We start from the raw sequence: 55,669 nt of genomic DNA, 5'->3' as shown, positions 1-55,669 counted from the left end.
TGGTGACGGGCACCTCCGTTGAGCCGTATACCCGGGTCACGACGGCACGCTCGAAATACGCTGCCGCCCGGCGAATCAGCGACGGAGGCACCGAGGCGCCACCGCAGATGAACACCTTGAGGTCGGGCAACCGGGTGTCGGCGCGTTCTGCCGCCGCGAGCAGCCCTTCGAGGAACGGCGTCGCACCCGCCATGTGCGTGCAGCGCTGCGAAGCCATGATCGCCACCGCTTCGTCTGGGTCCCAACGGTCCATCAGCACGGCGGTGGTGCCGAGGAGAAGCGGGCATTCGAACGCATAGATGGATCCGCCGATGTGCGCGATCGGCGACGGCACCAGGAACTTGTCGCCGGGATCGATGAGCCAGTGGTCGCGGAGCTGACAGATCAAAGCGTGGATCGAGTCATGGCTGTGCAGAACACCTTTCGGCCGGCCGGTAGTGCCCGAGGTATACAGGATCATCCGCACCGCAGCGGAGTCCAGCGACGGCATCTCCGTCGCGTCCCGCGTGTGCTCGAGCAGCGCGTCGTAGGCGGTGTGCGCACCGGGGTGCCCGCGCAGCACGACCACTTCCGGAGCTGAATCCATCTCGGCCGTCACCCGGTCCACCATCGCGAGGTAGTCGTACCGCCGGAACTCGCTCGGCACGAATATCATTGCGCTGTCGACGTCGTCGAGGATGAATGACAGTTCGCGGTCCCGGAGTGAGGGCAGGATGGGATTGACCGCGATTCCCGCCATCGTCGCCGCCAGGTAGATGACTGCGGCTTCGTGCCAGTTCGGCAACATGAACGACACCACGCTGCCCGTCGGCATTCGTGATAGCAGTGCTCGGGCCAGCACACGGGCCTGCGAATGCAGCGCTTCACAGGTGAGGTCGACATCGCTGTCGACCAGCACCACACGGTGCGGCGTGAGCCGTGCGGCTTCGGCTAGCGAATCGGCCAGGGTGGGCATGCCATCAGCCTCTGACCCGCCGCATGGTCATCGAGTGGCGGAACCGCGACGCGGGGTGGGTGTTGACCGTGACCTGCGCGACCTCGCCGTCGGACGTCTTGTAGGTTCGCTGCACCTCCAACGCGGGTGAGCCCGCTTCCGTCTTGAGACCATCGGCCCGAGCCGGCGAGATCAACACGGCGGCGATCTCCTGCTCCACCTCGACGATGCTCACCCCGAACAGATCCTCGATCAGCGGGAAGATGGGGCCGGTGTGGCGCTGCAGGAGCCTGCCCACTGCGGCGAACGCGCGGTTGATGTAGTACTCGGTGAGACAGAGCGGGAAGTCGGCGCCCTCGGACTGCCTGAATCCGCGGACGGCCAACCACTCTTCGCCGCTGTTGATTCCGGTACGGGCCGCCACGTCGTCGTCGAGCCGGACCATGTTCATGGATTCGATCGCGAATCGCGCCTCGGTGGCGAAGGCCACCAGATCGTTGATCGACATGACGTCGTGGGCATCCGACGTCGACCGGGGCACGACGAGGGTCCCCGTTCGTGGACGTGACGACACCAGGTTGTCCTCGCGGAGCCTGCGCAGCGCCTCCCGCACGGTATAGCGGCTGACCGAAAATCGTTCGCACAGTTCGTGTTCGGTCGGTAGCTGTGACCCGACCGGGTACACGCCGTCGACGATGTCCTTTCGCAAAGCGCGTGCCACCTGGATGTATCGGTGGTCGGCGGGAGATGTCTGGGTCATCGTCTCCCCCCGTCAGGCACTGCGTCGCAGCGCCACGACACTGCCGTCGGCGTCGGCGGAAACATACAGTGAGCCGTCGGGTCCCATCGTGATGCCGGCGAACGGGCCCTGCGGCCCGGAGAACGGCGGCATGCCCTTGAGCGGCTTGGGCTCGACGCCGGGCGGGGGACCGACCGGCAGGCCGGAGGCGATCGTGCTGCGCGCCTTGGTGTTCAGGTCGAACGAGACGACCTCCTTGGCGCCCGCGTCGACGATATAGAGCCGACCGTCCCGCACCAGGATGCCCTGCGGCTGCGCGAAGCCGTCCACTACGACCTCGGAGCCGGTGCCGGTCAGCCTCACGATGCGCCCGGCGCCGGACTCGGCGACCAACGCGCTGCCGTCCTGATCGAACGCGACGCCGACGGGGTCCTGCAGGCCCGACGCGAGCGTCTCGACATTGCCGGACTTCAATGCATGAACCCGGCCGGTGCCCAGTTCGGCGAACACGATCACCTCGTCGGGCCCGATGGCGACACCGTAGAGCTGATCGAAATCGGTTGCCAGGTAGTCAGTTTGGTTCGCAGCGGGTCGATACCGAGCGACCTGGCCGCCGGAGGTGGTGACGACGAACTCGCCGTCACCGGCTGGCGCGAGGCCACGCAGGAAGCCCGGATAGCCCGGCGAGAACAACATCCCCACCGTCTGCAGTGCGCCGTCGGGCGCAACCGCATAGAAGTAGGTGCCGTCGGCGACGTACACCCGGCCGTCGGTGCCGACGGCGATGTCCATCGGCCAGTTCAGCCCGCCCGAGAGCACGGTCCTGGTTTCCCCGCCGCCGAGTATCTCGGTGATCTCGCCGGTGAAGTTCGAGACAAACAACCGGCCGTCGGCGATCGCCAGGTTGTCCAGACCCGGGTTCAGCTGAGCCAGCAGGGTCTGCTCGCCGCTGCGAGGATCGATGCGAAGCACCTGGCCGCTGGCGACCTGCGTGGACACGATGTAGCCGTCCGAATCGAACTTCACTGCGTCGGGCACACCGAGGTCACCGGCAACGCGCTGTGGCTCACCACCTTCAGGGTCGATGCGCCAAATCTCGTTGGCGGTCATCAACGGGTAGTACAGCAGCCCGTCGGGACCGACCTCCATGGCGTTGGGGGACGGCAGGTTGTCCAGAAGGATCCGCTGCGAGCCGCTGGCTTTGTCGAGTTCCATCAGCCGACCACCATCGCGGCATTCGTTGATGAACAGCCGCCCGTGATGCACGGTGATGCCGTTGGCGCAGGGAAGATCGTCGCGGAGCACACGCGTGCGGCCGTCAATGCCGAGTGCGCTCACCCTGCCGTCCATCACCTCGGTGGCGTAGAGGGTGCCATCCGGATCGAAGGCCACGTCGTCGGGCGCGATGATGTCGCCGCCTTTGGCGCTGATCGTCTCGAGCCGGCCGCTGCCCACATCCAACGCACTGATCTGGCTTCCGGTCACCTGCGCGATGTAGACGCGGCCGTCGGGTCCGGTGCGCAGGCCGTTCGCCCCGAACAGCCGGCTGGGTGGTGTCAGCCGTTCGAACCACCAGCCTTCGGCAACCTTCGGAGTGGGCGCGGAGTAGCGGGCGTCGATGTGCGACGTGGTCATGGCCTCGGACGTTATCAAGCTCAAATAGTCCAGACAATAGGCTGGAGAAGACCCGCCTCGGCCTTGACGACCCGATAACTGCTGCGGAATAGTGTTCTTCAATATGCAGAGCACCGTATATTGTCCGGACAAATAGTCTCGTGACCGATCTCCTCAGGCTCGACGGCCGCATCGTGGTGGTGTCTGGTGCCGGCGGTGGCGGCATCGGCACGACAGTGGCGCGGATGGCCGCCGAAGCAGGAGCGATCGTCGTGGCGGTCAGCCGGTCGACGGAGAACCTCGACGAGCACATCGCGCCCCTCTGCGCGCGCGGCCTTGACGTGCGTCCGGTGGCCGCCGACGCGGCGACCGACGATGGCATCGGCACCGTTCTCGACGCGGTTCGCGGCATCGAAGGCGATCTCTACGGTCTGGTGAACGTCGCTGGCGGAGCTGAGCCCGCAACCTGGATGCCGTCAACCCGGGTGAGCAGGAAGGACTGGCGTGCCCTTTTCGCCGCGAACCTCGAAACGGCGTTCTTCATGAGTCAGGCGGTGGCTGCAGAGATCAGGCGCAACCGGAGTACCGGTTCGATCGTCTCGATCTCGTCGATCAGCGGGCTGAACACCGCGCCGTTTCACATCGCCTACGGCACCGCCAAGGCCGCGATCGTCGCGATGACCAGAACTATGGCTGTCGAACTTGCAGCGGACAATATCCGCGTCAACGCGGTCGCGCCGGGCGTGACGGCGACGGCGGCATCACTCACCTATACCGGCGAAGACCCCGATCGAGATCGCCAGGCGATTGCAATGGGACGACGCGGTACACCGGAAGAACAGGCCGGCGCCATCCTGTTTCTGCTGTCGGACCTGTCGAGCTACATCACCGGCCAGACGCTGCTGGTCGACGGCGGGTTGAACCTGAAATGGACTCACCTCGGTGCGGACAACACCTCGCTGTTCCTCAAGGACGAAACGTTCCGCGAGGAGATAAGTCGGCCATGAAGGAGGAAGTATGACCGACACCGAAAAGGCGCTCGACACGGCTGCGGCCGAAGAACTTTCCGAGCCGATGACGATCGGCGTGGAAGCCTACGTCTCGGAGGGCTATGCACGCGCCGAGCGGGACAAGCTGTGGCGCAAAGTGTGGCAGCAGATCGGCAGGGTCGAAGAGATACCGGAGATCGGCAGCTACCTCACCTACGACATCCTCGACGACTCCATCATCGTCGTCCGCACCGGACCAGACGAGTTCAAGGCCCACCACAACGTCTGCATGCACCGTGGGCGTCGGCTGGTCGACACCCCCGACGGCGCGAAGAACGCCCGGGGTCGCGCCAGGAAGTCGTTCGTGTGCGGATTCCACGGCTGGACATACGGTCTCGATGGCACCTGTACGCATATCCGTGAGCAGGACGATTGGGCGGGCAAACTCACGGCGCGCAACACCCACCTTGCGCCCGTTGCGGTCGACACCTGGGGCGGGTGGCTGTTCGTCAACATGGACCCCGACTGCGAGCCGCTCGCGGACTACCTTTTCCCGGCCGCGAAGATCCTCGACCCCTTCGGCTTGGAGAACATGCGCTACAAGTGGCGCAAGTGGCTGTCTTTCGACTGCAACTGGAAGGTCGCGATGGAGGCCTTCAACGAGACATACCACGTGTTCACCACCCATCCCGAGTTCAACAAGTTCGGTGAGTTCAAGGGCTGGGCCAAGGCTCAGGGCAGGCACAGCAACATCGGGTATGACGCGCCCAAAGGCATGGATGAGACCAAGTCCAAGATTCGGCTCGGCACCGGTGATCCGCGCATCTCGACCGCCGAGATGCAGGTCTACACAATGGAAGAGACCAACGCGACCACCACCCAGACGCTGGTGAACGCCGCCAAGCGCCTCGTCGACGAACTGCCGGAGGACACTCCGGCCGACGAGGTACTGCAGCACTGGCTGGCCTCGGCGCGCCGCGACGACGAAGCTCGCGGCGTGGTCTGGCCGACGATCCCGCCCGACATCCTCGGGCAAAGCGGGACCGCGTGGCAGATCTTTCCGAACTTCCAGGTCGGGCAGGGTCTGACCAGTGCGCTGTGCTATTCGGCGCGGCCCGATCCGAGCTACCACCCGGACAAGTGCATCTTCGAGGTCGCGGTGTTGGAGCTCTACCCCAAAGGTGAAGAGCCCGAGACGGAATGGGTCTACACCCCGAAGGACTCGCCGAACTGGCTGTCGGTGCTGCCGCAGGACTTCTCCAACATGGCTGCGGTGCAGCAGGGTATGAAATCGGCAGGCTTTGCAGGCACCCTGCCCAACCCGTACCGCGAACGCAGCACCGTCAACCTGCACACGCAGCTGGCGAAGTACATGGGTACCGGCGAACCACAGGAGCTTTGAGAACCAATGACGTTGTTTGACACCTGCGGGCCGACCCAGACGCCCGACGACATCGACATCGACGCGCTGCGCGAAAAGTACTCGCAGGAGCGGGAGAAGCGGATCCGGCCGGAAGGGGCCGGACAGTACCTGGAACTCAAGGACGACTTCGCGGAGTTCGCCGAGATCGATCCGTATACGCCGGTGACTCCCCGCACGCCGATCGACTCCGACGTCGAGGTAGCGGTTCTCGGCGGTGGCATCGCGGGCCTGTTGGCGGGTGCATACCTCAAGAAGGCCGGCGTCGAGGACGTGCACGTCATCGAGATGGGTGGCGACTTCGGCGGCGTTTGGTACTGGAACCGCTTTCCGGGAATTCAATGCGACAACGACGCCTACTGCTACATACCGATGCTGGAGGAGCTCGACGTCCTACCGTCGAAGAAGTTCGCCGACGGTGCCGAGATCTTCGAACACTGCCGACGGATCGGAAAGCATTTCGGACTGTACGACGGTGCGATCTTCTCGACCCAGGTGCAGACGGCGCGGTGGGACGAGGGCATCAAGCGGTGGCGGTTGACCACCAACCGCGGCGACGACATCAGGGCTCGCTTCGTGGTCATGACGCAGGGGTCCTACAACCGGCCGAAATTGCCCGGCGTCCCTGGCATCAAGGATTTCACCGGGCACGTCTTCCACTCGGCGCGGTGGGACTACGAGTACACCGGCGGCGACGCCAGCGGCGGGCTGCACAAGTTGGCCGACAAGCGCGTTGCGCTCGTCGGGACGGGCGCAACGGGTGTTCAGCTGGTTCCTCATCTCGGCCGAGATGCCGCGCACCTGTACGTGTTTCAGAGAACCCCGTCGTCGGTGGACGTGCGCCACAACGAGCCGACGGATCCGCAGTGGGCGGCATCATTGCAGCCGGGCTGGCAGGAGGAGCGCAAGCTCAACTTCCATCGTTGGTCCCCGTTCGGCGACGGAGTGATCTTCGACGCTGTCGACCAGGTCTGCGACTTCTGGACCGAGCTCGGCCGCAACCTGACCGCGCGGGTCGCCGCGTCCGAGGATCCCGCGTCGCTGGGTGTCGAGCAGATCATGGCGATGCGCGAAGAAGAACAGTTCAAGGTCATGGAGCGGCTGCGGCGACGCGTCCAAGCGATCGTCGACGACCCGCAGACCGCGGAGGCGCTCAAGCCTTATTACCACTTCTTGTGCAAGCGACCGTGCAGCAGTGACGAATACCTGCCGACGTTCAATCGCCCGAACGTCACGCTGGTCGACGTGGCGGAGTGCAAAGGAGTGGAGCGTCTCACCGAGACGGGCATCGTCGCCAACGGCATTGAGTACGAAGTCGATTGCGTGATCTTCGCCAGCGGCTTCGAGATCTCGACCGAGATCAGCCGCCGGTACGCGATCGACGCCATCGAAGGCCGCGACGGACTGTCGCTGTTCGACCACTGGCGGGACGGCTACAAGACACTGCACGGGATGACCAGCCGCGGATTCCCGAACCAGTTCCACACGGGGTTCATTCAGGGCGGTGTCTCGGCCAACACCACGGCGATGTTCGAGCAGCAGGCCGAGCACATCGCCTACATCATCGGCGAGGCGGTGAAGCGAAAGGCGACGACCGTCGAGCCCAGCAAGGAGGCGCAGGAAGGCTGGGTCAGCACGATCAAGGATCTCGCCATCGACACGTCGGCCTTCGATCTGTCCTGTACGCCAGGGTATTACAACAACGAGGGCAACGGATTCGGCGAAGGTGTGCGGTCCTTTCTCGGCGACTACTTCATGACCGGCTTCTACGTGTTCGACGACCTGCTCAAGGGGTGGCGCGCCAAGGGCGACCTCGACGGACTCGAGCTCGGATCGTGAATGCCTGACTTGAGATTCGACGACCGGGTCGCCGTCGTCACGGGCGGCGGCAGGGGACTGGGCCGCTCGTACGCCATGCTGCTCGCATCGCAGGGCGCGAAGGTCGTCGTCAACGACCCCGGCGGCAGCCTCACCGGCGACGGCACCGACGTCGGCCCTGCCGAAGAGGTGGTGCGCGAAATCGTCGCCGCGGGTGGTGACGCCGTCGCCAACACCGACTCGGTGGCGACGCCGAGCGGGGGCGAGACCATCGTCGACGCGGCGCTTGACCGCTACGGCCGTATCGACATCCTGGTCCACAATGCAGGCAACGTTCGCCGCGCGTCGCTGAAGGCGATGTCCTACGACGACTTCGAGGCCGTGCTGGACGTCCACCTGCGTGGTGCCTTCCACGTTGTGCGGCAGGCATTTCCGCTGATGTGCGATGCGGGCTACGGGCGCATCGTGCTGACCTCGTCGATCGGCGGTCTGTACGGGAACCACGACGTCGCGAACTACGCGGCGGCCAAGGCGGGTGTGATCGGCCTGTCCAATGTCGCCGCGATGGAAGGTGCCGCCGAGGGCGTCAAGAGCAATGTCATCGTGCCCGCTGCAGTCACCAGAATGGCCGAGGGCATCGACACTTCGGCGTATCCACCGATGGGCCCAGAGCTTGTGGCGCCCGTTGTGGGCTGGCTCGCGCACGAAACCTGTTCCATCACAGGCGAGATCCTTCTGGCTCTGGCAGGTCGAGTTGCACGGGCAGTCGTCGCGGAGACGCCTGGGGTGTACCGCCGGTCGTGGTCGCTGGCCGACGTCGGCGAACATATGGCCGCGATCCGCGACGCATCGGATCCCGTCGTCTTTCCTGTTGTACCCGACGGCCACGGTGACCACATCCGGTACAGCTTCGGCATGGCGACGCAGGGAGCCGTCCGTGGGTAGCCAAGGACCGTTGGCCGGCGTGCGGGTCATCGACCTCACCGCAATGGTGATGGGACCATACTGCACTCAGATCATGGCCGACATGGGCGCCGACGTCATCAAGGTCGAGCCGCCCGAGGGAGACAACACCCGCTACATCTCGGTCGGCCCCGCGCCCGGGATGAGCGGGGTCTACGTTAACGTGAATCGGGGCAAGCGGGCCATCGTTTTGGATCTGCGCACCGACGACGGCAAGATCGCGCTGGGGGCGCTGATCGGGACGGCCGACGTCTTCATCCACTCGATGCGATCGAAGGCGGTCGCCAAACTCGGCTTCGGCTACGACGAGGTCGCGGCGATGAACCCCTCGATCGTCTATACGAACTGCTACGGATACGGCAGGCGCGGCCCGAACCGCGACCTGCCCGCCTACGACGACACCATCCAGGCCGAATGTGGATTGCCCGCGGTACAGGAGCAGCTCACCGGCGAGGCCAACTACGTCGGCACGATCATGGCTGACAAGGTGGCGGGCCTGACCGCCCTCTACGCCACCATGATGGCGTTGTTCCACCGCGAGCGGACCGGCGAAGGCCAGGAGGTCGAGGTCGCCATGTTCGAGACGATGGCATCGTTCATGCTCGTCGAACACGCCAACGGCGCGATGTTCGACCCTCCGCTCGGTCCTGCGGTGTATCCGCGCACTGTGGCGCCGAACCGGCGGCCATATCGCACCAAGGACGGCCGTATCGCCGCACTGATCTACAACGACAAGCACTGGAATGCCTTCATAGGTGCCGTGCGGCCGGCATGGGCGACGGAGTTGTACGCGACGCTCGAACTGCGTGCCAACGACATCGACACGGTCTACGGTCTTGTGGCCCAGACGATGCTGGAGCGGACGACCGACGAGTGGATGGCACTGTTCCGCGAGCTGGAGATTCCCGCGGCGCCGCTGAACACCCCCGATGCGCTGTTCGACCATCCGCACCTGAACGCTGTTGGACTGTTCGAAACGGTGGACACGCAGTACGGTCCGGTGCGGATGCCCGGTGTGCCGACCTGGTTCTCGCGGACGCCGGGCCGGATCGCAGGCCCGACTCGCGAACTCGGCGCAGACACCGCAGCGGTGCTCGAAGAGCTCGGACTGGATAGGGACGCCTGTGGACTTTGACATGGGGCCCGAGGCCGCAGAGCTCCGACGGGAGCTTCGCGATCTGGTGAAATCCGAGGTGCCCGAGGGCTTTCTGGGCGCATTCACCGACGACCCGGCCGACCTCGAGACGGCACAACGGTTTTGCCGGACGCTGGCCGAACGCAACATGCTGTGCTTGTCGTGGCCCGAGGAGTTCGGCGGAGGCGGTGCCTCCGTGTGGGAACAGACCGTCGTGCGCGAGGAGATGTGGGCTCATCACGAGCCACGCGGTGCCCAGTACATGGGGGTCAACTGGGTGGGGCCGATCATCATGCGACACGGCACAGAAGAGCAGCAGAACAAGCACCTGCCGCCGATCGCGCGCGGTGAAGTCATCTGGTGTCAAGGGTTTTCGGAGCCGGAGTCAGGCTCGGACCTCGCATCGCTTCGCACGACTGCGCGACCCGACGGAGATGGCTGGCTGATCAGCGGTCAGAAGATCTGGACGTCCTACGCCACGATGGCGCAGTGGTGTTTTCTGCTCGCACGAACCCACAAGGGGGAGAAGAAGCAACAGGGGCTGACGATCTTCCTTGTCCCGATGGATGATCCGGCGATCCAGGTGAGACCGATCCGCGCCATGTTGGGCCCGCACCATCTCAACGAGGTGTTTTTCGACGACCTCCGGGTCAGCCGGGGCGACGTGCTCGGCGAGGTCGACAACGGCTGGTCGATCGTCGGTGAAGTGACGTCCTTCGAACGCGTCGGCATCGCCCGTTATGCGCGGTGCGAGCGGCTGTTGGGCGCCGCACCGTCGGTTGTCGGCGATCGCTGGGAAGACCTGCCAGCGGAGTTGCGCGGTCGCTGGGTGCGCATGCTGACGCACTGCCGCAGAGCCCGTCTACTCGCGTATCGCGTTGTGTCGCTGCAGAGTAGTGGTCGGATCCAGCCCGGCGACGCCGCGGGATACCGCATCGCCGTGACCAAACTGGACCAGGACAGCGCCGAGGTGCTGATGGAGATCGCGGCCGAGGTCACGCCGGATGATCCCGGCGGCGAGTGGTTCCTCGGCGAGGTCGAGGACCACTGGAGATACTCGCAGGCGTCCACCGTCTCGTCGGGCAGCATCGAGATGCAGCGCATCCTGTTGTCCCGCGCTCTTCTGGCGGCATCGAAATGAGCGAGATGGTCCTCGATCTCAGCGAGGACGCCCAGGAGTACGGACGGCAGGCGCTGCGCGCGTTCGAGGCCGCAGGCGGCGATCAACTCGTCCAGGAGGCGGAAGCAAAGCCCGCTATCCGCGACTCACTCGTGGGTCCCGTGCTGAACGAACTCGGCGCATGGGAGCTCGATGCCCGCACCGACGCCGACGGCCTGGAAGCAGCCGCGGCGCTGTGCCGCAGCGCCGGGTACTGGGCAGTGCCGTATCCGGTCGCCGAACGCCTGGCGAGGCCGCTGGATCTCGACGCCGACGGCTTGATCGTGGTGGCGTCGAACCAACCCCGCGGTGCCGTCGCCGGGGTCGAGGCACGTTGGGCAGCAGTGACATTGGACGGTGTGCGGAGCGCGGTCGTCGGCCAGGGCGCCACCGGGGCCGCGTTTGTCACGCCGCTCGAACTATCGCAGACGGACCTGGACGGGGCGGGTGACGTGGCACTCGGACTCGTGCTTCCGTGCTGGACGTTGCTCGGCATGCTTGACCGCGCACTCGAGCTGACCATCGCTCATGTGCGGCTGCGTAAGCAGTTCGGTCAGCCGCTTTCCACATTCCAGGGGGTGCAGTTTCAGCTCACCGACGCCGAAGTGGAACGCAGCGGGCTGGAGATTCTGGCCAAGTACGCCTTGTGGAGCGCCGGTACGGGGACGGCGGAAGCACTTGTCGACGCGCTTGCGCTGCGCATGTCGGCCATCGAAGCGGCAGAGGTGGTCTTCCGTGTGTGCCATCAGCTGCACGGTGCGGTCGGATTTTGCGACGAGACCACGCTGTCCTGGCTCTCCCGCTACAGCCAGCCGCTGCGGCGACTACCGCTCGGACTGTCCGCCACCCGCGACGAGCTGACCCGCCGAGCGGGCACAGGCGGTCTGACGGGGCTGTACGCGTGACGGCCCATCTCGACCGGTTCCGCGCCGACGTTCGCTCCTGGTGTCAGGAACACATCCCGCCGGACTGGCGTAGCACCCAAACCGGGGTGAGCGACGACGAGTTCGTGCGGTTTCAGAAGGCGTGGTTCACCGAGCTGCACGCCGCAGGCTTCGCCGTACCGCACTGGCCCCGCGAGTGGGGCGGTGGCATGCCGGTCGCCGAACAGATCGTGCTGTATTCCGAGCTCGCCGCCCACGATGCGCCGCGGCTGGTGCTCGCCTTCGTCGGCATCCATCACGCCGCGTCGACCCTGCTGGTTGCGGGCACCAACGAGCAGCGTGCCAGGCACCTGCCCGCGATCCTCGATGGCGAGATCTGGGTTCAGGGCTTCTCCGAACCGGAGGCGGGATCCGACCTTGCGAGTCTGCGGACCTCGGCCCGCAAGGACGGCGACGGTTACGTCGTCAACGGCCAGAAACTGTGGGCAAGCGGCGGCAAGCACGCGGACTGGTGCCTGCTGTTGGCCCGCACCGACGTCGAAGCTCCGAAGCGCAAAGGCATTTCGTACTTCCTGCTCGATATGGCAACGCCGGGCGTCGAGGTGCGGCCGATCCGCAACGCGATCGGTGATTCGCACTTCTGCGAGATCTTCCTGAACGACGTTCGCATTCCCGCCGTCAACCTGGTGGGTGCGGAGAACGAAGGATGGCAGGTGGCCCAGGCGACTCTGGGCGCCGAGCGCGGCATGACGATGCTGGAACTCGCCGAGCGGCTCGGCAACGCGGGCTTCCGCCGGCTGGTGCAGATGAGCCCCACCGACGATCCCGTTGTGGCCGAACGGCTCACGCAATTCGAAATCGAGATCACCGGCCTGCGCGGGCTGTGCCGCAAGCTCGTGGAAGATGCCGAGGACGGCACCGCGGGTACCGCCGACGCCTCCATCGTCAAGCTGTACTACAGCGAGGTCCTGCAGCGGATGACCGACTTCGGTGCCGAGATCGGCGGCCTGCCGGTGCACACCGAACTCGTCAAGTCGGCATCCAGCGGTTGGGAATCGGGTTCGTGGATGCTGGACTTCATCGGCTCATGGGAGTGGACGATTCCGGGTGGATCGAGCGAGATTCAAAGGACGATCATCGCCGAGCGCGGCCTCGGGTTGCCGCGAGAGCCGAGCGCGGTCTGATGGCGCGCGAATTCGAGGAGTTCCACGCGGAGCTGCGGTCCGTCGCCGGTGGCCTGCTCGGCAAGGACCGCGCGGTCGAATGGCAGGCACTCGTCGATACAGGCTGGGTCGGCCTCGAGGTGCCTGACGAGTTCGGCGGGTCGGGTGCGACGTTCGCCGAGGTCGCTGTGATCTGCGAGGAGATGGGCCGCGCTGCCAGCATGAACAGCTACCTCGGCAGCGCAGTGCTTGCCGTGAGCACCCTGAATGCGTTGGCGCCCTGCGCTACCCGCGACCGACTTCTCACCGATGTGGCGTCAGGCGCCATCCGGTTGGCCGTCGTCCTCGACTCACCCGAGTTCGTGCTCGACGCCGAAGGTGCGGACCGGGTTCTGCAGATCACCGACGAGGGTGTCGTCTGCTCAGCCATGACCGCGACCCCCCGGCCGGTCCTCGACGAGACCCGCCGACTGGCGACGATGTCGGCGACGGGAGACGCCGGCGACATCATGCGGTTCGACGGGAACCCGACCGACGCGCGTGCGCGCCTGCTTGCGCGGGCGGCGGTCGCGATCGCGTGCGACAGCCTCGGCCTGTGCGAGGCGATGCTGTCGGCAACCGTGGCGTACGCGAAGGTCCGCTACCAGTTCGGTCGCCCGATCGGGTCGTTCCAGGCTGTCAAGCACGCGTGTGCCGACATGGCCGTTACCACCGCGGTGGCCCGCCAGCTCGTCGGCGCGGCTGTCGACGCCGTCGCGGAAGGCCGGCCGGACGCCGATGTCGCCGCCGCGATGGCCAAGTCCTACGCCTGCGGTGCGGCCGTCGACATCGTCGGCAAGGCCATGCAACTGCACGGCGGCATCGGCTACACGTGGGAGAGCGGCATTCACGTGTATCTGAAGCGCGCTGCCCTCAACCGTTCGCTGTTCGGGTCACCGACGGCCCATCGCCACGAGCTAGCCAAACGCTATCGATAACAAGGAGTTTCGTCATGGGCGTGCCCGTATACAAACGCATTCTCGACCTCTTCGAGGCCGAGGGTGTCAACACCCTGTTCGGGATTCCGGACCCGAACTTCGTGCACATGTTCGCCGAAGCCGATGCGCGGGGCTGGTCGGTCGTCGCGCCGCACCACGAACTGAGCGCCGGGTTCATGGCGGAGGCGGCGTCGCGTATGACGGGCAAGCCGGGTCTGTGCATCGGCACCTTGGGCCCCGGCGTGGCCAACATCGCCGGCGCGATGATGTGCGCCCTGGTGGAGAACTCACCGGTGATCTTCCTCGGCGGTCAGCGGGCCCGCATCACCGAGCGCCGGGTGCGCCGCGGCCGCATCCAGTTCGTGCAGCAGGAAGGCCTTTTCACGCCATCCGTGAAATACAGCAGCTCCATCGAGTACGCCGACCAGACCGATGAGATCGTGCACGAGGCCATTCGCCGGTCGATGTCCGGCACACCCGGTCCGTCCTACATCGAGTTTCCGTCCCACGTGATCACCGAAGAACTCGACGTGTCCGAGGCGCCGGAGCCCGCCGCCTATCGGTTGGTCAACCAGGGTGCGGGCGCACGAGAGGTCGCCGAGGCCGCGAAGCTGATCCGGGAAGCCAAGAGCCCGATCCTGTTGGTGGGCCACGGCGTTCACACGTCACGCACTCAAGCCGAGGTCAGGGAGCTCGCCGAGCTGATGGCCTGCCCGGTGATCCAGACATCCGGTGGCACGTCGTACATCCCGGGGCTGCAGGACCGGACGTTCCCCTACCTGTTCTCCCCGGCCGCAAATCAGGCAGTCGAGGAATCCGACCTGTGCGTCGCGTTGGGAACCGAACTCGGTGAGCCGATGCACTACGGCCGGACTCAGCACTGGGCAGGCAACGATGCGAACCGCAAATGGGTGTACGTCGAGCAGGACCCGACCGCCATCGGCGTCAACCGTCGGTTCGACGTGCCGCTGGTCGGCGATCTGCGGGGCGTCGTGCCGCAACTCGTCGAGGCTCTGCGGGAGACCCCGCGCTCGCCGTCGAACAACCTCGAGACCCTGGTCAAGGCCGACGCCGCGGAGCTGACTCGGGTGGCCGACGAGGCGCCGAGTGGACGCACCCCTGTGCACCCGGCGCGCTACGTGGTCGAGGCGACCAAGGCGTTCGACGAGTTCGCCAAGGACGGCATCATGGTGCGCGACGGTGGCGCGACCGTCATCTTCCAGTGGACCTACTCACAGACCAAGCCACGAGACGTGATCTGGAACCAGAATTTCGGTCATCTGGGCACGGGTCTGCCGTACGCGGTGGGCGCCTCGGTCGCCGAGGGGCGCAAGCGGCCGGTGATGCTGCTGACGAGCGACTCGGCGTTCCTGTTCCACATCGCCGAGCTCGAGACCGCCGCGCGGGAGGGCTTGCCACTGGTATGTGTCGTCGGCGTCGACCACCAGTGGGGCCTCGAGGTCGGCGTCTACAAGCGCACCTTCCCCCAGCCGTCACCGCAGCCGGGGGTGCACTGGAGCAAGGACGTCCGCTTCGACAAGATCGCCGAGGGCTTCGGCTGCCACGGGGAATACGTCGAGAAGGAGGACGAGATCAGCCCGGCGATCGAGCGGGCATACGCCAGCGGCAAAACCGCCGTCGTGCACGTCTGCATCGACCCGACGGCGAACTCGGAGGAGATGCCCAAGTACGACAGATTCCGAACCTGGTATGCAGAAGGTACACAGTAGGGAAGGGTGAGAGACATGCGTGAATATCTGAAGTTCTTCATCGACGGCCAGTGGGTCGACCCCACCGAATCAAAGACGCTCGACGTCGACAACCCGACCACCGAGCAGGTGTCGGGGAAGATCGCGATCGGCTCCGCGGCCGACGTCGACAAGGCGGTCAAGGCGGCGCGCAAGGCGTTCGCGACGTGGGCTGTCAGCACCCGCGAAGAGCGGCTGGACCTGCTGGGAGCCATCGCCGCGGAGTATCAGAGGCGTTCCGGCGATCTCGCGGACGCGGTGCACGAAGAGATGGGCGCACCGCCCTCGCTGGCGGCCGGCCCCCAGGTGATGATGGGGTTGGGCCACCTGATGGGCGCCATCGACGCGCTGAAGAACTTCTCGTTCGAGGAAGAACGTGGGTCGACGCTGATCCTCAAGGAGCCGATCGGTGTCTGCGGCCTGATCACGCCGTGGAACTGGCCGATCAACCAGATCGCCTGCAAGGTGTTCCCGGCCCTGGCCACCGGCTGCACGATGGTGCTGAAGCCGTCGGAGGTGGCGCCGTATTCGGGCCAGATCTTCACCGAGGTGTTGGAGGCGGCGGGAGTACCCGCAGGCGTCTACAACATGGTTTTCGGCGACGGCCCGGGAGTCGGCGCGGCGATTTCCAGCCATCCCGATATCGACCTGGTGTCGTTCACCGGTTCGACGCGCGCCGGCGTCGACGTCGCGAAGAACGCCGCCGACACCGTCAAACGGGTGACCCAAGAACTCGGTGGCAAGAGCCCGAACATCGTGCTCGATGACGATAAGTTCGCCGAGAGCGTCACGGCCGGCGTCTCCACCATGATGGTCAACACCGGACAGAGCTGTAATGCCCCGTCGCGCATGCTCGTTCCGCGGGACCGCATCGCGGAAGCGGCCGAGATCGCGCGGGGAGTCGCCGAAGCGGTTGCGGTCGGCGACCCCGACAACAAGCGAGCGATCGGCCCAGTCGCCTCCAAGGCCCAGTTCGACAAGGTTCAGGGCCTGATCCAGAAGGGCATCGACGAGGGCGCCACAGTGGCGGCCGGCGGCCCTGGACGACCGGACGGAATCGACACCGGTTACTACGTCAAGCCGACCATCTTCTCCGACGTCAACAACGATATGACGATCGCGCGCGAAGAGATCTTCGGTCCGGTGCTGTGCATCCTGCCCTACGACGATCTCGATCAGGCTGTCGATATCGCCAACGACACGGAATACGGCCTGGCAGGCTATGTTTCGGCCGCCGACATCGACGCCGCCCGCACCTTGGCGCGACGGATCCGGGCCGGCCAGGTGGCCATCAATCACGCGTTCGACCTGAACACTCCGTTCGGCGGCTACAAGCGCAGCGGAAACGGCCGCGAGTGGAGTGAGTTCGGGTTCGACGAGTATCTGGAGATCAAAGGCACGCTGGGGTACGCGCCGCAGACTGCCTAGCCGGCACCCGCGACCGCGCCGCTACATCGTCTGTGCGGCGCGGTGCACGGCGTTGATGATGCCCTGGTAGCCAGTGCACCGACAGAAGTTGCCGGACAAGCCTTCTCGGATCTCCTCGTCGGAGGGCTGCGGATTGTCGCGCAGCAGGGCGGTGATCGAGGTGACGAAACCCGGTGTGCAGAAGCCGCATTGCAGGCCGTGGCACTCGCGAAGCGCGGACTGCACCGGTGACAGCTCGCCGTCCGGTCCTGCGATGCCTTCCACCGTGGTGACCTCCTGGCCGTCCACCTGGACGGCGAAGATCAGGCACGCCCGCACCGCCTGATTGTCGAGAAGCACCGTGCATGCGCCGCAGGCGCCGTGCTCGCAGCCAAGGTGAGTTCCGGTGAGGCCGCACTTCTCGCGGAGGAAGTCTGCGAGCGTCAGACGGGGCTCCACGACGTGCCGATGCGCCCGGCCGTTGACGGTCAATTCGACCGTTACCTCATGCATTAACTGCCTCCGCTCCGGACGTCGCTGCCTCTCGGATCGCCGCTGCCCATGCGCGGGCCACCATCGTGGCCCCGACGCGCGATCGATAGTCGGCGGAACCCTGAAGGTCGGAGGGGATCTCAGACAGCCCGCCCATCGCGAGCCTGCCCACCTCCTCTGCGGTGACGGCATCGGCGGGCTGTCCGGTGACGGCGACCTCGGCTGCGGTGCCGCGCAACGGCGTCGAGCCGAGACCGAGCAGTCCGACGCCGCATCGCGCCACCCTGTCATCGTCGTCGAGCTGCACCGCGACCATCGCGCCCGCGATCGCGAAATCGCCGTGCCGCCTCGCGAATTCCTCGACCGCAAACCCGCAACGCCCGCCCCACACCGGGAACCGCACGGCGGTGAGGATCTCGTCGGCGGCCAACGACGTCTCCCACAGGCCGGTGAAGAATTCGGCCGCCGGAATCTCGCGTCCGCCTCGCGATGACGTCGCCTCTATCGTCGCGTCGAGCGCGAGTGCGACCGCGGCGTACTCCGCGGCGGGGTCGGCGTGCGCGATCGCACCGCCCAATGTGCCCCTTGTCCGGATCTGGAAATGGCCGATGTGGGGCGTCGACAACGTCAGCAGCGGAACCGATTCGGCTACCTCGTCGTCCATCCCGACCAGCGCGTGCGGGGTGCCTGCCGCGACCACGAGTTCGTCGTCGCGGCGTTCGATGTTCTTCAGTTCGTCAACGCGGGAGATGTCGATCAGGTTCTCGAAGTACGTCAGCCGCATGGCGAGCATCGGTACCAGGCTCTGGCCGCCTGCGAGGATCTTGGCGTCGTCGCCGAACTCGCCGAGCATCTGCGCCGCCTCGGAGACAGTGTCGGGGCGGTGGTAGGCGAAGGCAGCCGGCTTCATGAGCTCAACAGCCGGGCCAGGGCGGCCTGCAACTCATCGGCGAGGTCTGCGGCTGGGTGCGCCCGCTTGCGCCTGCCGAGCAGGAACCCGACCGCGACACCGGCGGCAACGGCTGCGATCGCGGGCGAGTAGCGCTTGGCCATCGGCACGGCAACGACTTTCAGCAGATCGACCGAGTCGCCCGCATCTGACGCCGCCGCGTGCGTTGAGGTGCCGGCCGACGACGATGCCGTGTCCGAGGGCGCAGCGCCGCCCAGCAGGTCGGCCTCGAGGTTCTTGGCGAACTGGCCGATCAGGTTCGTCGACACATCGGCGAGCACGCCGCGCCCGAACTGCGCGGCCTTGCCCGAGATCGTCAGGTCGGTGGTGATGACCACGTGGGTGGCATCGCCTTCGTCCTCGAGTTGGGCGGTGACGAGCGCGGCGGCGTTGCCGCTGCCCCTTGTCTCTTTGCCGCTCGCCTTTATCACCACTCGCCGGGCGGCCTCGTCCTTCTCCTGGAAGGAGGCATTTCCGGAGTAGGACACCGTGATCGGGCCCACCTTCACCTTCACGGCGCCGGTGAAGTCGTCACCGTCGACCGAAAGAAGCTGCGCGCCGGGAATGCAGGGCGCGACCCGATTGACGTCGGTGATCACCTGCCATGTCGTGGCGGCGGGAACCGCGACTCGGAATTCGTTGTTCAGCTCCACCTTCAGTGGTCCTTTCCGGATGCGCCCGCAGTGGCTTTGTGGCCGGCTTTGACTTCTTCGATCAGGCCCACGATGGTGGCGGGGCTCGCAGGCAGTCGGGTCAGCGTCACGCCGAGCGGGGCGAGTGCGTCGTTGACGGCGTTGATGACAGCGGGTGTCGAGCCGATGGCGCCGCCTTCCCCGCACCCCTTGTATCCGCCGACACCTGGCCCGGGGATCTCGATGTGGCCGTATTCGATCGCAGGCACCTCGGTGGCGGTCGGCAGCAGATAGTCGACGAAGGTGGACGACAGCGGATTGCCGTCGTCGTCGTAGACCATGTTCTCCAGTAAGGCACCGCCGATTCCCTGCACCGTGCCGCCGGCGATCTGCCCCTCCACCACGTTGGGGTTGATCATCGGGCCGACGTCCTCGCTGACGATGTACCGGGTCAGCGTGACGTGCCCGGTCTCGACATCCACTTCGCAGGTGCACGCGTGGGTTGCGTTGGCCCAGTGGATCATTGTCTGCGAGGTGAAGCGGGCGGTCGCCTCCAGCGTCGCCGCCATGCCCGGCGGGAGCTTCGACGGTTCGTAGTACGAGCGATATGCCAGATCGGCGAAGCTGACGCTGTTGTCCTGGTCGTCTCTGACGCGGGCGTGTGAGCCCGCCAACTCGATGGCGGACTCGTCAACCTCCAACCAATGGGCGGCCATCGCGATGATCTGCTTGCGCAGGATCGTGCCCGCCTCGTCGACGGCGCCTGCAGTCATCGGTCCGCTGCGGCTGCCCTGTGTGCCTGCGCCGTACGGTGTCACGGCGGTGTCACCCTGGATCGTCGACACGTCGGAGATGTCGGCGCCGAGCGCGTCGGCAGTCAGCTGGACCACGGTCGTCTCGATGCTGTTCCCGGTCGATCCGCCGTTGACGTACACATTGATCTTGCCGGTCGGCTCCATCCGGATCGTCGCGCCCTCGGTAGCGAGGTGCCCTGTGGCGGCGCCGGTCGGTTCGACGTAGGCCGAGAACCCCAACCCGATGTAGCGGCCCTCGTCGAGCGCGTCGCGCTGCTCCTCGCGGAAACCTTCGTGATCGAGGATCTTCACGGCCTGTTCGAACGTGTCAGCGGGTGCGACGTGGTCATAGGGCATGCCATTGGCGTTGAAGTAGGGCATTTCGTCGCCGCGCAGGATGTTTCGGCGGCGCAACTCGACGGGGTCCATGTCCATTTTCCGCGCCGCGATGTCGAGAAGTATTTCGCGGGTGAGGGTTTCGTACTGCCAGGGGCCGCGGTAGGCGGCCAGCCCTGCGGTGTTCGAGAACACCGTCTTGTAGTTGAAGCTGGCCTTGGGCACCCGATATGGACCCGGGAAGAACATCCCGATCGCCGCCGTCGTCAGCACCGGGTATGGCGTCGGGTACGCGCCGATGTCCTGCACGAAGTCGATGTCGGCGGCGAGGATGTTGCCGTCCTCGTCGAAGGCCATCCGGACGTCACCGTCGACATGGCGGGCCTGGCCCGCCGACATCAGGTTCTCGCGGCGGTCCTCGATCCACTTCAGCGCGCCGGAAACTTTGTGGGCGGCCAGCATGATGCACATGTCCTCACGCATCGGGACGACCTTCTGGCCGAATCCACCGCCGGTGTCGCGCATGATGACTCGGACGTTCTGCGCCGGGATGCCGAGCAGCCGCGCGGCGAACGCACGCAATTCGTGCGGGGTTTGCGTCGACGCCCAAATCGTCAGTTCGCGCGAGGATGCCTCCCATTCGGCGACCAGCCCGCGGGTCTCGATCGGCACCGGCGCGTGGATCTGCTGGTACACATGTGCGGACGCGACGTGCGCGGCCGAGGAGAAGGTCTCCTCGTCGGGCGGCGCTCCACCCAATCCGCCCGCGACGTTGTCGGGATACGCGTCGTGCACGACGACATCGGACTCGGCGGCCAGCCGAACGGCCGCAGTGAAGTCGGCGACGGCTGGCAGAGGTTCGTAGTCGACGTCGACGAGTTCTACCGCGTCCTCGGCGACGTAGCGCGACGCCGCGATCACGAGCGCCACCGGATCACCGACGAACTTCACGTCGCCCTCGGCAAGCGGCGGACGCGGCGTATCGGCGATGTCCTTGCCCGCGACGGCGTGCCACGCTTCTCGAACGAGCGGGTTGAGGTCCTCGGCCACGAACACGGCCTGGACCCCGGGCAGCGCAAGCGCGGCCGACGTGTCGATGGCCTTCACGCGGGCTCTGGCAAATGGGCTGCGGACAAAGCACGCGTGCAGCATGCCGGGCCGGGAGACGTCATCGACAAACGTTCCATGACCGGTCAATAGGCGAGTGTCTTCGACCCGCGGGACGCGGGCCCCCGCATATCTGGTTGCGACGGCTTCGGTCATGGCAAACACTCCAATCCGTCGTCGATGGGCTGCTACGACAGGCTGCTAAGCAGTTGCTCAGCGAGCCTACCGGATAGGAGATTCTCGTTAATCAGCATATGACATTCTCGCGGCGGGGCGGATTAGATTGTGCACCGTGAGGCGGTGGATCACGAGGGCCGAGCGCGAGCTCTGCCAAGAGGTTGCGGCGCCTCCGGACGACGTCCGCAGGTTCTACGCCGACCTGGACAACATCAAGCTCGTCCATCCCCTTGTGGTGTCGGTGCGGACCCTCGACCGCACCGAGACCCCCGACGGCTATGTGCAGACCTACCGGGTGAGGGACCGGATCCCGCTCGGCCCGTTGCGCCTGCGGACGAGTTACGTTGCCCGACTTCAGGTTCCGGTGACCGGCGACATACGCACCGACGCCCGACAGTTCCCTCGAGTGCGGCTGCGCGGCTGCGTTGCCTTCGAACCGACACCGACGGGAAGCTTCATGGTCGAGAGGATGCAGATCGAAGCGCCATGGCCACTGGCGTCGCTGACCATCCGCAAGGCGGTCGAGGCGCACACCGAAATGCTCGCCGGCATCCGGCGAGCATTCGACGACGCTGCGAACTAGGCCGGGGCTAAGTCGGCCAGAACCCGGTGCCGGTGAAGAAGCCCGGCTGCCAGCCCTGGTCGGCGAGGCACAGCAGTGGGCGCCCGTCGGGGGCCTGGGCGGCCGCCTGGTCACCCGGGCACGGGCTGCCGATCTCCTGGACACCGTGGATCTCCGGCGAGATAACCCAGAAACCGGTGTACACGGGCGGCCACTGGTTCGGGATCCAATGGCATTGCAGCGGCTCACCGCCTGGGCCGCGCCCGAACGTGTTGATCTCGAAGTTGTCGCAGGGCGCCGACAGACGGGCCTCGTAGTTCATGAACGGCACGTCGGAGGCGTACCGCCCCGGCTTGTCGAAATACAAGTTGTCGTTCGGATCGCCCACGGCGACCGGTGCACCGCCGATGGCGACACATGCCGCTGCTGCGGCGACGACTAGTCCACGAATCATTGGCCCCACCTTCCTCGCCAGAGCCTAACGGGCGAACCCGGGACAGGGTAAGAGTTTGGGTCCTACTTGCCGGGGTAGTTCATCGTCATGGCCCCAGGCGAAGATGCAAAGAGCGAAGAAGACGTCGAGACGGACGACAAGGTCGCAGGCTCGCGTGCGGGCAAGCACGGCGAGGACGGCAGCTATGTGGGCGAGACGTCGTCCGACGACTCGATCGACGCGGGGGAGACCGGAGCAGAGGCTCGCAGCGAAGACAACCGCGGCTGAGCCACCCGGTAGGACCCGGCATATGTGCCAGTAATCGCCGAGGACATGAGACGGTAGACACCTATGGATGGCTACGAGTACGTCACCTATGAGGACTTCGGCAGGCGGTTCTACGAAATCGCCGTGACCGAGAAGCGCGTCGGCGACGCGATCGGCGCGATTGCCGGTGACGAGTTCGAGATGGGCCCCATGGGCCAGGGACCCGGCAAAATCGCCAAAGTCACCGCCAAGGTCCGCATTCAGGAACCGAAGGTCGTCCGGTCCGACGGCGAGTTGATCACGTTCGCGATCCGCATCCCGCTGGAGATCGACATGGTGATCGACCTACGCATCGACAAACCGAAATTCGTCGTCTACGGCGAGATCGCCTTGAGCGCGACCGCGCGGGCCGCCAAACCACTCCTGCTCATCCTCGACGTTCAGAAACCTCGACCGTCGGACATCGAGATCCATGTCACCTCGAAATCCCTACGGGCCGAGCTGCTGCGGGTCGTCGCCGGTGTCGACGCCGAGGTCCGGCGGTTCATCTCGGCGCACGTCGCAGGGGAGATCGACAGCCCGGAATCGCTCAAGGCGAAGGTGATCGACGTCGCGGAGCAGCTCGACGCCACCTGGGACACGATGTAGAGGCCCTACTTCTGCAGGGTGAACTGGACGACGTCGACCTGGCGGTCGCGGAACATCTTCGCGCATCCGGTGAGGTAACGCATGTAACGCTCGTAGACCTCCTCGGACTGGATCGCGATGGCCTCGTCTTTGTGTTCCTGCAAGGCGGCCGCCCACAAGTCGAGCGTGCGCGCGTAGTGCGGTCGCAGCTCCTGCTTGCGGGTCAGCGTGAAGCCGCCCTCCGCCGCGCGCTCCTCGACCATCGGCACCGACGGCAACCGTCCGCCGGGGAAGATCTCGGTCATGATGAACTTGATGAACCGGGCCAGCTCGAACGTCAACGGGATGCCGAGTTCCTTTGCGCGCGCCGGATTCTCGCCGACGATTGTGTGCAGCAGCATGACACCGTCGTCAGGAAGCACGCGATGCGACATCCCGAAGAAGTCCGGATAGCGATCGTGGCCGAAGTGCTCGAACGCGCCGATCGAGACGATTCGGTCAACCGGCTCGTCGAACTGTTCCCAACCCCGTAGCAGCACCCGCTTGGTTCGTGGGCTGTCCAGCTCGTCGAACGTCTTCTGGACGTAGGCGGCCTGATTCTTCGACAACGTGAGGCCAACGACATTGACGTCGTAGCGCTCGATCGCCCGCCGCATGGTGGCACCCCACCCGCAGCCGATGTCCAGAAGCGTCATACCCGGTTCGAGGCCCAGTTTGCCCAGCGCCAGGTCCACCTTCGCCAGTTGGGCCTCCTCGAGTGTCATGTCGTCACGCTCGAAGTAGGCGCAGCTGTACGTCCGCGACGGGTCGAGGAACAACGCGAAGAAGTCGTCGCTCAGGTCGTAGTGTGCCTGCACATCGTCGAAATGAGGCTTCAGCTCACCGCCTGCTTCAGGTGATTTCGGCATCGTCACAGCGTAGTTGACGTGCCGGTTAGCCCCTAATCCGTCGGTCATCTACGATGCTGCAGATGCGTAGACTCACCGGGCCGATTCGCCTGATCACCGTGTTCGCTGGCGTGGCCGCAACGGCGTGCATGATCGCGGCGCCGGCCCAGGCCGACTCGAGCACCGACGCGTTCTTGGATGCGGTGTCGGGCGCCGGCCTCGGGGGCACCACCGACCCATCCGATCTGGTCGCGGCCGGCCAGTCCGTGTGCCCGATGTTGTCCGAGCCGGGCCAGAACGCCGCCGACGCCGCCGCGAAGGTCGCGGACACCACGGGCATGTCGCTCGGCGGAGCCAACATGTTCACCGGCCTGGCCATCTCGTTCCTCTGCCCGCGGGTGCTGGATTCCGTCGGCAACGGCGAGTCGCCGATTCCGCTGGGACTTCTCGGCTTCTAACCGACCAGGCTGGCCAGCCGCGGGCGGGTCGAGGGCTTCGGCGGCCGCTGCGGCGAACAGGATGTGGCCTTTCGTCGACCCGTGCACCCGATCGTTGCTCCAGGTGTCCGGCTGGACCATCGACGGCGCGCGGTACATCAGGTCCAGATCGGCCAGTGCGCGATCGAAGAAGAGCAGTCCAGGGCGGGTGATGTCGTTCATACCGACGCAGACGCTGACCAGATCGGGTCGCATCGCCAAGGCCTGGGGCAGTTGATCGTCGAGCATCACCGCCAGCCGGTCGGCGAAACCCACGATTCCGTCGGAATCGTCGCCGTCCCACAGCCCCTCGGTCTGGCTGTCGCCCAGGGCGACGTAGCGGGTGTACACGCCGTCCACCGTGCGCGTGACTCTAGCGGCCGAACAGGGTCAGGTTGAGGGGTCGACCCACGACGCTGAGCTGGTTGATGACGTCCTCGAGGCGCGTGCGCGGAACGTCGACCCGCCATTCCTGCAAAGTGCCAGAGAGACACAGCTTGTCCGGCTCAATGCTGATGTCCGTCAACTGAAGTCCGTGCGGAAGTTCCGGCAGGTGCACGGGGTAGGACGGCGTGCGACCGGGCAACCGCATGCGTGTGCGACGCAGCACCAGACCGCGCGGCTTGAGCCACAACGTGGATCCGTCCAGCACTGCGTCCACCTCGAGGTGTCCGAGCCCGGGTCTGCGCGCGAGCCGTAACCGTGCGACGCCGTCCTCGCCGATCTCACCCGCAAGCCTCGGTGCCGCGAGGCGGAACAGATCATCGAGCGCGTCCGCGGGGAGCTCCACCGTCAGGTCGACTGGTGCCGCGATCAGCACCGGCGGCGCGGACGGGCGAAGATGCACGTTGTGCAGGACGGCGGTGGCCCGATCCAATCTGTTGTCGTCCCAACGGATGTCGCACGCCGCGAGCCGAACGTCGCTGAGCTGACCCACTGCAAGGCCGCGGACGTCGAGACGAGAGTCGAACTCTGTCACGGTGAGCGTGATGTCGCCTCCGTCGAGCCGGACGGTCAATTCTCGACCGACCACCAGCCGGCGAAGTGTCATGAACAACGTCTTGTACGCAGCGGCCGCGCCGGAGCTGACGGGGGCGACGGCGGCCGTCGACCACAGCGTGGCAAGCATGTCGAGAGGCCGGAACGGATCCCATCGGCGCAGCGGTCTGGTCATGGCACGAAGCTGTTCAGCAAGGCACGCATCGACTTGGCGACAGCGTGTCGTGTCTTCAGCGGGTTGGCGGAGTTCGCGATCAACATCGCGCCGCGGGTCAGGGCGCCCAGCAGCAGCCTGGTCGCGGTCTCCGGATCGTCGATCTGGACCGTGCCCGCCCTGGCGGCCGCTTTCAGCGACCCGACGATGACGGCGTAGGCGTACTGCTCGTCCAGCTCGGTGTAGCGGGCGAGGCCCAGCACCGCAGGCCCGTCCAGCACGAGGATTCGTTGCACATCGGGCTGCAGGACACCGTCGAGGAAGGCGTCGAATCCCAGCGCCAGTTCGTCGAGACCGTCCTTGGCGCCCTTGGCGGCCTCAGTCGATGCCGACATCATGTCCATGTGCGCCTGTTCGAAGACCGCCTCGAAAAGCGCAGTCTTAGTGGGGAAGTGGTGGTAGAGCGCTCCTGTGGTGACTCGTGCCTCACGAGCCAAATCCTCCACCGAAGTACCCCGGAAGCCGTTCTCGCCGAACAGCCTGCGGCCCGCGGCTACCAGCGCGGCGCGCGTCTGTGCGACCTGCTCTGCGCGCAGGGACGACGGTTCTGACGACGTGGGCATTGCTCTCGCATTCCGGAGTGAAGAGGACCAACGTAGCCTATTGACATAGTATCGATATGTGAAATAGTCATTCTATGACTTCAGCCCCCGTTCGCGTCACCGGCCCGGCCGAAGACGCCCGCCTTGCCCACGATCAAGCCAAAGACGCACTGCGCGCCGCCGTCGGGCGGACCGCAGAACTCCTTCGACACATCGACGACGCCGCCTCGCCCGTACCCGGACTGAGCTGGACCGTCGCCGAAACAGCGGCGCACATGACCGCCGAGCTGCGTGATTACACGCTTGCACTGAACCGGCACACCGGCGGCTATATGACGCATGCGAACCGTCCGATGGAGAGCCCGTCGCGGATGGGCGCCGTCGTGAACGCACGACAACTCATCGACGTGCCGGAACGAGACGTGAACCGGCTCGCGGTGCTGCTCGAGCAGGCGTCCCTGGCCTACCTGGCTGCCGCCGCGGTGGCCGACGAGTCGGCGGCGATCCCCATCGCCAACGGCCTGGTGCTCGGTCCCGCGGCGATGACCAGCCTGCTGCTGGGTGAGCAGGTGGTGCACGGGCTGGATATCGCGCGGGCGGCGGGCATCGGCTGGGAAATCGACCCGGCGGACGCGCTGCTGATCATTCCGGGCGTCATGTCCGTCGCGCCCGAGTATCTGCGGCCGTCCGCGGCCCCCGCGCAGGTCAGCTTCGAGCTCCGAATTCGCGGAGCGAACCACTACCGGATGGCGGTCGACAGGGGAACAGCCGTCGTCACGGCCGCCGGAGCGAAACCCGACTGCGTGATCACCGCAGATCCCGTCGCATTTCTGCTGCTCGGCTACGGTCGTATCTCGCAATGGTCGCCGATCCTGCGGGGCAAGCTGCGCGCGGGCGGTAGGAAGCCGTGGAAGGCAACGAAGTTCGCCACGCTGTTGGCCAGCCCATAGTGGGTATGCCCCCGGCATGACTTCGAGAACTTCTGTCGTAATCGTCGGTAGCGGATTCACCGGGTTCGAGTGCGCTCGCCGATTGTCCCGTCAACTCCGCAAGCACAACGCCCCCGTCGACATCTCCATCGTCTCGCCGGTCGACTACATGCTGTACACGCCGCTGTTGCCCGATGTCGCCGGCGGCCTCGTCGACGCGCGATTCGTCACCATCCCGCTGGCCAACACGCTGCACGGCGTGCGAGCGGTGCGTGGCCGGGTGGACTACGTCGACCTCGACGGACACACCGTCACCTACACCGACCCCGAACAGCGATCGCGCAGCCTGTCGTGGGACCGGCTGGTGCTCACGCCGGGATCAGTCACCCGGCTGTTCGACATTCCCGGGCTGGCCGAATACGCACGAGGCCTGAAGTCGACGGCTGAGGCGGTCTATCTCCGCGACCACATGCTCGAAAAGCTCGAGTTGGCCAACATCGACGACGACGAGGACCGGATCAGGGCCAGGCGCACGGTCGTCGTGGTAGGCGCCTCCTACTCGGGCACCGAGCTGGTCGTGCAGCTGCAGGCGCTGGCCGACACGGCGGGCAAGCAGATGGGCTTCGACCCCGACGATGTGAAGTTCGTACTGCTCGACATGGCCGAGCAGGTGATGCCCGAAGTGGGCGAGAAACTGGGAAAAAGCGTGCAGAAGGTGCTCCGCGAACGGGGCATCGATGTGCGGCTCGGCCTGACGTTGAAGGAAGTGCACCCCGATCACGTTGTGCTGAGCGACGACTCGCGCATCGACACACACACCGTCGCATGGGTGACCGGCGTCACCGGCGCGCCACTGATCGAAAAACTCGGACTGCCGACCGAGCGCGGCCGGTTGAAGGTGCAGGCCGATCTGCAGGTACCCGGCCATCCCGATGTGTACGCCGCCGGTGACGCGGCCGCGGTTCCGGACCTGACCCAGCCCGGCAAGATCACGCCGCCGACCGCGCAGCACGCGATTCGCCAGGGAAAGGTGTTGGGCCGCAACGTCGCTGCCAGCCTGGGATTCGGCAAGCCCAAGCAGTACAAGCACCGCAACATGGGCCTGGTCGTCGACCTCGGCCCGCACTACGCGGTCGCCAACCCACTGAACATCCACCTGTCCGGGTACGCCGCGAAGCTGGTGACGCGGATGTACCACCTGTACGCCATGCCGCGCGCGGTCAACCGCTGGGCGGTGTCGATGGCCTACCTCACCGACGTGTTCTTCGACCGGTCCGTCGTCTCGGTCGGCCTGTCGAGTCAGGACGATGCGCGGTTCTCCACGTCCGAGGGGATTCCGCTGCCGAAGGCCAACTGAAGGTGCACGGTCGGTGTGAACCTCGGCGGACGGGGAACTCCGACTCCATGGCTACCTATCGAGTACTGAATCCCAAGGGTGACGTCGTCGACACCAAGGACATCGAAAGCGCCGACGACGCGCACGCCTGGTTCGTCGATGAGAAGGCGGACAATTCCGAGCTCGGCTGGCGCATGGAGGTCAAGTCTGACGACGGCGACTGGGCATTCTTCGACGACACGGAGGGCGACCGCAAGTAGTCAGTCCTCGCGGGTGAATGCCGTCCGCTCCCGTCAACCCGCGACCGTCAGGGTGACGTTGTTCAGCGACACGGCCACGTCCGTCCGCAGAATATCGACGAAGGTCGGCTGATCGCGGACGGCTTCGCCGCTGCCGATGATGTGGGCCGGGAAGTTGCCTGCACACGGGAAGTCGTTGCACCGCAGCCAGAAGCCTGGTGGGCTCAGATACGGATACATGCTCGGCGACTGGTCGACGCGGTACCGGCCCGGCGGGATGCTGGCGGTGGCCCACCCTTCCGGCGGCTCTGCGCCGACACCGAAAACACCGTTGCTCCCATAGGTCGCCGGCTCGGCATTGGCCGCCGCTGGAACGACGAGGCTCGCCAGCAGCGCAGCCGCCGCCGCACCTGCGCCGACCCGGTTCACCGTCTCACCACACCCGGATGTAGTCGATCAGCATCGGCGGCGAGACGGGACCGAAGTCGGGGTCACCACCGCCTGGGCCGCCGACCGCGAGGTTGAGCATGGTGAACAGGAGGTAGCCGGGGTCGTTGAACGGCCATGCGCCGTCGATAGGGCCCGCCGGAACCGAGAAGTACGGCGGTCCGCCGAAGTTGTCCATCCAGAACTTGAAGCCCTTTTCGTCCCACTGGCACCGGTACGTGTGCCACGCGCCGTCGACGGGCCAGCGGTGAGCATTCCAGGTCTTGCCGTCGGACCGGGCGTGCACAGAGGTCCCAGGAGCCCACAACCCGTTGCCGTACCACTCGACGATGTCGACTTCACCGTCAGGCAGGGGACCGCGGCCGTCCGTGGTGTCCTCGATGTTCACCAACCAGTACGCCGGCCAGAGACCGGGGGCCTGCGGCAGCTGTATCCGGGCCTCCCAGGTGTGGTTGATGCCGATCTTGAACTTGCTGTCGACCCGGCCAGTGAAGAAGGTGTCGCCTTCCTTGGTGGCCCGCAGGGCGAGGTTGCCGTTGCCGTCCAGCGACACGTTCCTGCGATCGTCGCGGTACATGCCCAGTACCGGCGGTGTCACGGGCTCGTTCCAGTTGACCACGGTCCATTTCGACAAGTCAGGGGCCGCGCCGGCCGGGCCGTCGAAGTCGTCGGCGAAAATAATGTTCGCCGGGGCGGCATTGGGCCCCGGCGCAACCGGCTGATCAGGCGGTTCGGGATCGGCGGCGGCCCGAGGCAGGGCGGTCGCGGCAGCCAGTGCGGCCACCCCGGTCATGATCATCAAGTTGCGGCGGTTCATCTCTTGCACATGAGCACTTTAGCGCCAGGCCGGAATGGATTTAACTAGGCTCTCGCAAATGCCGAAACTCAGCGCCGGTCTCCTTCTCTACCGCATCGACGACGGGTCTGTAGAGGTGCTGATCGGACATCCGGGCGGACCGTTCTGGGCGAAGAAAGACGACGGTGCCTGGTCGATTCCCAAGGGGGAGTACACCGATGGGGAAGACCCCTGGCTTGCCGCCCGACGCGAATTCAAAGAAGAGCTGGGCAAGCAACCGCCCGACGGGCCGCGCATCGACTTCCCGCCGCTGCGTCAGCCGAGCGGCAAAATCATCACCGCGTTCGCGGTCCTGGGAGACCTCGACCTGGACGGCACGGTCAGCAACACCTTCACCGTCGAATGGCCGAAGGGGTCGGGCAACGTCAGGGAGTATCCGGAGATCGACCGGGTGGACTGGTTCTCGGTCGATGAGGCGCGGTCGAAGCTCCTGAAGGGTCAGCGGCCGCTTCTCGATCAGTTGATGCATGCGGTCGAAGACGCCGAATCTGATGGGTCTCAATAGCATTGATCGTGAGCGCCCTGCCGTGTATTCGCCAACCGGACCGCGTGCGCAGGTATTCGTCGTCGTAGCGCAGATGCCAGACCAGATCGGTCGGCTGTCCGTCGGCGATGCTGAAGTGATGTGCGACGCAAGTGATTCGACCCAACGCGTAGCCGGGATCCGAGCCTGGTGCATACACCTCGCCGACGATCGCGTGTTGGGTGCGCGCAAGGCCGGTCAGGGTCGCCATCGCGCCGCGTACACCGTCGCGGCCGCGGTGCGTGAGGACAGGATCGAGTGATCTCGGCGGGTCAGGTAGCCGCAATTCGGCTGTCTCGCTGAACAACTCGGCCACGTCGCCGAAGCGGCGATCGTCGACCGCGGCAGCATAGAGGTGAACGAGGTCGGCCAGCGCCAACCGATCTGCGACGGCCAGTGTCATGTCGTCATGCGCCGGTCAGTTGCCGCCGTCGTTGCTGGCCCGGATGGCCTCGCGGCATTCCCTGCGGGTCTTGCCGGTTTCCTGCATGCAGACGCGCACCGGCGTCTCCTGCTCGAGCGGCAGCGGCTCGTCTGTCACATCGGTGGTGACAGTGACCGTCGGCGCAGGCACCTCACCCTGGCTGGTCGACCAGATCGTGGCGCCGGTGGACTCGAGCGTCGAGCAGTAGACGGTGTTGCCGTTGGCGGTGGTGGCGCTGCTGCCCAGCGGCGAACAGTCGGCGCCGACGACGGCAGCCGCGGGAATCGCCTGCGCGGAGGCGGTGACCGTCGTCGTCGGCGCTGACGAAGGCGGCGAATCGGCGCGTGGAGCGGTCGCCGGCGGTGCCGACGGCGGCGGGGTGTAGTCGTCGTTCAGAAGCTTCTCGATCTCGCGGAACTGGATCAGCACCAGGGCGATCGCCACGAGAAGGAGCACGGCCAGGATCGCAGGAACGATGAACGCGGGCCTCAAGTATTTGCGGCCCGGCGGTTGGTGCGCCTCGTGTCTGCCCCCGCCCCGAGGGCGCAGGTTGATGGGGACCGACGCTTCGGTGCGGTCGATATCGACCAGCGGCTCAACCCCGAGTCGGTGTGCCAGCGCGCGGGAGAAGTCCATGCAGCTGACGAACCGGTCCTTCGGGTCCTTCGACAAGGCCTTGGCGAGGACCGGATCGAGCGCCGACAACTCGGGACGGCGATCCGATAGAGCCGGCGGAGAGGCAGTGAGGTGCAGGCTGATGACCACGGTCGGGTTCGAATGGTGAAACGGCGGCGATCCGCTGAGCAGATGGAACGCCGTCGCCGCCAACGCGTACTGATCCGCGCACCCGTCGAGGTCTTCGCCCATCAACTGTTCCGGCGCGGCGTAGAAGACCGTGCCCACCGTCATATTCGTCGCGGTGAGGTTGTTGGAGTCGTCGACCCGGCGGGCAATACCGAAGTCCCCCAATAGAACCCGTTGGACACCTTCGGCGGGAGTGCTCAACATGATGTTGGCAGGCTTCACATCGCGGTGCAGAAGGCCCTGCTGATGCGCATAGTCCAGAGCCTCGGCGACGCCGGTGATGATGTTGAGTACATCCTCCTTGGGCATGCCCTTGGGGTACCGGTCTCGCAGCAACTCGGCTGCATCTGTTCCGTCCACGTAATCCATGGAGATCCAGATCTGGCCGTCCACGTCGCCGCGGTCATGAACTCCGACGATGTGCGGGTGCCACAGCGTCGCGGCGAGGTCGGCTTCCCTGTCGAACCTGCGCCGGTATTCGTCGTCGGCACAGACGTCGTTTCGCAACACCTTGAGGGCGTCTCGGCGGGGCAGGCGCGGGTGCTCGGCAAGGTACACGTCGCCCATGCCTCCGGACCCCAGAAGCCGCACGATGGTGTAGTCCGCGAAGGTCTGACCTGCGGCTAGCGGCATGGGCGAATAGTACAGACGGGCTACAAATCGAGAAGCAGTCGCTCCCCGTTCCCCGCGCGCGATATGCAGACCAGCATCATGCCGCCGGCGCGCTCCGGGTCGGTGAGCAACGTATCGCGATGGTCGACAGCGCCGGCCATCACCCGCGTCCGGCACGTGCCGCAGAACCCCTGCTGACACGAGTAGGGCGCCACGACGTTCGAGCGCCGCAATGCCGTCAGCAGCGTTTCGTCGGCACCGACGACGACGTCCTGGCCCGTCGAGGCGATCGACACCGTGAACTCGCGGCCGTCGACGACCGGTGGCGCGGCGAATCGCTCGAAGTGAAGCTCGACGTTGTCGCTCCCGACCAGCCCGCTTCGGATCGCCGTCAACATCGCCGCAGGTCCGCACGCGTAGACAGCCGTGCCTTCGGCGCAGTCTCCGATGAGGTCCGCCGCGGTCGGCACACCCGCAACGTCGTCGGTACGGATCGTGATGTGATCCCCGAAACGGCTCACCTCATCAATGAACGGCAGGCTGTCGCGGCTGCGGCCGGCATACAGCATCGACCAATCCACGCCGAGACGCTCCGCGAGCGCCAACATCGGCAGGATCGGTGTGATGCCGATGCCGCCCGCGATGAAACGGACGCGGTGGGTGGGGGAACCGTAGCCGGGGACGGTGAGCGGGAAGGCATTGCGCGGACCGTGGGTGGCCACCCCGCTGCCCACCGGCAGTCCGTCGTGCACCTCGATCGATCCGCCGCCGCCGTCGACGATCCGGCGCACCGCGATCCGGTAATGGCCGGTGTCGGCTGGATCCCCGCACAGCGAGTACTGACGCAGCCGACCGCTGGGCAACGCGATGTCGAGGTGCGAACCGGGATGCCACCGCGGCAGTGGACGTCCGTCGGCGCTGGCAAGCGTCAGCGCCACCACGTCCTGGTCGTGCGCCACCACCTGGCGGTCGACCACCCTCAACGAGAGGACACGATCGGGGTCGGGCGGCGGCTTCATCTTGCGGATCGCACCGGAGATGGCCCACAGCGCCGAAACCGAGGTATCGGCGATGCCCAGCGCGATGTCGTGGCGCCGACGCCCGGAGACGCTCGGCGGCGCCTGGCGGTAGCGGTCGAGCAGTCCCATCAAATATGTGCCGCGCGGGCCGCGGGGGAACTGGCGAGGTAAGCGACCGCCTGCGCCGTGGAACCCATCTCGTGGGGGGAAAAGCCGGGGCGGAAGTACATCGCGGTGTTCGACCCGAACAGCTTGCGGTACTTGGGCAGTAGCCCGATCTTGGAGTCCCGCATCCGCAGCCGGTTGAACCGCCACCAGCCGATATCGACGTTCGGGTCGGACTTGACCAGGAACCAGGATGTGCGTTGGAAGAACACGAAGATCGCCACCACCGCCATCGCCATCGCCCGGATGCGGTCGATGTAGCTGTCGTGGAAGTACACCGCGACGTCGTGGGCGACGCTGCGGTGCTCGACCTCCTCGCTGCCATGCCAGCGGAACAGGTCGACCATCGTTGGGTCGGCGCCGTAGTCGTCCCACGCGCAGTTCAACGCGAAGTCGCCCATCACCGCGGTGTAGTGCTCGATCGCGGCGATGAACCACAGCCGGTCACACAGATGGTTGAGCCGACGCTTCGGGTCGGTGGAGGTCGTCGGCGCAAGCGTCTTGGTGAACAGGAACTCGATCTGCTCAAGGATCGGTTTCGGGTCTATGCCGTTGACGACCATGTACTCGTGCAGCATCTGTTCGTGCACGTCGGCGTGCGTCGCTTCCTGACCGATGAAGCCCCGCATGTCGTCGGCCAGCTGGGGATCGCGCACCAGCGGGAGGGCCTCGTTGAACGTATCGACGAACCAGCGCTCGGCGGCGGGCAGAACGACGTTGAGCAGGCTGACCACATTGGAGGCGACGGGGTGTCCGGGTATCCAGTCGAGCGGGATGTCGGTGGCGTCGAAAGCCACCTTGCGTGCCTGGATCTGGACAGGCCCCGGATCGACTTCCTGCTCGAAACGGCGCGGTCGCAGCATCGCGGTTCCCTCCCCTGAAGTGAGCTGGGCTGAGTCTACGACCACTAGATGGGAACGGAGGTTTCAGATAGCTGAGCTATGTCAATATGACCGATATGGCGGGGATGGGCGATGTACTGAACTGGGCTAAAGAGCAGGTGTCGTCCCGGGTACCCAAGGCCGACCTCGACCAGCGCGACCCCGACTACATCCGTGAGCAGTTACCCGGTCTCTGGTTGTTGGCCTCGTTGTATTTCCGGGCCGACGTCCGTGGTCTCGACCGCATCCCGGCCAACGGGCCGGTGCTGTTGGTCGGTAATCACAGCGGTGGCAACCTTCCCCCGGACACATTCGTCTTCACGCTGGCTTTCTGCTCCTATTTCGGCGTCGAGCGGCCGTTCTACCAACTGGCGCACAACCTCGTCGTCTCGATGCCCGGCCTTGGATCACTGCGGAAGTTCGGCACCGTCGCCGCCAACCACGACAACGCCTCGCTCGCGCTGCAGTCCGGCGGGGCGTTGCTGGTGTACCCGGGTGGTGACTACGAGGTGTTCCGGCCGTCGTGGAAGCGCCACGAGGTGGACTTCGGCGGGCGCAAGGGTTACGTGAAGTTGGCCAGGGAAGCGGGGGTGCCGATCGTGCCGATCGCGAGCGTCGGCGGCCAGGAGGCTGCGCTCTTCCTGGACCGGGGCCAGTGGCTGGCCAGGCTGCTCGGCGTCGACAAGATGGCCCGACTGAAGAGCGTGCCCATTCTGTTGGCACCGCCGTGGGGACTGGCCGTCAGCGACATGGTTCCCCGGCTGCCGCTGCCGACGAAGATCGCGATCGAGGTGCAGGACCCGATCGACGCCGATGACATCGCCGCAAGCGACGACGACGTCATCAACGACAAGGTGCTCAGCAGCCTGCAGGCCGGTGTGGACAGACTGGCGGCGGACAGACGGTTCCCGGTGATCGGCTGATGAGCGCTTGCGCGAAGAAGAAGACGATGCGGATGGGCGCACGCGCGGAGAAGAGGCGGTCCCGATGAGGCTGCAACGGCGGGTCGAGATCGCGGCCGACCGTGACACGGTGTGGAAGCACGTCAGCGACCCCACTTGCTATCCGGAGTTCATGGCGAACCTGGAACGGTGGGATCCGGTGACCGAGGGGCCGGCGGGCGTCGGGTCGCGCTACACCGGGCACTGGAAAATCGGTTCGGTCCCCGTCGGCGGCGTCATCGAGGTAGTCGAGTTCGACGATGCGCGAGATCTGGCCTGGACCGGCATCACCGGCATCACCCAGCGTGGCCGGTTCCGGCTACGCGACGGGTCCGACGGCCGCACACAGGTGACCTTCCGGATGGCGTACGAGGCCCCCGGTGGTGTGCTCGGTGTTATCGCCGACTGGGTTTCGGCACGTCAGGTCGGTCGGACCATGACGGAGACGCTCGAGAATCTGCGCAGCCTGACCGAGGCCTAGCCGGCTGGTGGCGCCGGCGCAGGCGATGTGGGAACGCCGACGTTCGAACCGGGGGCGATCGGAACCTGTTCTGGCCGCAGCGTGTTTCCGCCGACCGCGCCGGGAGCGCCGCCAGAACCCATGCTGCCCTGTTCGGCCATCTCCTGGGCGGCCTCCTCGGTGCAGTCGAGGTTCATCTGCATCTTGCCGCTGCCGAGCATCTTCTGGCTGGTCACCATGCACTGTGCCTGCGGCAGGTCGCTTCCAACCGAACCACCGAAAGTGGTGCTCATCCCCATCCCGTGCAGGATCTTCACGGCCTTGTAATACGGCTCGCCGATCACGTTCAACTGATTGGGGTTCACCGGCTCCGAGCTGGCGAGTCCCGCGCTGAGCAGGCCGATCGTGCTCGCGGCGAGCGCGGTGGCGCCTGCGACGATGAGCTTTTTCACTGATCTCTCCCTAACTCGGTGCGCTGCGAACATATCGCAGCCGCGACGTTTGTGAAACCGGTGAACACGGCCGCAGTGTTACATCTGAGGATTCACCGCTGCTCGCAGTGCCTGGCAGAGGGCAGCCGCCCGCGGGTCGGCGAACACCTCCTCGAGCGGCAATCGACGCCCGTCGGGACCGCCGAGCGGGATCCGCCAGTTCGGATATTCGTCGTCGGTGCCGGGCTGGTTCTGGGTGCGCATCTCACCGACCGCATCGGCCAGCGATAGGCCCAGGAGCCGCGACGGCGTGCGGCCGAGGTACCGATACAGGGCCAGCACGGTCTCGTCGACGCCGGGTTTTTCACCCAGCAGTCCGACGCGTCGCAATTCGGTGACCCAGGCGGCCTGCTCGGCACGGTCATCGGCGAGTTCCTCGTCGACCGGTCGCGTCAACAGGCCCAGTTCGTCGCGGAGCCGGACGTGCTCGCCGGCTAGGTAGCCGGCCGTCGGGGGCAAGTCGTGTGTGGTCACCGACGACAGACAGAATTCGCGCCATTGCTGCGCCTGCAGCGGTCCGCCGTCACCGTCACGGTCCAACTCGAACCACAGGATCGACGTGCCGAGCAGCCCCCGGCGCGCCAGGTAGTCGCGCACCCATGGTTCGACCGTGCCGAGATCTTCGCCGACGACGACGGCCTCGGCGCGGTGAGCCTCCAGTGCGAGGATGCCGATCATCGCCTCATGGTCATACCGCACATAGGTGCCGTCGGTGGGCAGGGCCCCCTTCGGGATCCACCACAGCCGGAACATCCCGATGATGTGGTCGACGCGAACGCCGCTCCCGTGCCGCAGAATCGCGTTCACCATGGCCCGAAACGGTCGGTAGCCCTGTTCGACGAGCTGGTCGGGTCGCCACGGCGGCTGCGACCAGTCCTGGCCCAGCTGGTTGAACTCGTCCGGCGGTGCGCCCGCAGTGACGCCGAGTGCAAGGACGTCCTGCATGGCCCACGCGTCGGCTCCGTTCGGGTCCACCCCGACGGCGAGATCGTGCATGATGCCCAGCTCCATGCCCGCGCGTACGGCCGTCGACTGCGCAGTCGCCAGCTGATCGTCGAGCTGCCACTGCAACCAGCGGTGGAAATCCACCGTTTCAGCGTGTTTGGCGGCGAACTCGGCGACCCCCGACCGCGCCGGGCCGGAGAATTTCTTCGGCCAGCGATGCCAATCCGGACCATGCCGCTCCGCCAGTGCACACCAGACCGCGAAGTCGTCGAGGCTGCCGCCCTCGCGTTCGCGATAGGCCTCGTACGCAACCTGGCGGCCCGCGGATCGCTTTACCCGGTAGACGCTTTCGAGTACGTCGCGCTTGGCAGCCCACGCCGCATCCCTGTCGATCAATTCCGTGCGCCGCGCATTCTCCTGCACCGCGAGCCGTGTCCTGCGGATTCGGCCGCGCTGGCGGACCTCGGCGAACTCGGGGATCGCCTCGGGGCGCAGATACAGCGGGTTGATGTAGCGCCGCGACGTCGGCAGGTACGGCGACGGCTCCATCGGCGCAACCGGGGCCGCGGCATGCAGGGGATTGACCAGGATGTACCCGGCGCCGTAACACGCGCCTGACCACACCGCGAGGTCAGTCAGATCGGTCAAATCACCAACACCCCAGGATCTTTCGGACTGCACACTGTAGAGCTGGGTAGCCAGCCCCCACGTCCTCTTGGCACCGAGCCGGGGCGGCATCTCGAGCTTTGCCGGAACGACGATCAGCGTTGTGCTCGATTCGGTCGAACCGGCCTGAATGTAGAGCCGGTGATAGCCCAACGGAAGATCATCCGGCAGCTCGAAGGATGCCTCTCCAATTAGCTTGTCGCCCAGATCATATGGGGGAGTGTGGTTCTCGAGCTGGCGCATGCCCGCGCGGACACTGCCGTCTTCCAGTCGAATCCACAGGCCGACCGGATCGCCGTGGGTGACGTGCACCCAGAACGACGAGTCGCTGTCGGCGCGGGCGACGATGGTGGGCGGCAGGGCACGACTCCAGTAGTCGCGGTCGTGGGTGTCCAGCGCCGCCGCTCGATCGTCCTCGGTGGCGGCGGGCACTCCCAGCGCCGCCAACACCGAAACCAGCGTCGTTTCCGGCACATCGACATGCCGACCGGTCCAATCCTCGTACTCGGTTGCGACGCCGTAGCGGCGGGCAAGTTCGCCTAACGAGTGCGGGGTCTCGACCATGGGGTCATCTTGCCTGCTTCGCGCCGATCTCAACCGACATCGCGGCTCAACAGGTCGTCCCAGGTGTCCCGACGCACCACCAGGCGGGCCTCGCCGTCACGGGCGAATACCACGGGCACGCGGCGAGCCCCGTTGTACTGGTTGGACATCGTGTAGCAGTAGGCGCCCGTGACGGGCAGCGCGAGCAGATCACCGATCGCGGGCTCGCGCAACGCGATCTGGTCGATGAGTTCGTCGCCGGATTCGCAGTGCCGCCCCACAACGCTGACCGTCTCGCCGCTGCCGCCGACCCGACCTACCATCGTCGCCTCGAATCGCTGTCCGGTCAGCGACACCTCGAGGTTGTCACCCATTCCGCCGTCGACCGCGACATGCGTGACGACACCGCGCTTGATGGTCGTGACGCGGTACACCGTGCACGCGGCGGTGGCGACCATGCTGCGACCCGGCTCGACGATGATGCGGCTGCCCTCGGGTAGAAGCGCGCGTGCCTGGGCCACCATCGCCTCGGCGTACTCGTCGAGCGTGGGCGACTGCTCGTCATAGGTGTAGCGGACGCCGAGTCCGCCGCCGAGATCGTAGGTGTCGAATGTGCCGAGCTTCGCGATCGGTTCTACGGCGGCGGCCAGCTGGTCGACGTTGAGCAGCTGCGACCCGACATGGGTATGGACGCCGTCCAGCGCCAAGACGGCGCTTCGCCCGATCCGCGCGATCGCATCTCTGGCGTCGTCGGGCATCAGGCCGAACTTGGAACCGGCGTGCCCGGTCGCCTGAGACGCGTGGGTGACGGCCTCGACACCGGGAATGACCCGGACCAGGCAGCGCTGCGTGCGACCGTGCGGCACGATGCGTTCCAGCCGGTCGATGTCGTCGAAGTTGTCGATGACGACGAGCCCGAGTCCGTGCTTGACCGCCAGCTCGAGCTCCTCGTCGGTCTTGGCGTTGCCGTGCAAGACCAGTCGGTCCGGATCGGCACCCGCCTTGATAGCGGTGAGTATCTCGCCGCCGCCCGCCACGTCGAGATGGAGACCTTCTTGCACCATCACGCGCTGAACCGCGGTGCAGGGGAACGATTTCGACGCGAAGGCCACGTCCGCGCGCGGCCAGCGGCTACGGAACACGTCGAGATAGTCGCGCGCGCGATTCCGCAGCGCGTCCTCGGCGACCACGATGGCGGGGGTGCCGAACTCGCCGGCCACGTCATCGAGCCGGCACCCGCCCACCATGAGGGTGCCGTCGTCATCGGTTCGGGATCCCGGCGGGAACAGGCTCAGCAGGTCTTCTGCGGTGGGCTGGGTGTGCATCGCCCCAGCGTCCCACTCCGCCGCGTCGGCGGTGGGCGACTCGTCGGTAACGTCGGTGCCCATGGCGCCCCGACGGTTCGACGACGTCAGCGTCGCGGTGGGTGACCGGCGGGCCAGGGTCGCGGTCGCCGCGTTGTTCCTGACGAACGGCGCGCTGTTCGCCAATTTGTTGCCTCGTTACCCCGAGATCAAGGCCGACCTGGCGCTGTCCAACTCGGCGTACGGCATCGCGATTGCGGCGTTCTCGGCTGGCGCGCTGGTCGCCGGGCCTGCGGCGGCCGCAGTGATCCGGCGTTTGCGCTCCGCTGTCGCCGCGGTCGCCGGGAGCATTGGCATCGCGGTCTTCTTGTTCGCCGCCTCGCTTGCACCGTCGGCCGTCGCACTTGCCGCGGCTCTCTTCATCGCCGGCGCGTTCGATGCGATCACCGACGTCGGACAGAACGCTCACGCCTTGCGTCTCCAACGCAACTACGGCCGCTCGATCATCAACTCCCTGCACGCGGTGTGGTCGGCCGGGGCGGTGCTCGGCGGCGCGATGGGTGCGGCCGCGATCGCGCTGGGCATCCCGCGCACGACACATCTGGCGGTGTCGGCGGTGTTGTTCAGCGCCGTGGTGCTCACGGCCTACCCGTTTCTGCTCCGCGGCAAGGACACCGACGATCACCCGTCGACGCGGGCGGGCGTTGTCGGGCGGCCGGGGTTCGGTGTCTACGCGACGCTCATCGCGCTGGTCTTCATCGCGATCGCCGGGGCGGTGGTCGAAGATGCCGCAAGTTCCTGGGCAGGAGTCTATTTGCGGGACAGTCTCAGTACACCCGGCGCCATCGCCGCCTTGGGTTACATCGCGATGGTGGCATTCCAATTCATCGGCCGGCTGTTCGGCGACCGGCTCGTCGACCGGTTCGGCGAGCGCACGGTGGCCAGGGTGGGCGGACTCATCACCGCCGTCGGAATGGGCACGGCGCTGGCTTTTCCCAGTGTGCCCGGCACCGTCGCGGGGTTCGCCGCCGCCGGATTCGGCGTGGCCACACTGGTGCCTGCGGCAATGCACGCCGCGGATCAGCTGCCGGGTCTTCGGGCCGGTACCGGGTTGATGGTGGTGTCGTGGTTGCTGCGCGTCGGGTCGGTCTCGTCGCCCCCGCTCGTCGGGTTGGTCGCCGATGCGACGAGCCTTCGGGTCGGGCTGCTGGCGGTGCCGATCGCGGGTGTCGCCGCGATGGCGCTCGCCGTTGCCCTCAACCCGCGGCGCCCGCCATCTCGATAGTCAGCACCCCCGCCACGATCAACGCGATGCCCAACCCCATCAACCAGGTCAGCGGTTCGCGGAAGAGGAGCCTCGCGGCGACCGCGACCAGTGCCACGCCGCACGCGGTCCAGATGCCGTATGCGATGCCGACGTGCATGCCCAGCGTCAGCGTCAGCCACAGAAGGTAGAACGACACCAGGTATCCAACCGTGACGGGGAAGATCCAGATCCGCTTGCGAAAACCTTCCGATGCCCGCAGCGCGATCGTGGCGAGCACTTCGAATCCGATGGCGCCCGCAAGCGCGGCCCACATCACGGCGCCACCTTGTGCCTAGATCCCAATTCGACGAGCAGTACTCCGGCGATGATCAGCCCGATGCCAACGGCGATGGGCCAGGTGAACGGGTCACCGAAGATGGCGGCGGCCAGCACAGCGGTGCCGACGGTGCCCAGCGCCCCCCAGATTCCGTAGGCGACCCCGATGGATAGACCGGTGCGAAGCACCAACGTGAGCAACACGAAGGCACCGGTGTAACCCGCCACGACCGCGATCAGCCAAGCCGAATGGTCTTGGGAGGCACGCAGAGACAGAGTGGCCGCCACCTCGACGACGATCGCCGTGCCGAGCAGCACCCATTTCCGCACGCCTACAAGCTAACCGACGGCGCGCTCCACCATCGGCGTCAGGACCTCGTGGGCGAATCGCCGGAGTTCGGCGTCGTCGCCGAAATCGGGGTCGGGGGGCGGCATCGAGAGATAGGTGAAGAACAGCCGCGCGAACACGTCTGCCACCCAACGCACCCGCTGTGACGGCCGGCCGGTCGCCTCGCCGTGGATGTAGTTGGCGATGAACGCCGAGCCCATCGTCACAAGGCCGACGGAGTCGGCGATCGGGGAGGGTTCGCTCTGGGCGGCCCTGCGCAGGATCGGATGCTCGCGCGCGAACGAGACCGCGGCGATGAAGGCCTCCGCGACGCCCTCCTGCGGGTCCTCGACGCGTTCGATCGCGTCGGCGACGGCGCCGAGAAAGCGCTGTGTCTCGCGGCGCACCAGAGCCTCAACCAGATCGTCCCGGCGCGGGTACCGGCGATATGCCGTCATCCGCGCGACACCGGCGCGGCGAACCACATCCTCGACCGTAATACGTTGCAGCCCAACGGCTGCCGCCTCGGTCAGCGCGGCATCGAGGATGCGCTGGCTTGTCCTGTCGGCCGCCTCGTCGACCCGTCCGCCTGCGCTTGCCCCACCGACGACCTCGATGAGCTGGGCATCGATCACGACGTGCCAACTCTCGGCCGCACCGCACCTGCCGCGCGCTGCTGAGCCAGTTGCAGATAGCGCGGAACGCCGAGCGCCCAGCGCAACCGTTGTGCATCGAGGCGCAGCATCGGCCCGGCCAATGCCCTTGTCGCCATCGACGGCCGGTCGTAGCCGATGAGCTCCTGCGCCCACTTCGGCGCCCTGCTCATGCCCGCGTAAATGGTGAACCTGTGCAATTGCCGATCGACCCGCTCGGGGAGGTCGGGGAAGAACGGCGATGTCATCAGAAAGTCGATGAACTGCCGGGTCTGCGCGTTGACCGAGAGACGCGGACGCATCTCCTCCACATACTCGCCGAGTTCGGCTGCCGTCTCGGGCACCCATTCGGCGCCGCCCATCCGGCCGATCACCGCCTGCTCCGTGAGGTAGCGATCCTTTTCCCGTTGCGACAGCGGTCTTTTCGTCTCTTCGAAGACCCGCAGGATCATCCACGGAATGCATGTGTGCACCCATGCGATGAGTTCCGGGTCGAGCGCGCGGTAGGGGACACCGTCCGGGCGGGTGCCGTTGACGAACGAATGCACATGCTTGACGCGGTCGATCACGGCGGTGGCGGCCTCCGTGTTGCCGAAGGTAGTGGCCAGTACATAGCCGAGGGTGGCACGGGCCCGCGCAAAGGGGTCCTGCTGATAGTTCGACAGGTCCTGGACTCCCGCGATGACCGAGGGGTGCAGGATCTCGAGCACGATCGCGGGCAATCCGGCCTGCGCCACCGAGGCGAGATCGGCGTTGATCTCCCACGACATGCTGCCGGGCCCGATCAGCCCGGGGTCACCCGGCGGGCCACCGTAGACCGCTGGATCGTCGTGGCGACCGGCACCCTTTTCGAACTCATCGACCATCCAGCGACGAAGAGCGTTCATTTGACCGTCCTTTGGTATGAATGTTACATTCGCAGTCTTGGATATACCATTCCGTGTCGCCCATGCCGTGTCAATGGCCGTCGGCCGGGTAGCCTGTCGACTGATGGCACGCGACAACACCCTGGTAGAAACCTCGAACGGACCCGTCCAGGGCTTCGATGACGGGCGAGTCACCGCGTGGAAGGGCGTGCGATACGCCGCGCCGCCGGTCGGCGACCTGAGGTGGCGGGCACCCGAGCCACCGCGCAGCTGGACCGCCGTCGCCGACGCCACCAGATACGGCCCGGTCTGTCCGCAGCCGGTCGACCCCAGGATCCCGATCGACCTCGGAGCGCCCCAAGGCGAGGACTGCCTGACCCTCAACGTCTGGGCGTCCTCCGACACCGCGGCGGGCGACGGGAAGCCGGTGATGGTCTGGGTGCACGGCGGGGCGTACATCATCGGCTCGGCGAGCCAGCCACTGTACGACGGGCGGGCGCTGACCGCCGGCGGCGAAGCGGTCGTCGTCACCGTGAACTATCGGGTCGGCGGACTGGGATTCCTGGACCTGACCGAATTTGACACTCCGCGGCGCCGGTTCGACTCCAATCTCGGTCTACGTGACGTGCTTGCGGCGCTGCGCTGGGTGCAGGACAACATCGCCGCGTTCGGCGGAGACCCCGACCGTGTCACGCTGTTCGGCGAATCGGCTGGCGCGGGCATCATCACCACGCTGCTCACCAGCCCGGCGGCCGAGGGTCTTTTCTCGGCCGCGATCGCGCAAAGCTCGCCCGCCACATCGGTTTACGACGTCACCCGGGCCCACGGCATCACCCGCCTGGTCCTGGACAAGCTGGGCATGACGGCATCTGACGTCGACCGACTGCCCGACGTTCCCACCGACGTCATCGTCGCGGCCGCCACCGACGTCTTCTACGACGTGCCCGTGCGCAACCCCGGCACGCTGGCGTTCGCGCCGATCGTCGACGGCGACATCGTGCCCGACTATCCGGTGAAGCTCGCCCGCGAGGGTCGCAGCCATCCCGTCCCGTTGATCATCGGCACCAACAAGCACGAAGCGGCATTGTTCAAGTGGATGAAGTCGCCGCTGATGCCCATTACGCCGGAGGCGATCAACGCGATGTTCACCGAGATCGCCGCCGAGCAGCCGATGCTGGAACTGCCCACCGAGGACAAGATCGGAACGGCCTACGCCGGCCTGCGCGGGAAGGCCCGCGGGATGGGTGTCGCCCGCGACGTCGGGTTCCGGATGCCCTCGGTGTGGCTGGCCGAAGGACACAGCGCCGTCGCACCCGTTTATCTGTACCGGTTCGACTTCGCCACCCCGATGCTCAAGCTACTGCGCATCGCCGCCGCGCACGCCACCGAGTTGCCCTTCGTCTGGGGCAACCTCGTTACCGGCCCGAAGGATCCGACATTCAAGCTGGGCGGCCTCAAGACCGGGGCGGTGGTGTCGGAGCGCATCAGGACCCGCTGGCTGAACTTCGCCTGCCACGGCGAGCCGACCGGCCTGCCCGGTGAGCCCGAGTGGCCGCCCTACACCGAACCCGACCGCGCGTGCCTGCTGATCGACCGGCAGGACGACGTCGCCGGCGACATCGATACGCATATCCGCGCCACCTGGGGCACCCAGGTGCTCAACTTCCGGTAGCCGGAACCGGCCTCGCTAGAATCTCCCCGGAGGTGTCGCTGTGGACTGGGTGAAGGCGTGGGAGCACGTGCTGCCGCCGCTGATGCACGACCCCGTGACTTTCGCCGTTCCGTTCTTTCTGGTCCTCCTGATCATCGAGTGGGCCGCCGCGCGCAAGCTCGCCCACTCCGAGGACGAGCCTCCAGCCTCGGGCGCCTACCTGAGACCCGACGCATGGGCCAGCATCTGGATGGGCGTGGTCTCGGTCGGCACCAGTGCGGTGATGAACGGGATTGCGCTGTTCGGCTATGCCGCGCTGTACGTCTACGTCGCGCCATGGCATCTGCCTGACAACGCTTGGTACACGTGGGTGATCGCCATCGTCGGCGTGGACTTCTTGTACTACTGGTATCACCGGATGGCCCATCGCGTCCGCATCTTCTGGGCGACGCACCAGGCGCACCATTCCAGCCAGTACTTCAACCTGGCGACTGCGGTAAGGCAGAAGTGGAACATCAGCGGCGACGTCTTCCTGCGCGCCCTGCTTCCGCTGTTCGGCGTGCCGCCCTGGATGGTGTTCGCCAGCTTCTCCATCAACCTGATCTACCAATACTGGATCCACACCGAGCGGATCGGCAAGCTCTGGCGGCCAATCGAATTCGTCTTCAACACACCGTCGCACCACCGGGTGCATCACGGCATGGACGAGATCTACCTCGACAGGAACTACGGCGGCATCCTGATCATCTGGGATCGGATGTTCCGCAGCTTCCAGGCCGAAGAGTTCCGACCGCACTACGGCCTGACCAAACAGGTGGACACTTACAACATCTGGAAGCTGCAGACCCACGAATACGTCGCGATCGCGCGGGACCTCCGCGCCGCGCGTCGGTGGCGAGACCGGCTCGGCTTCGTCTTCGGCCCGCCCGGCTGGCAGCCACGACAGTCGGTGCAGCCCGACATCCCGGCGCCGGTCACCGCGTCTAAGTAGCGCTGCGTCGGAACACCGGTGCCCGACCCGCTATGGCGTCCATGACCCACTGCAGCGCAGCCCGATTCGCTTCGGCCCTGGTCATATCCGAGCCGTCGATGATGCCGATCCGCCATTCGTCGGCAGGCATGCTCGTCAGACGTGCCCATCGCATATCCGACCAATTGCCGGTGCTCAGCACGTGCGGCATATGCCTGGGGTCGCGGGCGTGTTGCCGCATCCAGTCGTCGGGGGATCGGGTACCGCACCGAGTTGGCGCAGCTCGACAGCCGTCACGGCAGACTGGAGTTTGGCTGCGATCGCCGTCCGGACCGACGTCTTGCCCGCGCAACTGGCGCCGGAAATGAGAAGCAGCACGGCACTAATCATCGCGGCGCCCGCAATCGATTCAGCGGCGCGGGCCGCACCCACCCCGTAGTGTCGCGGTGTGAAGACGGTGTTCGATTCCCACGTCGATCCAGGGCTCGTCGAACGGTCTCTTTCGGCGAGCTCGTTTCATTCGGTGTGGCTGGACATACCGCGGACCTCCTACGACGCCCTTTCGGATTCGGTCACCGCGGACCTGCTGGTGGTCGGCGCAGGCTATACCGGTCTGTGGACGGCATTGCATGCCGCACAGCGCAATCCGGGCCAGAAGATCGTCGTGGTCGATGCCGGCCGGGTCGGATGGGCGGCATCGGGGCGTAACGGCGGCTTCGTCGACGCCAGCCTGACCCACGGCCGGGCGAACGGAAAGGCTCGCTGGCCCAACGAAATCGAGACGCTCGAGGAGATGGGCCGGGAGAACCTCGATGGCATGCAGGACGACATCATGCGGCTCGGCCTCGACGTTGAATGGCAGCGCACCGGGATGCTCGCCGTGGCCACCGAAGCACATCAGGTGGCCTGGCTGCGGGAGGCGGCCGACGACGGCGAGGGCCGGTTCATGGCACAGGACGAGGTGCGCGCCGAGGTGGCGTCGCCGACATACCTGGCGGGACTGTTCAGCCCCGACACCTTGGCCATCGTCCATCCTGGCAAGCTTGCGATCGAACTCGCCCGCGCCTGCGTCGAGGCAGGCGTGGCAATCTTCGAGAAGACGAACGTCACGTCGATCGACAGCTCAGGTCCGGCCGTCCGGTTCGCGGCGGGCCACGGGACAGTCACCGCCGATCGCGCGGTGCTTGCCACGAACGTCTTTCCGAGCCTGATCATGCGCAACCGGCTGCAGACAGTGCCGGTGTATGACTACGTGCTGGCCACCGAGCCACTCACCGATGCCCAACTCGACCGCATCGGTTGGGCGAACCGTCAGGGAATCGGCGACTCCGCCAACCAGTTTCACTATTACCGGCTCAGCGCCGACAACCGCATCGTGTGGGGCGGCTACGACGCCGTCTACAAGTTCGGTCGCATGGTGAAGCCCGCCTACGAGGACAGGCCCGCCAGCTATCGTCGGCTCGCAGCGCATTTCTTCATCACCTTCCCCCAACTCGATGACGTCCGGTTCAGCCACCGCTGGGCCGGCGCGATCGACACCAACACCCGGTTCTGTGCGCATTGGGGCCTGGCGCACGGCGGCCGGGTGACTTACGCCAACGGCTTCACCGGGCTGGGTGTCGGCGCGGCGCGCTTCGCCGCCGATGTCTGCCTCGACCTGCTCGACGGTCGGCCGACAGCGCGCACCGAACTGGAGATGGTGCGCAAGCGCCCGTTGCCTTTCCCGCCTGAGCCGTTGGCCAGCATCGGAATCCAGGCGACCCGATGGTCACTCGACCGCGCCGACCACTCTGCCGGGCGGCGCAATCTGTTGCTCCGCACGCTCGATGGACTCGGGCTCGGCTTCGATTCCTGAACGTGCACTGATCGTTCACATGCCGTTTGGATGGGCGCGATCCGAACCGCCCACGTGCCCAACCCAGATCAGTAAGCTCACCGGCGCGGGGTTCGGGGAATAGACGTCTGGCCGACACGGCGGGATGTCGCCTTCAGAAAGGGACAATCACGTGACTGACAGGCTCGCCATAGGCGAGAAGCTCGAACGTGGGCAATCGCTGACGTCGAGGAACGGGGCCTACACGCTGACCCTGCAGGACGACGGCAACCTGGTGCTGTACTCGGGTAGTGATGCGGTGTGGTCGACCGGCACCAACGGTCAGGACGCTCAGCGCCTCGAAGTGCAGAAGGACGGCAATGTCGTGCTCTACACGTCGGACAAACCCATCTGGCACACCGACACCGAGGGCGCCAAGGATGTGCGTCTCATCTTGCAGGACGACCGCAACGTCGTGGTGTACGGATTCGACGGCGTCGCATGGGCGTCGGGCACCAACACCGACGAGGTTTCGCCACCACCACCGCCAATGGTTGGTGACGCCGCGGCACCCGAGGCGGCGCCCGAAGTCGCACCCGCCGCTGTCGAAGAGCCGCTGCCGCCTGCCGAGGCTCCGGCCCCGCCACCACCGCCGCCTCCGCCACCACCGCCTCCGCCACCCGCACCTCGCACCCACACAGTGGTTTCCGGCGACACGTTGTGGGCCATCGCGGAGCGCTTCTACGGCGACGGCAGCAAGTATCAGCGCATCGCCGACGCCAGTGGGATCAGCAACCCTGACCTCATACATCCCGGACAGGTGTTGACCATTCCGTAGCTGACGACGACGCGGGCAGCCTGGGCGCTTAGCCCGGGCTGCCTTGCTGTGTGCCCGCGCGCCGGTAGGGTAGGGGCCCACTGACCCCAAGGAATCGGAGATGACGTTGCGCCGACAATGGTTGCGCTCACTGGCCGTGGCGGCGATCGCGCCGATCTTTGCGCTGACCATGCCAGCGGCGCCGGCACATGCCACTCCCGGCGTCCTCGTCTACCCGGGAATGGAGATCCACCAGGGTTCCAACGTGTGCACACTCGGATTCGTCGATCCGGGCGCACGCACGGCGTTCACCGCGGGTCACTGCCGCGGTGACGGGCCGGTGGTGGACAGGGTGGGCTACCCGATCGGTGCCCTGGCAGTGTTCCGGGACAACACCCCCGACGGGGCCACGGTGGCCACCGATCACATGATCTCCGACTGGGAGGCCATCAGTCTGGCACCAGACGTCGAGATCAACGACGTCCTGCCCGGTGGACGCGTCCTGGTCTCCGATGCGGGCATCGTGCCGACACCTGGCCTCGGGGTCTGTCACTTCGGTGTCATCACGGGAGAGAGCTGCGGCAACATCGAATCCGTCAACAACGGCTGGTTCACGATGGCGAACGGCGTGGTCAGCCAGAAGGGTGACTCCGGTGGCCCGGTCTACGTCGTCACACCCGACGGCCGCGCGGCGATCGTCGGGATGTTCAACAGCACCTGGGGTAATTACCCGGCCGCGGTGTCCTGGCAGACAGCCAGCCAGCAGGCGCGCGAGGACGTCGTGCAGTCCGCCTCGGGGAACATCGCACCCGGCTGAACCGGTGTTGATTCACGCTTGACTTATATAAGCGCCAGCTTTTAGTGTCGGATGGTGCATGCATTCGACGTACTGGGTGATCCGGTCCGTAGGCGCATTCTCGAACTTCTGGCAGATGGCGAATTGGCGGCGGGCGCCATCGGAGCGACCATCCATGGCGAGTTCGACATTAGCCAGCCCGCGGTATCCCAACACTTGAAAGTGTTGCGGGACAACGGGTTCACCTCAGTGCGCCCGGATGGCCAGCGTCGGCTCTATGCCGTCGACGGGCAGGCGTTGCGCGATGTCGATGAATGGCTCGCCGGGTTCCGCCGATTTTGGACGCCACACCTCGATGCACTTGGCACCGAAGTCGCGCGCGGGAAGCGACAAAGACGTAGGAGCACACCATGATCGACGTCGAAAAGCAGATCAACGCCGTGCGGCGCACTGTGGGTGACCGAACGCTGGAGGCGGGTGAGGCCCGTGTCGTCACGATCAGCCAGTCATACGCCACCAATGCGGCAGATCTCTGGGACGCCTGCACCGACATCGACCGTATCCGTCGGTGGTTCCTGCCTATCACCGGCGACCTTCGCGTCGGCGGCCACTATGCGCTCGAGGGCAATGCCAACGGGACGATCCTGACCTGCGACCCGCCGCGCGAATTCACCGCGACGTGGGAATACGGCGGCGACGTCAGCTGGATCGAGGTGCGGATCGCCGCCGAAGGGCCAGACCGGTCTCGGTTCGAGCTCGCACACATCTCGCATGTCGACGACCGCTGGGAGCAATTCGGGCCTGGCGCAGTCGGGATGGGCTACGACGGCGCACTGGTCGGTCTGACCATCCATCTGTCGACCGGCGAGGCCGTCGACCCATCGACCGGTCAGGAATGGATGGCGTCCCAGGACGGCCGCCGGTTCATGACGCGTTCCGGTGAAGCTTGGCGCAACGCCAACGTAGCCGCTGGGGCCGACCCGGCATGGGCGAAGTCCGCCGCGGATCGCTGCCTGGCGGCCTACCTGGGGGAAAACTAGAACACGTTCTAGCCAGCGAGGCACGGCGGCGATATCCTCGTTTCGATGCATGCCCAGACACCTGTCCAGATCGCGTGGGTGACGACGGATCTCACCGCCACCGAAGAGGCCCTGACCACGTTGTTGGGCGCCAGCAAGTGGATTCGCGTGCCGGACGTGCACTTCGGCCCCGACTCGTGCACGTACCGCGGGCAACCGGCCGATTTCGTCGCCAGCATCTCGTTCAGTTACGCCGGCGACACCCAGCTCGAGCTGATCTTCCCGGTTTCGGGCGAGAGCGTCTACACCGAGTTCCTCGACCGGGCAGGCCCCGGACTGCACCACATCTGTGTGGAGGTCGACGACGTCGACGCGGCGGTCGGCACCGCAGAGGTACTGCAGCGTGGCGTCATGCCGGGCGGCATGGAGTTCGCCTACGTCACCGCGGAGGCGGCAGGGGTGCCCTATATCGAGATCGCGCACATCCCGTCCGAGATCCGGGCGTTCTTCGACTATGTGAAGCAGGAGCAGCAGCAGTGAGTACTGAGATCCCGGATACCGTCGAGGCCGCCGATGTGCCGAGTTGGTCCGACGAGGTGGACGTCGTGGTGATCGGCTTCGGCATCTCGGGCGGATCCGCTGCTGTCGCCGCCGCGGCCGATGGGGCGCGGGTTCTGGTGCTGGAGAAGGCTGCTGCCGCAGGCGGCACGAGCGCGATGGCTGGTGGCCACTTCTACCTCGGCGGCGGCACCGCCGTGCAGAAGGCGACGGGACACGACGACAGTCCCGAAGAGATGTACTCCTACCTGGTCGCCGTTTCCCCCGAGCCGGACCACGAAAAAATCCGGGCTTACTGCGACGGCAGCGTCGAGCACTTCAACTGGTTGGAGGAGTTGGGTTTTCAATTCGAGCGCAGCTTCTACCCCGGCAAAGTCGTCGTGCCGCCCGGCACCGAAGGGCTGTCCTACACGGGCAACGAGAAGGTTTTTCCGTTTACCGAGAAGGCCAAGCCCGCGCCGCGCGGCCACTCGGTTCCCGTGCCCGGCGAGCTCGGCGGTGCCGCCATGGTCATCGATCTGCTGGTGAAGCGCGCCGACGAACTCGGCGTGCAGATCCGCTACGAGACCGGCGCTACGAACCTGATCGTGGAGGACGGCGCCGTGGTGGGTGTGCGCTGGAAGCACTTCACCGAAACCGGTGCCATCAAAGCCAAGTCGGTCATCGTCGCAGCGGGCGGGTTCGCGATGAACCCGGAGATGGTCGCCGAGCACACCCCTGCGCTGGGTCAGAAGCGGCGCACCAAACATCACGGCGTCGTGGAGCCCTACATCCTCGGCAACCCGAACGACGACGGGCTCGGCATCCGAATGGGTGTGTCCGCCGGCGGAGTGGCCAAGAACTTGGACCAGATGTTCATCACCGCTGCGGCCTACCCACCGGAGATCCTGCTCACAGGAATCATCGTCAACAGGGACGGCAAGCGGTTCGTCGCCGAGGACTCCTACCACTCCCGCACCTCGGCATTCGTACTCGAGCAGCCCGACCAGATCGCCTACCTCATCGTCGACGAGGACCATATGCAGATGCCGGAGATGCCGCTGATCAAGTTCATCGACGGGTGGGAGACCGTCGATGAGATGGAAGCCGCGCTGGAGATTCCCGAAGGCAACCTGGTCGAGACCCTCGAACGGTACAACGAACACGCGGTACACGGCCAGGATCCGGACTTCCACAAACAACCGGAATACGTTGCCCCGCAGACGAAAGGACCGTGGGCGGCGTTCGATCTGTCGCTGGGTCGGGCGATGTATTCGGGGTTCACCATGGGCGGCCTCGCCGTCACCGTCGACGGCCAAGTGCTCACAGAGGACGGTAACGTGATACCCGGTCTGTACGCCGCAGGCGCCTGCGCCTCCACCATCGCCCAGGACGGCAAGGGGTATGCCAGCGGCACCCAGCTTGGCGAAGGTTCCTTCTTCGGCCGCCGCGCCGGGACCCACGCGGCGTCGCAGAGCTAGCCGCCGTCGAAGAACTTGGTGTCGTAGCGTCCGTACAGTTCGGCCCACTGCTCGCGTTCGGGAGGCGCACCCGTGCGTTCGATGATGTCCGCCAGCTCGCGGAAATATTCGGCGAACCGGGCGGGCGCGAACGTCCCGACGAAGCGCCCTGACCCGGTGCCGGCGTTTCGGAAGGTATGCGGCCGCCCTCGCGGAACGAACAAGAAGGCACCCGGTCCGGCGGTCACTTGTTCGGTGCCGAAGGTGAATTCGTATGTGCCGTCGACGATGTAAAACGTTTCGTCATGACCGTGGTGGATGTGTTGAGGAGGTCCGATGACGCCGGGTTCTGAGACATACTCGTAGAACGACAGAGCGTCACCCGTGTCGGTGCCGTCAATCTTCAGTCGCATGTGGCTGTTGCCAAGAAAGCGCAGTCGCTCGCCGCCGTCAGGCTCGAGTAGGAGATAGCCCTCGATGGGAATGGTGGTGTGGATGGTCATGCTTTGAGTATTTCCAGGAGCGCCCCCGGCCACATCCCCGAACTCGGCCAACCTCAGCCGTTCACCGACTTCGACACGACGCTGGCAAGCTGGAGGCGCGTAACTCCGAACTTCGTGTAGATCCGCTTGAGGTGCGACTCGACCGTGTGCCTGGAGAGGTGCAAGGCGTCGGCGATCGCCGGGTTCGCCATCCCCTGAGCAACGCATTCGGCGACGCGCAGTTCCGCCACGGTGAGCAGAGTCAGCGGGTCGCTCGCGGCGCGCCTGTGGCCGCGCAGCGATTCGGCGTGGCTTGTCGTGCCAACAAGGAACCGCTCGATTTCCTCGACTACGGCCGCCACGTCACCGACATAGGGGAGGTGATCGTCGCCATCCACAACTATCAAATGCGCGTCGGGAATCGCCGACGCGAGGTGCTCGCCGTTGCAGAGTGGGACGAAATGGTCACCGGCCCGGTGGAGCACAAGTGTCGGAGCGCTCACATCCGGCATGACCGAACGCGCGTCATTGCCGAGATTGAAGCGCAGGTGCGCCAGTGCGGCCCCTGGTGTGGCAGCTGTCCGCTCGAAGCGCGCCTGCGCCGCACGTGCTCGATCCGATTGTCGATGTCTCCATAACGAAGGAGCAAGGTGCTCGAGCGAATCACCTGTACCCCATCGGGTTTCGACCACCTCGGTGATCCAGCGGATTCTCGCCTCGACCTCATAGCCGCACAGGAAGTCCGCACTGCCCGATACTTTGCCTGCATGACTGCCGAGCAGCACCAGCTTCTCAACGCGGTCGGGGTGGCGGGCTGCGAACACAGCTGCCATCGTGCCGCCCTCGGAGAATCCGAGTAGCGACGCGCGCTCGACGCCGGCGGAGTCAAGCACCGCACGAATGTCGTCGATTCTCTCGTTCAGAGACATCGCCCCCATAACGCGATCCGACATGCCCGTGCCGCGCTTGTCGAACCGAATCAGCCTGGTGAACGACGCCAGCGCTTCATAGAAGCGACGCGGCAGCACCATCTCCATTTCGAGCTCGAGATGCGAAACCCAGCCGGGTATGAAGACAAGGTCGGCAGGTCCATCGCCCATGACCTGATACGCGATATGGATTTCGCCACTGCGTGCGTACTGTGTCTGCGGCACAGGATCCCCTCACCGATATGACGGCTGAGATGAGGTTAACGCAGCCAATCAGCCGACCGGTTCAAGCCGCCACGGGCCGCCGCCGAGCAGTTCGAGCCGCCGGTCGTGGTGCTGGTCGAGGGTCGGGCGGTGGCTGACGCTGACCACGATGCAGTCCGGCAGCCGGTCACGCAGCGCGCGGTACAGCGCGAACTCCTGGCCTTCGTCGATGGCCGAGGTGGCCTCGTCGAGGAACACGGCCTTCGGCTTCTTCAGCAGCACCCGGGCGAACGCGACGCGCTGCTGCTCGCCGGGCGACAGCACCTTCGCCCAGTCGTTCACCTCGTCCAGTCGGCCGCCCAGATGCCCGAGGGCGACCGTTTCCAGGGCCGACCGGATCTCGTCGTCGGAGTAGCCGCCTTCATCGTCGGGGTAGGACACAGCCCTGCGCAGATTCCCCAGGGACATGTAGGGCAGCTGGGATAAGAACATGGTGTCGTCCTGCGGGCGGCGCAACGTCCCCGACGTGAACGGCCACAGCTGCGCCAGGCTGCGCAGCAGGGTGGTCTTACCGCTGCCCGACACGCCGGAGATCACCAGTGACTGGCCCGCGTCGAGCCGCACATCGATCGGGTCGATCAGGCGTACCCCAGCAGGCGTTCGAACCTCGACCTTGTCGAGTTGGATCGAGCCATCGGTACTCGGCTCCGCGGTCAAAGACGGTAGCTCCCTTGCGTCTTCGTTCGCGACGACCAAGCCGTGCAGACGGATGATGGCGGCGCGATAGCTGGCGAACGCGTCGTAGACGGAACGGAAGAACGACAGGGAACCCTGCAACTGGTTGAAGGCGCTCGCCGATTGCGTGACGTCGCCGAACTGAATCTGACCGGCGAACAGTCGCGGCGCCTGGATGATCGTCGGCAGTGGATCGACGATGTCGTTCATCGACCTGTTCCAGCCGAGGAACGCGATGTTCCGTCGGACGAACGCCCGGTAATTGGCGATGATCGCCGCGAACCTGGCCATCAGCTCACTGCGTTCGGCACGCTCGCCGCGATACAGGCCGATGGCCTCGCCGGCGTCGCGCAACCGCACCAGCGCATAGCGGAATGCGGCGTTGGTTGACTCGTTGCGGAAGGAAAGCCGGATCAGCGGGCGACCGATCCAGAACGCGATCACCGTTGTGGCAGCCACGAACAGCAACGCAATCCAAAACAGTGCCTTGGGAATTGTGAGTCCGAAAATGGGCAGCGGGCCGGACAGGTTCCATAGGATCGGGGTGAACTCGACCACCGAAACGATCGCGAAAACCGTTCCGAATAGCAAAGTCTGGGCAGTGCTGACGGTCGGCGTGTTCGTTTCCGGTCCGGTCCCCGTGGTGAATATGTCGATGTCCTGCTGGATGCGCTGGTCCGCGTTGTCGATGGGCGCATCGATGAACCGCGACCGGTAGTAGGCGTCCCCGTCGAGCCAGTCACCGGTCAGGCGATGTGTGAGCCACACCCGCCACCTGATGATGAAGCGCTGCATCAG

58 protein-coding genes and 2 pseudogenes (1 of these 60 cut by a window edge) are annotated in these 55,669 nt (G+C 66.0%); 31 read left to right on the top strand and 29 right to left on the bottom strand.

Annotation, left to right across the window (positions count from 1 at the left end):
• The 3 genes in view from QOJ24_RS24050 to QOJ24_RS24040 are tightly spaced (at most 12 nt apart) and all read right to left on the bottom strand, a layout consistent with a single transcriptional unit that may run on beyond the window.
• Positions 1-955: the 5' portion of an AMP-binding protein gene (locus QOJ24_RS24050; RefSeq protein WP_526265847.1), read on the bottom strand. 575 nt of this gene lie to the left of the window's left edge; the window shows 955 of its 1,530 coding nt (coding positions 1-955); it begins with the start codon at positions 953-955; the stop codon falls past the left edge of the window.
• A gap of 4 nt (positions 956-959) precedes the next feature.
• Positions 960-1,694: a GntR family transcriptional regulator gene (locus QOJ24_RS24045; RefSeq protein WP_526265846.1), complete on the bottom strand. Its 735-nt coding sequence runs from the start codon at positions 1,692-1,694 to the stop codon at positions 960-962.
• A gap of 12 nt (positions 1,695-1,706) precedes the next feature.
• Complete coding sequence (locus tag QOJ24_RS24040; protein ID WP_526265845.1) at positions 1,707-3,308, bottom strand: SMP-30/gluconolactonase/LRE family protein; 1,602 nt, start codon at positions 3,306-3,308, stop codon at positions 1,707-1,709.
• 140 nt (positions 3,309-3,448) lie between these two features.
• Between QOJ24_RS24040 and QOJ24_RS24035 the strand changes: the two genes are divergently transcribed.
• From QOJ24_RS24035 to QOJ24_RS23985, 11 genes are read left to right on the top strand one after another with little or no spacing between them, the layout of a single operon-like run.
• Positions 3,449-4,294 (top strand): SDR family NAD(P)-dependent oxidoreductase, encoded by an 846-nt coding sequence (locus QOJ24_RS24035; RefSeq protein WP_526265844.1) that lies wholly within the window; start codon positions 3,449-3,451, stop codon positions 4,292-4,294.
• Positions 4,295-4,304: 10 nt separating this feature from the next.
• Positions 4,305-5,678, top strand: coding sequence for an aromatic ring-hydroxylating oxygenase subunit alpha (locus QOJ24_RS24030; RefSeq protein ID WP_526265843.1), 1,374 nt, complete (start codon positions 4,305-4,307; stop codon positions 5,676-5,678).
• A 6-nt stretch (positions 5,679-5,684) separates the two neighbouring features.
• Complete coding sequence (locus QOJ24_RS24025; RefSeq protein WP_526265842.1) at positions 5,685-7,535, top strand: flavin-containing monooxygenase; 1,851 nt, start codon at positions 5,685-5,687, stop codon at positions 7,533-7,535.
• Positions 7,536-8,459 (top strand): SDR family NAD(P)-dependent oxidoreductase, encoded by a 924-nt coding sequence (locus QOJ24_RS24020; protein WP_526265841.1) that lies wholly within the window; start codon positions 7,536-7,538, stop codon positions 8,457-8,459.
• A gap of 10 nt (positions 8,460-8,469) precedes the next feature.
• Complete coding sequence (locus QOJ24_RS24015) at positions 8,470-9,612, top strand: CaiB/BaiF CoA transferase family protein (RefSeq protein WP_526265855.1); 1,143 nt, start codon at positions 8,470-8,472, stop codon at positions 9,610-9,612.
• Position 9,613: 1 nt separating this feature from the next.
• Positions 9,614-10,753, top strand: coding sequence for an acyl-CoA dehydrogenase family protein (locus QOJ24_RS24010; RefSeq protein ID WP_526265854.1), 1,140 nt, complete (start codon positions 9,614-9,616; stop codon positions 10,751-10,753).
• Positions 10,754-10,758: 5 nt separating this feature from the next.
• Positions 10,759-11,676 (top strand): acyl-CoA dehydrogenase family protein, encoded by a 918-nt coding sequence (locus tag QOJ24_RS24005; RefSeq protein ID WP_526265853.1) that lies wholly within the window; start codon positions 10,759-10,761, stop codon positions 11,674-11,676.
• Entirely contained in the window at positions 11,673-12,839 is a 1,167-nt protein-coding gene (locus QOJ24_RS24000) for an acyl-CoA dehydrogenase family protein (RefSeq protein WP_526265840.1), read from the top strand. Before QOJ24_RS24005 ends, QOJ24_RS24000 begins: the two co-directional genes overlap by 4 nt.
• A complete protein-coding gene (locus tag QOJ24_RS23995; protein ID WP_526265839.1) occupies positions 12,839-13,795 on the top strand; it encodes an acyl-CoA dehydrogenase family protein in 957 nt (318 codons plus the stop codon). The genes QOJ24_RS24000 and QOJ24_RS23995 overlap by 1 nt, the downstream gene beginning before the upstream one ends.
• A gap of 14 nt (positions 13,796-13,809) precedes the next feature.
• Positions 13,810-15,525, top strand: a complete 1,716-nt coding sequence (locus QOJ24_RS23990) for a thiamine pyrophosphate-binding protein (RefSeq protein ID WP_526265838.1) — start codon at positions 13,810-13,812, stop codon at positions 15,523-15,525.
• A 15-nt stretch (positions 15,526-15,540) separates the two neighbouring features.
• Positions 15,541-16,971 carry an aldehyde dehydrogenase family protein gene (locus QOJ24_RS23985; RefSeq protein ID WP_526265837.1) on the top strand — a complete coding sequence of 477 codons (1,431 nt, stop codon included), beginning with the start codon at positions 15,541-15,543 and terminating at the stop codon, positions 16,969-16,971.
• A 21-nt stretch (positions 16,972-16,992) separates the two neighbouring features.
• On the opposite strand, the gene QOJ24_RS23980 is transcribed toward QOJ24_RS23985, so the two are convergent.
• Genes QOJ24_RS23980 through QOJ24_RS23965 form a run of 4 tightly spaced genes read right to left on the bottom strand, consistent with a single transcriptional unit; the run spans position 16,993 to position 21,416 of the window.
• Complete coding sequence (locus tag QOJ24_RS23980) at positions 16,993-17,463, bottom strand: (2Fe-2S)-binding protein (protein WP_526265836.1); 471 nt, start codon at positions 17,461-17,463, stop codon at positions 16,993-16,995.
• Entirely contained in the window at positions 17,456-18,352 is an 897-nt protein-coding gene (locus tag QOJ24_RS23975) for an FAD binding domain-containing protein (RefSeq protein ID WP_526265835.1), read from the bottom strand. Before QOJ24_RS23975 ends, QOJ24_RS23980 begins: the two co-directional genes overlap by 8 nt.
• On the bottom strand, positions 18,349-19,044 hold the full coding sequence (locus QOJ24_RS23970) for an SRPBCC family protein (RefSeq protein WP_526265834.1): 696 nt from the start codon (positions 19,042-19,044) through the stop codon (positions 18,349-18,351). Before QOJ24_RS23970 ends, QOJ24_RS23975 begins: the two co-directional genes overlap by 4 nt.
• Positions 19,045-19,046: 2 nt before the next feature.
• Positions 19,047-21,416 carry a xanthine dehydrogenase family protein molybdopterin-binding subunit gene (locus QOJ24_RS23965; protein WP_526265833.1) on the bottom strand — a complete coding sequence of 790 codons (2,370 nt, stop codon included), beginning with the start codon at positions 21,414-21,416 and terminating at the stop codon, positions 19,047-19,049.
• Between the two features lie 136 nt (positions 21,417-21,552).
• Between QOJ24_RS23965 and QOJ24_RS23960 the strand changes: the two genes are divergently transcribed.
• Positions 21,553-22,020, top strand: coding sequence for an SRPBCC family protein (locus tag QOJ24_RS23960; RefSeq protein ID WP_526265832.1), 468 nt, complete (start codon positions 21,553-21,555; stop codon positions 22,018-22,020).
• A 7-nt stretch (positions 22,021-22,027) separates the two neighbouring features.
• On the opposite strand, the gene QOJ24_RS23955 is transcribed toward QOJ24_RS23960, so the two are convergent.
• The gene (locus QOJ24_RS23955) at positions 22,028-22,453 is read right to left on the bottom strand and encodes a hypothetical protein (RefSeq protein WP_526265831.1); all 426 of its coding nucleotides are present in this window, start codon (positions 22,451-22,453) and stop codon (positions 22,028-22,030) included.
• A gap of 87 nt (positions 22,454-22,540) precedes the next feature.
• On the opposite strand from QOJ24_RS23955, the gene QOJ24_RS23950 reads away from it, so the two are divergent.
• Together QOJ24_RS23950 and QOJ24_RS23945 are read left to right on the top strand one after the other, a co-directional pair.
• Positions 22,541-22,720, top strand: a complete 180-nt coding sequence (locus QOJ24_RS23950) for a hypothetical protein (protein ID WP_526265830.1) — start codon at positions 22,541-22,543, stop codon at positions 22,718-22,720.
• 63 nt (positions 22,721-22,783) lie between these two features.
• Positions 22,784-23,347: a hypothetical protein gene (locus QOJ24_RS23945; RefSeq protein ID WP_526265829.1), complete on the top strand. Its 564-nt coding sequence runs from the start codon at positions 22,784-22,786 to the stop codon at positions 23,345-23,347.
• Between the two features lie 5 nt (positions 23,348-23,352).
• Here the strand turns inward: QOJ24_RS23945 and QOJ24_RS23940 are convergent, their stop codons facing one another.
• On the bottom strand, positions 23,353-24,234 hold the full coding sequence (locus tag QOJ24_RS23940) for a cyclopropane mycolic acid synthase family methyltransferase (RefSeq protein WP_526265828.1): 882 nt from the start codon (positions 24,232-24,234) through the stop codon (positions 23,353-23,355).
• 62 nt (positions 24,235-24,296) lie between these two features.
• Between QOJ24_RS23940 and QOJ24_RS23935 the strand changes: the two genes are divergently transcribed.
• On the top strand, positions 24,297-24,671 hold the full coding sequence (locus tag QOJ24_RS23935) for a DUF732 domain-containing protein (RefSeq protein ID WP_526265826.1): 375 nt from the start codon (positions 24,297-24,299) through the stop codon (positions 24,669-24,671).
• Here the strand turns inward: QOJ24_RS23935 and QOJ24_RS23930 are convergent.
• The 3 genes and pseudogenes from QOJ24_RS23930 to QOJ24_RS23920 form a co-directional block, all read right to left on the bottom strand.
• Positions 24,606-25,049: pseudogene (locus QOJ24_RS23930) on the bottom strand (SGNH/GDSL hydrolase family protein); the annotation flags it as partial. The gene QOJ24_RS23935 and the pseudogene QOJ24_RS23930 sit on opposite strands and share 66 nt — an antisense overlap.
• Before the next feature lie 13 nt (positions 25,050-25,062).
• Positions 25,063-25,863: an LmeA family phospholipid-binding protein gene (locus tag QOJ24_RS23925; protein ID WP_526265825.1), complete on the bottom strand. Its 801-nt coding sequence runs from the start codon at positions 25,861-25,863 to the stop codon at positions 25,063-25,065.
• Positions 25,860-26,465 carry a TetR/AcrR family transcriptional regulator gene (locus tag QOJ24_RS23920; protein WP_526265823.1) on the bottom strand — a complete coding sequence of 202 codons (606 nt, stop codon included), beginning with the start codon at positions 26,463-26,465 and terminating at the stop codon, positions 25,860-25,862. Before QOJ24_RS23920 ends, QOJ24_RS23925 begins: the two co-directional genes overlap by 4 nt.
• A 74-nt stretch (positions 26,466-26,539) precedes the next feature.
• On the opposite strand from QOJ24_RS23920, the gene QOJ24_RS23915 reads away from it, so the two are divergent.
• The 3 genes from QOJ24_RS23915 to QOJ24_RS23905 are packed head-to-tail and all read left to right on the top strand — an operon-like array spanning position 26,540 to position 28,969.
• On the top strand, positions 26,540-27,394 hold the full coding sequence (locus QOJ24_RS23915; RefSeq protein ID WP_526265821.1) for a maleylpyruvate isomerase N-terminal domain-containing protein: 855 nt from the start codon (positions 26,540-26,542) through the stop codon (positions 27,392-27,394).
• A gap of 16 nt (positions 27,395-27,410) precedes the next feature.
• Positions 27,411-28,730: an NAD(P)/FAD-dependent oxidoreductase gene (locus QOJ24_RS23910; protein WP_526265819.1), complete on the top strand. Its 1,320-nt coding sequence runs from the start codon at positions 27,411-27,413 to the stop codon at positions 28,728-28,730.
• 47 nt (positions 28,731-28,777) lie between these two features.
• Complete coding sequence (locus QOJ24_RS23905; protein WP_526265817.1) at positions 28,778-28,969, top strand: hypothetical protein; 192 nt, start codon at positions 28,778-28,780, stop codon at positions 28,967-28,969.
• A gap of 33 nt (positions 28,970-29,002) precedes the next feature.
• Here the strand turns inward: QOJ24_RS23905 and QOJ24_RS23900 are convergent, their stop codons facing one another.
• Together QOJ24_RS23900 and QOJ24_RS23895 are read right to left on the bottom strand one after the other, a co-directional pair.
• On the bottom strand, positions 29,003-29,377 hold the full coding sequence (locus QOJ24_RS23900) for a hypothetical protein (protein ID WP_526265816.1): 375 nt from the start codon (positions 29,375-29,377) through the stop codon (positions 29,003-29,005).
• Positions 29,378-29,381: 4 nt separating this feature from the next.
• The gene (locus tag QOJ24_RS23895; RefSeq protein ID WP_526265852.1) at positions 29,382-30,212 is read right to left on the bottom strand and encodes a glycoside hydrolase family 16 protein; all 831 of its coding nucleotides are present in this window, start codon (positions 30,210-30,212) and stop codon (positions 29,382-29,384) included.
• Positions 30,213-30,270: 58 nt separating this feature from the next.
• On the opposite strand from QOJ24_RS23895, the gene QOJ24_RS23890 reads away from it, so the two are divergent.
• Positions 30,271-30,756, top strand: coding sequence for an NUDIX hydrolase (locus tag QOJ24_RS23890; protein ID WP_526265814.1), 486 nt, complete (start codon positions 30,271-30,273; stop codon positions 30,754-30,756).
• A gap of 76 nt (positions 30,757-30,832) precedes the next feature.
• On the opposite strand, the pseudogene QOJ24_RS23885 reads toward QOJ24_RS23890, so the two are convergent.
• From QOJ24_RS23885 to QOJ24_RS23870, 4 genes and pseudogenes are all read right to left on the bottom strand, one after another.
• A pseudogene (locus QOJ24_RS23885) lies at positions 30,833-31,177 on the bottom strand (nuclear transport factor 2 family protein); the annotation flags it as partial.
• Positions 31,178-31,192: 15 nt separating this feature from the next.
• Positions 31,193-32,635: a serine/threonine-protein kinase gene (locus tag QOJ24_RS23880; protein ID WP_526265812.1), complete on the bottom strand. Its 1,443-nt coding sequence runs from the start codon at positions 32,633-32,635 to the stop codon at positions 31,193-31,195.
• A gap of 20 nt (positions 32,636-32,655) precedes the next feature.
• Positions 32,656-33,762 carry a PDR/VanB family oxidoreductase gene (locus tag QOJ24_RS23875; RefSeq protein WP_526265811.1) on the bottom strand — a complete coding sequence of 369 codons (1,107 nt, stop codon included), beginning with the start codon at positions 33,760-33,762 and terminating at the stop codon, positions 32,656-32,658.
• Positions 33,762-34,661: a metal-dependent hydrolase gene (locus QOJ24_RS23870; protein WP_526265809.1), complete on the bottom strand. Its 900-nt coding sequence runs from the start codon at positions 34,659-34,661 to the stop codon at positions 33,762-33,764. Before QOJ24_RS23870 ends, QOJ24_RS23875 begins: the two co-directional genes overlap by 1 nt.
• A 95-nt stretch (positions 34,662-34,756) precedes the next feature.
• On the opposite strand from QOJ24_RS23870, the gene QOJ24_RS23865 reads away from it, so the two are divergent.
• Positions 34,757-35,602 (top strand): lysophospholipid acyltransferase family protein, encoded by an 846-nt coding sequence (locus QOJ24_RS23865; RefSeq protein WP_526265851.1) that lies wholly within the window; start codon positions 34,757-34,759, stop codon positions 35,600-35,602.
• A 64-nt stretch (positions 35,603-35,666) separates the two neighbouring features.
• A complete protein-coding gene (locus tag QOJ24_RS23860; RefSeq protein WP_526265807.1) occupies positions 35,667-36,101 on the top strand; it encodes an SRPBCC family protein in 435 nt (144 codons plus the stop codon).
• Here QOJ24_RS23860 and QOJ24_RS23855 read toward each other — a convergent pair.
• From QOJ24_RS23855 to lysA, 3 genes are all read right to left on the bottom strand, one after another.
• The gene (locus QOJ24_RS23855) at positions 36,098-36,532 is read right to left on the bottom strand and encodes a hypothetical protein (RefSeq protein ID WP_526265805.1); all 435 of its coding nucleotides are present in this window, start codon (positions 36,530-36,532) and stop codon (positions 36,098-36,100) included. The genes QOJ24_RS23860 and QOJ24_RS23855 overlap by 4 nt on opposite strands.
• 78 nt (positions 36,533-36,610) lie before the next feature.
• Entirely contained in the window at positions 36,611-38,746 is a 2,136-nt protein-coding gene (gene malQ, locus QOJ24_RS23850) for a 4-alpha-glucanotransferase (protein WP_526265803.1), read from the bottom strand.
• Between the two features lie 29 nt (positions 38,747-38,775).
• Entirely contained in the window at positions 38,776-40,113 is a 1,338-nt protein-coding gene (gene lysA / locus QOJ24_RS23845; RefSeq protein WP_526265801.1) for a diaminopimelate decarboxylase, read from the bottom strand.
• Between lysA and QOJ24_RS23840 the strand changes: the two genes are divergently transcribed.
• Entirely contained in the window at positions 40,112-41,314 is a 1,203-nt protein-coding gene (locus QOJ24_RS23840; RefSeq protein WP_526265799.1) for an MFS transporter, read from the top strand. The two genes, lysA and QOJ24_RS23840, sit on opposite strands and share 2 nt — an antisense overlap.
• Here QOJ24_RS23840 and QOJ24_RS23835 read toward each other — a convergent pair.
• Genes QOJ24_RS23835 through QOJ24_RS23820 form a run of 4 tightly spaced genes read right to left on the bottom strand, consistent with a single transcriptional unit; the run spans position 41,286 to position 43,479 of the window.
• Entirely contained in the window at positions 41,286-41,609 is a 324-nt protein-coding gene (locus QOJ24_RS23835) for a DMT family transporter (protein WP_526265797.1), read from the bottom strand. The genes QOJ24_RS23840 and QOJ24_RS23835 overlap by 29 nt on opposite strands.
• On the bottom strand, positions 41,609-41,941 hold the full coding sequence (locus QOJ24_RS23830) for a DMT family transporter (protein ID WP_526265795.1): 333 nt from the start codon (positions 41,939-41,941) through the stop codon (positions 41,609-41,611). The genes QOJ24_RS23835 and QOJ24_RS23830 overlap by 1 nt, the downstream gene beginning before the upstream one ends.
• A 9-nt stretch (positions 41,942-41,950) precedes the next feature.
• Entirely contained in the window at positions 41,951-42,574 is a 624-nt protein-coding gene (locus tag QOJ24_RS23825; RefSeq protein WP_526265793.1) for a TetR/AcrR family transcriptional regulator, read from the bottom strand.
• Positions 42,571-43,479, bottom strand: a complete 909-nt coding sequence (locus QOJ24_RS23820) for an oxygenase MpaB family protein (protein WP_526265791.1) — start codon at positions 43,477-43,479, stop codon at positions 42,571-42,573. The genes QOJ24_RS23825 and QOJ24_RS23820 overlap by 4 nt, the downstream gene beginning before the upstream one ends.
• A gap of 103 nt (positions 43,480-43,582) precedes the next feature.
• Between QOJ24_RS23820 and QOJ24_RS23815 the strand changes: the two genes are divergently transcribed.
• Positions 43,583-45,130 carry a carboxylesterase/lipase family protein gene (locus tag QOJ24_RS23815; protein WP_526265789.1) on the top strand — a complete coding sequence of 516 codons (1,548 nt, stop codon included), beginning with the start codon at positions 43,583-43,585 and terminating at the stop codon, positions 45,128-45,130.
• Positions 45,131-45,212: 82 nt separating this feature from the next.
• Positions 45,213-46,100 (top strand): sterol desaturase family protein, encoded by an 888-nt coding sequence (locus QOJ24_RS23810; RefSeq protein ID WP_526265850.1) that lies wholly within the window; start codon positions 45,213-45,215, stop codon positions 46,098-46,100.
• Here the strand turns inward: QOJ24_RS23810 and QOJ24_RS23805 are convergent.
• Positions 46,093-46,290, bottom strand: coding sequence for a hypothetical protein (locus QOJ24_RS23805; RefSeq protein ID WP_526265787.1), 198 nt, complete (start codon positions 46,288-46,290; stop codon positions 46,093-46,095). The two genes, QOJ24_RS23810 and QOJ24_RS23805, sit on opposite strands and share 8 nt — an antisense overlap.
• Positions 46,291-46,527: 237 nt before the next feature.
• Here QOJ24_RS23805 and QOJ24_RS23800 point away from each other — a divergent pair, with 237 nt between their 5' ends.
• The 7 genes from QOJ24_RS23800 to QOJ24_RS23770 all read left to right on the top strand — a co-directional run bounded on the left by QOJ24_RS23800 (position 46,528) and on the right by QOJ24_RS23770 (position 52,542).
• Complete coding sequence (locus QOJ24_RS23800) at positions 46,528-47,934, top strand: NAD(P)/FAD-dependent oxidoreductase (RefSeq protein ID WP_526265785.1); 1,407 nt, start codon at positions 46,528-46,530, stop codon at positions 47,932-47,934.
• A gap of 151 nt (positions 47,935-48,085) precedes the next feature.
• Positions 48,086-48,730 carry a LysM peptidoglycan-binding domain-containing protein gene (locus tag QOJ24_RS23795; protein WP_526265783.1) on the top strand — a complete coding sequence of 215 codons (645 nt, stop codon included), beginning with the start codon at positions 48,086-48,088 and terminating at the stop codon, positions 48,728-48,730.
• A gap of 100 nt (positions 48,731-48,830) precedes the next feature.
• The gene (locus QOJ24_RS23790; protein WP_526265781.1) at positions 48,831-49,526 is read left to right on the top strand and encodes an Rv1815 family serine proteinase; all 696 of its coding nucleotides are present in this window, start codon (positions 48,831-48,833) and stop codon (positions 49,524-49,526) included.
• Positions 49,527-49,580: 54 nt separating this feature from the next.
• Complete coding sequence (locus tag QOJ24_RS23785; protein WP_526265779.1) at positions 49,581-49,919, top strand: ArsR/SmtB family transcription factor; 339 nt, start codon at positions 49,581-49,583, stop codon at positions 49,917-49,919.
• On the top strand, positions 49,916-50,545 hold the full coding sequence (locus QOJ24_RS23780; protein ID WP_526265777.1) for an SRPBCC family protein: 630 nt from the start codon (positions 49,916-49,918) through the stop codon (positions 50,543-50,545). Before QOJ24_RS23785 ends, QOJ24_RS23780 begins: the two co-directional genes overlap by 4 nt.
• 45 nt (positions 50,546-50,590) lie before the next feature.
• Positions 50,591-51,064, top strand: coding sequence for a VOC family protein (locus tag QOJ24_RS23775; RefSeq protein WP_526265775.1), 474 nt, complete (start codon positions 50,591-50,593; stop codon positions 51,062-51,064).
• Positions 51,061-52,542 carry an FAD-binding protein gene (locus QOJ24_RS23770; protein ID WP_526265773.1) on the top strand — a complete coding sequence of 494 codons (1,482 nt, stop codon included), beginning with the start codon at positions 51,061-51,063 and terminating at the stop codon, positions 52,540-52,542. The genes QOJ24_RS23775 and QOJ24_RS23770 overlap by 4 nt, the downstream gene beginning before the upstream one ends.
• Here QOJ24_RS23770 and QOJ24_RS23765 read toward each other — a convergent pair.
• The 3 genes from QOJ24_RS23765 to QOJ24_RS23755 all read right to left on the bottom strand — a co-directional run.
• Positions 52,539-53,024: a cupin domain-containing protein gene (locus QOJ24_RS23765; protein ID WP_526265771.1), complete on the bottom strand. Its 486-nt coding sequence runs from the start codon at positions 53,022-53,024 to the stop codon at positions 52,539-52,541. The genes QOJ24_RS23770 and QOJ24_RS23765 overlap by 4 nt on opposite strands.
• 53 nt (positions 53,025-53,077) lie before the next feature.
• The gene (locus tag QOJ24_RS23760; protein WP_526265769.1) at positions 53,078-54,157 is read right to left on the bottom strand and encodes an alpha/beta fold hydrolase; all 1,080 of its coding nucleotides are present in this window, start codon (positions 54,155-54,157) and stop codon (positions 53,078-53,080) included.
• Positions 54,158-54,205: 48 nt separating this feature from the next.
• On the bottom strand, positions 54,206-55,669 hold a 1,464-nt coding region (locus QOJ24_RS23755), incomplete at its 5' end, for an ABC transporter ATP-binding protein/permease (RefSeq protein ID WP_526265767.1).

Source organism: Mycobacterium sp. (assembly GCF_032159775.1).
Taxonomy (GTDB): Bacteria; Actinomycetota; Actinomycetes; order Mycobacteriales; family Mycobacteriaceae; genus Mycobacterium.
The sequence above is the reverse complement of the archived record's forward strand: the minus strand, read 5'-3'. Positions and strand labels throughout refer to the sequence as shown.

Bases quoted from the DNA above. Each gene is read 5' to 3' on its own strand.
- QOJ24_RS23995 (WP_526265839.1), top strand. From the start codon at position 12,839: ATGGCGCGCGAATTCGAGGAGTTCCACGCGGAGCTGCGGTCCGTCGCC.
- QOJ24_RS23920 (WP_526265823.1), bottom strand. From the start codon at position 26,465: ATGCCCACGTCGTCAGAACCGTCGTCCCTGCGCGCAGAGCAGGTCGCA.
- QOJ24_RS23965 (WP_526265833.1), bottom strand. From the start codon at position 21,416: ATGACCGAAGCCGTCGCAACCAGATATGCGGGGGCCCGCGTCCCGCGG.
- QOJ24_RS23780 (WP_526265777.1), top strand. From the start codon at position 49,916: ATGATCGACGTCGAAAAGCAGATCAACGCCGTGCGGCGCACTGTGGGT.
- QOJ24_RS23975 (WP_526265835.1), bottom strand. From the start codon at position 18,352: ATGAAGCCGGCTGCCTTCGCCTACCACCGCCCCGACACTGTCTCCGAG.
- QOJ24_RS23980 (WP_526265836.1), bottom strand. From the start codon at position 17,463: ATGCATGAGGTAACGGTCGAATTGACCGTCAACGGCCGGGCGCATCGG.
- QOJ24_RS23915 (WP_526265821.1), top strand. From the start codon at position 26,540: ATGACTTCAGCCCCCGTTCGCGTCACCGGCCCGGCCGAAGACGCCCGC.
- QOJ24_RS24030 (WP_526265843.1), top strand. From the start codon at position 4,305: ATGACCGACACCGAAAAGGCGCTCGACACGGCTGCGGCCGAAGAACTT.
- QOJ24_RS23910 (WP_526265819.1), top strand. From the start codon at position 27,411: ATGACTTCGAGAACTTCTGTCGTAATCGTCGGTAGCGGATTCACCGGG.
- QOJ24_RS23925 (WP_526265825.1), bottom strand. From the start codon at position 25,863: ATGACCAGACCGCTGCGCCGATGGGATCCGTTCCGGCCTCTCGACATG.
- QOJ24_RS24020 (WP_526265841.1), top strand. From the start codon at position 7,536: ATGCCTGACTTGAGATTCGACGACCGGGTCGCCGTCGTCACGGGCGGC.
- QOJ24_RS24040 (WP_526265845.1), bottom strand. From the start codon at position 3,308: ATGACCACGTCGCACATCGACGCCCGCTACTCCGCGCCCACTCCGAAG.
- lysA (WP_526265801.1), bottom strand. From the start codon at position 40,113: ATGGGCACCGACGTTACCGACGAGTCGCCCACCGCCGACGCGGCGGAG.
- QOJ24_RS23805 (WP_526265787.1), bottom strand. From the start codon at position 46,290: ATGCCGCACGTGCTGAGCACCGGCAATTGGTCGGATATGCGATGGGCA.
- QOJ24_RS23815 (WP_526265789.1), top strand. From the start codon at position 43,583: ATGGCACGCGACAACACCCTGGTAGAAACCTCGAACGGACCCGTCCAG.
- QOJ24_RS24045 (WP_526265846.1), bottom strand. From the start codon at position 1,694: ATGACCCAGACATCTCCCGCCGACCACCGATACATCCAGGTGGCACGC.
- QOJ24_RS23990 (WP_526265838.1), top strand. From the start codon at position 13,810: ATGGGCGTGCCCGTATACAAACGCATTCTCGACCTCTTCGAGGCCGAG.
- QOJ24_RS23840 (WP_526265799.1), top strand. From the start codon at position 40,112: ATGGCGCCCCGACGGTTCGACGACGTCAGCGTCGCGGTGGGTGACCGG.
- QOJ24_RS23940 (WP_526265828.1), bottom strand. From the start codon at position 24,234: ATGCCGAAATCACCTGAAGCAGGCGGTGAGCTGAAGCCTCATTTCGAC.
- QOJ24_RS23875 (WP_526265811.1), bottom strand. From the start codon at position 33,762: ATGGGACTGCTCGACCGCTACCGCCAGGCGCCGCCGAGCGTCTCCGGG.
- QOJ24_RS24010 (WP_526265854.1), top strand. From the start codon at position 9,614: ATGGGGCCCGAGGCCGCAGAGCTCCGACGGGAGCTTCGCGATCTGGTG.
- QOJ24_RS23895 (WP_526265852.1), bottom strand. From the start codon at position 30,212: ATGAACCGCCGCAACTTGATGATCATGACCGGGGTGGCCGCACTGGCT.
- QOJ24_RS23935 (WP_526265826.1), top strand. From the start codon at position 24,297: ATGCGTAGACTCACCGGGCCGATTCGCCTGATCACCGTGTTCGCTGGC.
- QOJ24_RS23945 (WP_526265829.1), top strand. From the start codon at position 22,784: ATGGATGGCTACGAGTACGTCACCTATGAGGACTTCGGCAGGCGGTTC.
- QOJ24_RS23860 (WP_526265807.1), top strand. From the start codon at position 35,667: ATGAGGCTGCAACGGCGGGTCGAGATCGCGGCCGACCGTGACACGGTG.
- QOJ24_RS23775 (WP_526265775.1), top strand. From the start codon at position 50,591: ATGCATGCCCAGACACCTGTCCAGATCGCGTGGGTGACGACGGATCTC.
- QOJ24_RS23810 (WP_526265850.1), top strand. From the start codon at position 45,213: ATGCACGACCCCGTGACTTTCGCCGTTCCGTTCTTTCTGGTCCTCCTG.
- QOJ24_RS23835 (WP_526265797.1), bottom strand. From the start codon at position 41,609: ATGTGGGCCGCGCTTGCGGGCGCCATCGGATTCGAAGTGCTCGCCACG.
- QOJ24_RS23955 (WP_526265831.1), bottom strand. From the start codon at position 22,453: ATGATTCGTGGACTAGTCGTCGCCGCAGCAGCGGCATGTGTCGCCATC.
- QOJ24_RS23820 (WP_526265791.1), bottom strand. From the start codon at position 43,479: ATGAACGCTCTTCGTCGCTGGATGGTCGATGAGTTCGAAAAGGGTGCC.
- QOJ24_RS23985 (WP_526265837.1), top strand. From the start codon at position 15,541: ATGCGTGAATATCTGAAGTTCTTCATCGACGGCCAGTGGGTCGACCCC.
- QOJ24_RS23950 (WP_526265830.1), top strand. From the start codon at position 22,541: ATGGCCCCAGGCGAAGATGCAAAGAGCGAAGAAGACGTCGAGACGGAC.
- malQ (WP_526265803.1), bottom strand. From the start codon at position 38,746: ATGGTCGAGACCCCGCACTCGTTAGGCGAACTTGCCCGCCGCTACGGC.
- QOJ24_RS23865 (WP_526265851.1), top strand. From the start codon at position 34,757: ATGGCGGGGATGGGCGATGTACTGAACTGGGCTAAAGAGCAGGTGTCG.
- QOJ24_RS24005 (WP_526265853.1), top strand. From the start codon at position 10,759: ATGGTCCTCGATCTCAGCGAGGACGCCCAGGAGTACGGACGGCAGGCG.
- QOJ24_RS23890 (WP_526265814.1), top strand. From the start codon at position 30,271: ATGCCGAAACTCAGCGCCGGTCTCCTTCTCTACCGCATCGACGACGGG.
- QOJ24_RS23870 (WP_526265809.1), bottom strand. From the start codon at position 34,661: ATGCTGCGACCGCGCCGTTTCGAGCAGGAAGTCGATCCGGGGCCTGTC.
- QOJ24_RS23905 (WP_526265817.1), top strand. From the start codon at position 28,778: ATGGCTACCTATCGAGTACTGAATCCCAAGGGTGACGTCGTCGACACC.
- QOJ24_RS24025 (WP_526265842.1), top strand. From the start codon at position 5,685: ATGACGTTGTTTGACACCTGCGGGCCGACCCAGACGCCCGACGACATC.
- QOJ24_RS23765 (WP_526265771.1), bottom strand. From the start codon at position 53,024: ATGACCATCCACACCACCATTCCCATCGAGGGCTATCTCCTACTCGAG.
- QOJ24_RS23790 (WP_526265781.1), top strand. From the start codon at position 48,831: ATGACGTTGCGCCGACAATGGTTGCGCTCACTGGCCGTGGCGGCGATC.
- QOJ24_RS23880 (WP_526265812.1), bottom strand. From the start codon at position 32,635: ATGCCGCTAGCCGCAGGTCAGACCTTCGCGGACTACACCATCGTGCGG.